The organism is Amycolatopsis sp. NPDC059027, from assembly GCF_042739735.1.
Lineage (GTDB): Bacteria > Actinomycetota > Actinomycetes > Mycobacteriales > Pseudonocardiaceae > Amycolatopsis.
Genome location: NZ_JBHYIK010000077.1, coordinates 1 through 44,760 on the forward strand (window position 1 = coordinate 1; position 44,760 = coordinate 44,760).

Sequence of the window (44,760 nt, forward strand, 5' to 3'; positions counted from 1 at the left end):
GGCGGGGCGCCTCGCGCGCGGGCGGCCGGGGGGGGTTTCTAGCTCTCGCGGGCGTCCCTCGGTGCGGTGAGCGCACCGAAGGCGTGCCTCGGTGGATCCGCGTCCACAAAGGACGACCTTCGGCTAGTCCTTGGCCAGGCTGAACTCGACCGCGGCGTTCACGTGGAGTTCGGTGGTGTCGTAGAGGGGGACGTCCGGGACGTCGGACTGGCGGATCAGCAGCCCGATTTCGGTGCAGCCCAGGATGATTCCTTCCGCGCCCTCGGCGACGAGGCCGCGGATGATCTCGACGTACCGGGCGCGGGCGGCGTCCGTGAAGATGCCCTTGGCGAACTCCTCGAAGATGGTCTCGTGCAGGTAGGCGCGGCCCGGTTCGTCGGGGAGGCGGACGTCGAGTCCGAAGCGGTCGCGCAGCCTGCCCGCGAAGAATTCCTTCTCCATGGTGAAGCGGGTGCCGAGCAGGCCGATCGTGCGGCGGCTGTCGGCGACTATCGCCTCGCCGGTGACGTCGGCGATGTGGATGAGCGGGATGCCGATCTCGGCCGCGGCCTCGTCGGCGACGTTGTGCTGGGTGACGCAGGCGATCAGCACGCAGCCCGCGCCGCCCTTTTCGAGCCCCTGCGCGAGTTCGGTGACCTTGCGGCCGACCGAGGCCCAGTCGTCCGCGCCGTGCCATTGGATGATCTCTTCGAAGTCGGTGCTGGAGAGCAGCAGCCGCGCGGAATGCCTGGCGCCCAGGCGTTCCGCGATCCGCTCGTTGATCATCCGGTAGTAGGTGGCCGAGCTTTCCCAAGCCATGCCGCCGATGACGCCGACGGTCCTGGTCTCCTGCATGCTGTCTCCTCGGAACGGTCAGGGGGTCACGAGTTTCCGGTCGGGATCGGGCATGCCCGCGATCAGGCCGACACTGAGTACCGCGAGGCCGCCGGTGACCACGATCTCCAGCAGGTACGAACCGGTCGAGTCGCGGGTGTACGCGCCGAACTGGCTGCTGAGCGCGGCGCCGATCTGGTGCGCGGTCCAGATGAAGCCCATCACCGTGCCCTTCACCTCGATCGGGAACGCCTTGAGCACCCAGAGGGACGTGGCCACGACCGTGACGAGGTAACTCAGGCCGAACACGCACCCGAACAGGATCACGGCGAACCCGGACGTGGACACCGAGATCAGGAACATCGAGGCCGCGCGCATCAGGTAGCCGCTGATCAGCACGCGCTTGACCAGGCCGCGGTCGCACAGCCTGCCCGCGACCAGCGAGCCGCCGATCTCGAACAGCCCGAGCAGGATGACGCTCGTCGCGCTGAGGTCGGTGTGGACGTGCATGTCGCCCATGAACGGCATCAGGTGCACGTCGATGAACGCCATCGTCGCGCCGCAGGCGAAGAACGCGCCCGCCAGCCGCGCGAAGGTGGACGTCTTGAGTGCCGAGGCGATGCTGGGACGTTCGCCGGCGGCCGAGCGCGAAGCGGCCGGCTTCGCCTCGCCGCGGAACCGCAGCGCGGTGAGTGGCGTGATGACGCACAACAGCAGCACGCCGAGCCCGATGAGCACGCTGTTCCAGCTGGTCTTGCCGTCGAGCCAGGTCCACAGGGGAACCAGCAGGATGAACCCGGCGGCGGTGCCGTTCGTCAGCAGTGCGTAGAAGAACCCCTTGCGTTTCTCCGAGAACAGCCGGTCGACCAGCACGCCGAGCGGCACGTACGAAAGCATCGTGTACGCGAAAGCGGCCAGAATCCCGTAAGCCGCCACGAAAACGGCGAACGAAGGGACCAGCGCGCACAGCAGGAACGCGAAACCGGCGCTCACCGTGCCGATCAGCAGCACCCGGCCGGGCCCGAGCCGGTCGGCCAGCGCACCGGTCAACGGCGCCGCGACGGCGTACGTGATCGCGAAAGCCGTTGTGGCCAGTGCGAACGTGCCGCGTTGCTGGCCGAACGACTCCGCCATCGGCAGGAAGTAGACCTGCACCGTGTTCTTGAGCGAGGAGCCGAGCAACGAGATGACGAACCCCAGTACGACGGAAGCGGCGAGGACACCCCCGCCGATCTTGGCCGCTTTGGTGGCCGTGGCGGCGCTCATCGCACACCGGTCAGATGGCGTTCGGCGACGCCGTCGTACACCCCCTGGAACAGCTTGCAGGTGTGCTCCACCACCTCGAGCGCGTCCTGCTGCATCTTCGCGTCGGTGCATAGGTCGTTCACCAGCGCGATACCCTCGCGGACGTGCCCGACGTCTTCCTTGGCGTGCACGGAAAAGAAGAGAGTGTCGTCGTCGGTGAGGCCATAGACCTTGCCCAGCAGCGAATGGCGGTGCTGGCCGGCGGTGTCCTCGAGGTTCTGGCCCTCACTGGCGATCGCGACGGCGGCCGCGCCCAGGTGGTAGGTCTCCGGATTCTTCACCAGGTCCATGCGGTAGTCGATGAGCTCCTGGGTCTGCGGATACGGCTTGGCCGCGTCCCTGGTGGCGTCGTCGATCCGGATGGCGCGCACGAAGTCCTGCATCAGGCGGACGTGGTTCTTCGTGCCGGAAAGCCTCCCGGTCTCCTCCTCGTACATGTTGACCATCAGTGCCTTCTTGTGCTTGGGCAACGGGCAGTGGAAGAAGAGGTGCTCGATGTAGGTCAGGAAGTGCTTGGTGAGCTGGTAGCCCTGCAGGGTCAGTGCCTGCAGCAGCTCCCAGTTCGCCTCCGGCTTGACCAGCTCGGCGACGAGCGGGTGCGCGACCGAGGTGTGTGCCTCGATCGTGGCGTAGCACCGCTTCTTGAATTCATCCTTGCTGAGCACGGGATACCTCCTTGTGGAAAAGCCTTGCCTCGAGCTGTTTCACCGGCTGCGCCAGGTAGACCCCGGAGTAGCTCTCCGCGCCGATCCGGCCGTAGTCGTCGAGCCTGCCGTACTCGCCGAATCCGTAGGAACGCCAGATTCCTTCCGCCCTGATACCGGCGCGGACGTCGAGCCGGAGCAGCTCGATCCCGATCTCCTCGCAGCGGCGGACCACCTCGCGGAAAGCCATGGTCACCACCTGGCCGCCCCGGTGCCCGGGATGCACGGCGCCGGTCGTCAGCTCGCCGATGTGCCGCTGGTTGGCCGTGGCGGGGCGGTTGATCGCCACACAGCCGACGACCTCACCGGACTCCGCGCGCACGGTCAGCAGCTGTGTCTGACCGGAGGTGATGCCCTCGGCCAGTTTCGCCCGCAGGGCCGCGGACGCCGCGGCCGTCGGGTCGGCGGGCAGGCCGACGAACGGCTCGTCGGCCGAAACGATTTCGATCAGCTGGACGACCTCGGCGACACCGGAGTCGGATCCGGCTTTCAGCCATACGCATTCATACACGGCGAAGCCCCCAGTTCGCTGCCCGAAAGGCCTGATCGAGGTGAGCGACAGGCGCGCTGGATCTTGTCCTGGGCAACGACGCTATCGGCGTTCCCCGCGCATCGACAACTTCGGTCGTGCGCACGTGGCCAGCCGGCGACGGCCGCGGTGTCGCGGTCTCCGGTTCAGCGGAGCAAGCGAGGAAAAGTCGTTCTGTGCGACCATGGTCGCGCGAGCCGCCGTCGTGGACGGAAGAGGTGGGGAGGAATGGCTGAATGGCGATCCACGATAACGTACTGGGGTTGATCGGCGGGACGCCGATAATCCGGTTGCGTAACTTCACCGTGCACAACGGCGGTCAGGTACTGGTCAAGATCGAGTCGGCCAATCCGGGCCGCAGTATCAAGGACAGGGCCGCGCATTTCATGATCGAGCAGGCCGAGTCGAGCGGCAGGCTGCGTCCCGGTGACACGATCGTCGAGTCCACTTCGGGCAATCTCGGCAAGTCGCTCGCCCTCATCGGTGCGGCGAAGGGATACCGCGTCATCCTGGTGGTCGACCCCAAGACGCCGGTGTCCGTCCTCCGCTACGCGAAAGCGCTCGGCGCCGAGATCGAGCTGGTGGACACTCCCGACGAAGGCGGCGGTTACCAGCGTGGCCGGCTGGAGCGCGTGCGGCAGTTGCGTGACGGTGATCCCCAGGTGTTCTGGCCGGATCAATATCGCAATCCGGACAACCCGCGTATTCACGCCGAGCACACCGCGGGCGAAGTGCTGAATGATCTGCCCGAATTCGACGTGCTGGTGGCGTCGGTCAGCACCGGCGGCCACATCAGCGGGCTTTCCCGCACGCTCAAAGGGAAACTGCCGGGCCTCACGACGATCGCGGTGGACGCCGCGGGCTCGGCGGCGTTCGGGTTCCCCTTCCGCGGCTACGCGATGCGGGGGCTCGGGCTGGCCTGGAAACCGGGCAACCTCGACCTTTCGGTGGTCGATCGGGTCCACCTGGTCGGTGACCACGAGGGCATCGCCACGAGCCGGGCACTCGCGCGTCGCGAAGGGGTGCTCGTCGGCGAGTCAGCCGGAGCGGCGGTGTTCGCCGCGCTGCACCACGCCCACCACAACCCGGGCAGCCGGATCCTCGCGGTCGCGGCCGACGACGGCGCCAACTATCTTGGCGAGTCCTTCGACGACGACTGGCTGCGCGAGCGCGGACTCGCCGCGGTGCTCGACGACGTCACACTGCGCGAACCCGACCGCCTCATCGAGCTCGCGCGGCGCCCGGCGCATCCGGCCGTCCCAGCGGCGTCGCTGCGTGGCCCGGACGGCCGCGACGAGCTGAAGCGTGCCGCATAGCGGGCGTGCCGAGCTACGGCTTTCCACCTCCGCGGGAAGCCGGGAGACCTGCCGGCGCTCTGATCGTCCACAGTGGCCAGTGCGGATGGGAACTGCGGATCCTTTCCACCGCGGCCTCGGCCGCGAGCGCGGGTCCTCCTGATGTGCCCTTGGTGCCGGGCGGGCAGGGACCAACGTCCCGCGATCCGGTGACCGGTGGCCGCATCGGACGGCGCGGTGGGAGGCGATGCTGAACGGGTGAGGGACGACGAGCCCGGGGAGCAGCGATGACACGCTCACTGTCCATTGTGGTCGATCAGGCGCTCGCGGCCGCGGTCCGGGCTCCCTCGCCGCACAACAGCCAGCCGTGGCGGTTCGCGGTCGATGGCGACCGGATCGAGATCTGGCTGGACCGTGACCGCGTGCTGACCGTGGCCGACCCGGAGGCGCACGAAGCCAGGATTTCCTGCGGTGCGGCGCTGCTGAACCTCGTTGTTTCCCTGCGGTGCCAGGGGGTCGAACCGCGGGTCGAGGTGCTGCCCGACGAGTCGGAACCGGATCTGCTCGCGTTGGTGACGCGCGACGGAAACCATCGCGTCGCCGTCGAGGACCAGACGCTCGCCGACGCGGTGTTCCGCAGGCATACCCATCGTCGGCCGTTCCTCGACCGGACGGTACCCGCAGGTGTACGGGCCACGTTCGCCCGCGCGGCGAGCCGTGAGGGCGCCGGCCTCCATTTCGTGGACACCGAGTACGCGCACCTCGCCGCGCTCGTGCGGCGCGCGGAGTTCCTGCAGGCGGGCGACGACGCGTTCCGGGCCGAAGCAGCCCGATGGACGCGTCGTCACGCCGCCAGCCCGGACGGGGTGCCGCTCTCGGCCGCGGGCCCGCCACCCGACCACGACGGCGTGGTCGCGTTGCGGGAATCCCACCTCGATCCGGATCTGCCGGTGCGCGCGTACGAGCAGCAGCCGTTGCTCGCGGTGGTGCTCACCCCGGACTCGGGCCCCGCGGCGGAGGTCCGTGCGGGCCTGGCGATGCAGCGGGTTCTGCTGACCGCGACCTCGGTGCGCGTGGCGACGTCGTTCCTGTCCCAGCCGTTCGAAGTGGCTTCGACACGAGACGGGATCACCGAGCTGTTCCGTCCGCTCGGCCGTCCGCACACCGTGCTGCGCCTGGGCTACGGCTACTCGGCCGCGTCGTGGACGGGCCGCCGTCCGGTCCACGACGTCGTGGTGCCCGCCGGAAGAAGAGGACGCGATGGAGGATGGCGATGACGAGGTCACCGCACGGAGAATGGACACTCGGGGACATCGAAGTGCTGGCGAGGGCGGTGGTGCGTGCTCCGTCGGTGCACAACATCCAGCCGTGGACGCTGGAGGTCGGTGACGACGAGCTGTTCCTGCGTGAACGCCGTGATCTCGCGTTGCCCGAGCATGATCCGCGGGGCCGTGATCGGCTCGTCTCGTGCGGGGCGGCGCTGGCGAACCTGGAGCTCGCGGTGCGGGTGCTGGGCCGCCGGCTGCGCACGGAGACGTTCCCGGATCCCCGGCAGCCGGAACTCGTGGCCGTCCTGCGCCCGGATGGTGCCCGGCCGCCGGACGCGGGGGAGTTGCACCGGTTTTCCGCGATCGCGCGGCGTCGTAGCCATCGACAGCGTTTCTCGGCTCATCCGGTGTCGGCATACGCGCTCGCGGAGATCGTGAACGCGGGGGAAGTGGGCCGGGTGCAGGCGCGGCCGGTGACCGGTGAGCGCGAGCTGTCGGAGCTGGCGGACTTGCTCGAGTTCGCCGCGGAGGCTTACCAGCACGATTACGGCTATCAGCGTGAGCTGGCATTGTGGACGATCCACGACGAATATTCCCACCGGCATGGTGTGGGTATCGCGGGTAGCTGCCTGCCGCCGTCGACGTTGCCGTGGGCGGGGCTGGTGCGGTCGGCGACCGCATTGCCGGACCGTGCGGTGCTGCGGCGGAGGCTGGCCGACGAGACGTTGCTGGTGTTCATGACCGTCGACGACGCGCCTGTCGATCATCTGCACGCCGGTGTCGCCCTGGAGAACTCCTGGCTCGCGGCTGTCGACGGCGGGCTCGTCGCGTCGGTCCTGACTCAGCCGTTGCATCTGCCCGAGGTGCGTTCGGCGCTGTGTGAAGACCTGGGACTCACCGGTTTCCCGCAGGCGCTGATGCGCGTAGGGCACCCGTTGGGCGACGTCGGCCAGAGCCCGCGCCGCGCCATCGACGAAGTCCTGCGGAAGGCCGCCGTTTCACCGGCTAGAACAGCCCCATCCCGAACGCGGTGACTGCCACGACGAACAAGGCGACCTGGTGGTACATCTCCGGCAGCCGGAGTTTCAGACAGGTGGTGACGAGGCCGTCCTCGCGGTCGTGCAGCGCGGTCTCGGCCCGCAGGGCGACCATGGCGATCGGGTAGACGTGCCCGATGATCAGCCGGCCCGCGAACATCATGGCCGCGGGCACGGTTGCCGCGATGAGGAGCATGATCGCTTTTCCCTGTGCGAAGCCATAGGCGACCAGGGCCGAGTCCAGCGCGATGAGAAAGCCGGTCAGCCGGACCAGCAGTGTGGTCTGATGGCGGACGGTCTCCAGGGCCTGTCGTAGTTCGAAGCGCAGGTAATCCTCGGATGTGCCGTGTTCTCCGGTGCCGGCCACGAGACTCCAACCCCCGCAAGGCACCCGCGATGACGCTGCCCGGCGAGATCTTCCACCAGCGCCACCCTTCCGCGCCCTATGCGACCTGGGACATGATCCGCCACCGAGTAGTACACAGTGGACACACGAAGGCGCGGGCAGGGGCGACGGCGGAGCACGCGCCGGGCCGAGTCCTCAGATCCGGTTGCGGGCGATGAGCTGGGCGGCGATGACGTTGCGCTGGATTTCGTTGGTGCCTTCACCGACGATCATCAGCGGGGCGTCGCGGAAGTAGCGTTCGACGTCGTATTCCTTGGAGTAGCCGTAGCCGCCGTGGACGCGGACGGCGTCGAGGGCGACCTGCATCGCCGACTCGGACGCGAACAGCTTGGCCATCCCGGCTTCCATGTCGGCGCGTTCGCCCGCGTCGAGGCGTTCGGCGGCGTCGAGCGTGAGCAGCCGTGCGGCGCGCATTTTCGTGGCCATGTCGGCCAGGAGATTGCCGACGGACTGGTGTTTCCAGATCGGCTTGCCGAAGGATTCCCGTTCCTGCGCGTACTTCACGGCGTCGTCCAGCGCGGCTTGCCCGACGCCCAGCGCGCGGGAGGCGACCTGGATACGGCCGACCTCCAGCCCTCGCATCATGTGTCCCCAGCCCTCGTTCGGGCTGCCGCCGAGCACGGCGTCACCGGGTACGAACACGCCGTCGAAGACCAGTTCGCACGCCTCGACCCCGCGATAGCCGAGCTTCGGGAGTTTTTTCGAGATGGTCAGGCCGTCACCGGGTTCGACGAGCAGGACGCTCATGCCGCGGTGGGCGGGTTTCACGTCGCGGTCGGTGAGGCACAGCAGGCCGATCAGCCCGGAGTGCGCGGCGTTGGAGATCCATGTCTTCGAGCCGGTGACGGACCAGCCTTCGCCGTCGGGGGTGGCGTGAGTGCGCATGGCCTGCAGGTCGCTGCCGCCGCCGGATTCGGTGAGGGCCATGGTCGCGCGGATGGCGCCTTCGGCCATCTTCGGCAGATACTTCGCGCGCTGCTCCGGCGTCCCGAAGGTCTTGATCAGGTAGGTGATCACGGAGTGGCCGCCGATCGCCCCGGCCAGGCTCATCCACCCGCGCGCAAGTTCCTCGGTGACCCGGGCGAAACACGCGGTGCTGACATCGGCACCGCCGTACTCGGCCGGTGCGAGGAGTCCGAAGAAGCCGAGTTTCTTCATCTCGTCGATGAATTCGGCGGGGTAGATGTCGTCGGCTTCGAATTCGCGGACACGCGGGCGAACCCGTTCGTCGACGAATTCGGCAACCAGGGCCACCATCTGCTTCTCGTCGTCGGTGAGCGTCATGCTCGCATCCCTTCTCGTTGCCGCGGGAGGCGAGCACCAGCGCACCTTGCACCGGGCGAGCGCGTCGACGTCGGCCGGGTCGTCATCGCCGGGCCCTGCGGATCAGGCCGCCGCCGATGATCAACCGCTGGATTTCGCTGGTGCCTTCGTAGAGCCGCAGCAGGCGCACGTCGCGGTAGATCCGCTCGACCGGGACCTCGCGCATGTAGCCGCTGCCGCCGTGGATCTGCACCGCGAGGTCGGCCACGTTCCCGGCCATTTCGGTGCAGAACAGTTTCGCCGCCGACGGCCCGAGCCGCCGGTCCTCTCCGGACACGTAGCGCGCCGCCGTCTCCCGCACCAGGGCGCGTCCCGCCAGCACGCCGGTCTGCTGGTCGGCCAGCATCGCCTGCACCAGCTGGAACTCGCCGATCGGCGTGCCGCCCTGGGTGGCTGTCGCGGCGTAGGCGACGGATTCGTCGAGCGCGCGTTGCGCGGTGCCGACCGCGAGGGCGGCGATGTGGACGCGGCCGCGGGCCAGCGACGTCATCGCGGCGCGGTATCCGGCGTCCTCGTCACCGCCGACCAGGCTCGACCCCGGCACCCGGACACCGGCGAACGAGACGGTGGCGGTCCAGGCACCTTCCTGGCCCATTTTCCTGTCCTTGACGCCGACTTCGAGGCCGGGCGCGTCCGCCGGGACCAGGAAGACCGCGATGCCGGTACCGGACTCGCCGGCGGGCCGGGTCCGGGCGAACACGACGAACAGACCCGCGATGGGAGCGTTGGTGATGAAGCACTTTTCGCCGTCGATCACCCAGTCGTCACCGTCCCGGACGGCCTTGGTGCGCAGTCCGGCCGGGTTCGATCCCGCTCCCGGCTCGGTGAGCGCGAAGGACGCCACCACCTCACCCGAGGCGATGCGCTCCAGCCACTGTGCCTTCTGCTCGGCGGTGCCGAAGTTCACCAGCACCTGACCGGCGATGCCGTTGTTGGTGCCGAACATCGAGCGCAGGGCGAGCGACGTGTAGCCGAGCTCCATCGCCAGTTCGACGTCCTGCGTCAAGTCGAGGCCGAGCCCGCCCCATTCCTGGGGGATGGCGTAGCCGAACAGGCCCATCTCCGCCACCTGCTCGCGCAGATCGCCGGGGATCGCGTCGCGGTCCATGATCTCCTGCTCGCGCGGGAGCACCTTCGCACGGACGAAGTCGCGCACCAGCTCCAGAATCGGCCGGAAGTCCTCGGGGGTCACCGCTGCTGCCATGTCCTTCACTATGGACCGCGCCGCCGATAGTGAAAATACTTGATCGGAAATCACGAACGTGGTCACACGATCCGGCCGGTCCGCCGGTAAGTCATGAGTAGCCGTCCGGCCTAGCCGGCCGCGCCGGAGGTGGTTGTCGCCGGACCCGAGCAGGTTTTCCGGAGCGCGACGGTCAATGCCTGCCGGTGGAGAGCGTCGAGGCGCTGCTGGATCTCGGCGGAGATCTTCGCGACCGAAGCGTCGATTTCGCAAGTGAGTGTGGGCTGCCGGACGGAAGCCGTCGCCGCCAGCTGCTCGATGATCCCCGTCGTGATCCGGTCCAGCTGGGGCCGGACCTCGGTGGCCAGATCCGGCCGGTGGGTGGGGCGAAGTTCCGGATGTGCGGTCCACAGCGCGTAGAGGCCGCGCTGCACGATCTTGTTCGCCTCGATCTGGTCCTGGAAGAACCGGACACTCGCCGCCGGATCGATCCCGGCGGCGAGCGACAACTGCCGGACCGAGTCGAGGACCTTTTGCTCCCGCACCGGGTCGTCGATCGGCTGATCCGTACCGAACTTCGCCGCCGCGACCTTGTCGCCGAGCAGGATTCGCCGCACCGCCAGATCCGTCAACGCACCCAGCGGCCCCCACGCCCGGAGCGTCGGAGCCGGCACGGGCGTGGGGACGGTGGCCGAGGCCGCCGAAACACCACCGAGCAGCAATGCGCCGATCATCGCGGACACCACCAGCGGACGGGTCAAACCTCGCACACCAGACATCGGGCCATCCTTCCGGAGTTGGACTACGTTCCCGCGTGCCAGTCAATCGCGAGAAACTGCCGCGAACCACCCCCGTCATCTTCGCCGAAGCCGGCAGGCGGCCGGGACCCGGCCGCCCGGGGCCGTCGCCCGGCCGAGTGCGGCCGGTGTCCGTTGTGGACGTTCGCCGTAGATGGTCTCGCAGACGTCCTGATCTCCGGTGGGCCTCGACGGAGTGCGCGGATCACGGCCGCTTTGCCGGCGACAGCGCGTCCGTGCCCGCCGCGGTGACGGTGATGCCGACGTCCAGGGCGCCGAGGCCGGGCTGGGTGGCGATCAGGCCGCGGCCCCTCAGCCCGTCGAGCACCTCGGCCGTCCACTGGGGCACCACGCCGGCTTCTGCCCCGTCCGGGCCGCGCCAGCGGTAGCCTGCCGGGCCGCCCCACGTGCCGCGGTGGAAGAGCACCTCGTCGGCCGCCACGTAGCGCAGCGCGTCGAGTTCCTGGTCGTTCATGTCGCACCTCGTTGTGCTCCATGGCGCGGCGGGGCCGCGCGTGGCGGTCGAGCGGGCGTCCCCGCGGTCGCCGGCAGGGACGCCGACAGGTTTCGGGACGCTGTCGGACACTATGATCACGTGTCCGAAGAGGACGGAGCATCCGGACAATTACGTAGATCGCTCCCCGAACCGGTGTTTACGTCGGATTCCGTACCTACGCACTTGCCGCGCCGCCACCCTCGCCGGGCTGGACCCGGCACGGCTCGGCGACGCCCGCACCATCGCCGCCGCACTCACCCTCCGCGAACTCGGCCACCAGTGACCATCCGTCCACAATGGAGCGCCGCGAGGAGCGCGCCGGGTGCTGGCCGGTGAAGAAGAACCGGAAACTCCCGATCGTCTGGGCCCGCCCCACGGCCAAGCGGTGGCGCGGCCGTTTTCGCCGGCGCCACCGCGTGGCTGCTTTCAGCAGGACAGGCCGCTCCCGGAGAGCGGGTCCCGCCCGCGGGTACGGGATAGGCTCAGACGAGCAGGACCCGGCGCCCCCGCGTGTGTCCCGCCTGGCTGTCCGCGTGCGCCGCCGCGGCCTCGGCGAGCGGGTACGACTGGCCGACCGGGATGTGGAGCTTCCCGCGTGAAATGAGGTCGACGGCTTCGGCGAGCGCTTCGGGCATGTTGCCGCCGACGCCGGCGAATCGGATACCCAGCATCGGCGCCTCGAGGTCGGCGATGGTGATCACCTTGTCCGGGTCCCCGGTCAGGTCGAGGAGCCCGCGGATGACGCCTTTGCCGTTGAGATCCAGAGCGGCGTCGACCTGGCCGAGCTGACGTACCCGCTCGACCCAGCCCGGGCCGTAGGTGGTGGCGAGGGCGCCGAGGCCGCGTACGTAGTCCTGGTTCGCGGCCCCGGCGGTGCCGATCACCGTGATTCCCCGGTCGCGGGCGATCTGCAGCACCGCCGACCCGACTCCGCCGGCCGCTCCGCTGACCAGCAGCGTCTGTCCGGGCTGGACGCCGACCATGCGGATGATCCGAAGCGCGGTCTCGACCACCGACGGGTATCCGGCCGCTTCGGCGAAGGTCAACCCGCCGGGTAGGCGTGCCCAGGAGGAGAGGACGGCGAACTCGGCGTAGGTGCTCGAGCCCCGGCCGAACACGGAGTCGCCGACCTCGATACCGGTGACGCCGTCGCCTACCTCGTCCACCACGCCCGAAGCGTCCTGGCCGACGCCGGCGGGCAGCGGGATCGGGCGGATCCGCTGGAACTGGCCCTCGCGAACCCGCCAATCGTGCGGGTTCACGCCGACCGCCCGCACGGCGACGCGTATCTGGCCAGGGCCGGCGTGGGGCTCGGCTACCTCTGTCAGTTCCAGGACGTCCGGACCGCCGTACTCGGCGAAGCGCATTGCTTTCATGGTTCTACCTTAAGACTAACGGTTAGTGTTTTGTAACTGCATCTATCATGGAACTGATAGCGCATGAGGGATCGGCTCAGACGCTGAGCCGGGCGGCGTCGGCCTCGGTGACGGAGACCTCCAGCGCGGCCGGATGCAGCTCGATCGTTTCGGGGGCACCGTCGACGAGGTCGAGCAGCCGGGGCAGGTATCGGGTCAGCACACCGGTGTTGTGGGCGTCGAGGGCGGCACGCGAGGGGTACTTTTCGACCACGGTCACCCGCAGCGGGTCGGAGTCCGGCTCGACGTAGAAGGCGTAGCGCAGCGTGTCGGGTTCGCCGCGCAGTACTTCGGGGACCAGTTCGGAGAACAGCGCGAGCATCTCGGGGCCGCGCCCCGGCTTGGCCTGGAGACGGGCGATGACGACGATCTCGGGCAACGGGGGCTCCTCGCGGTAGTGGTGGTGGGTGCTCATGCGCCGAGTACCGGCAGGTGCAGCGAAGAGGGCGCCGGTCCGCCGTGGTGCACGGTGTGCTGTGCGGTGACCGCCTCGTCGAGGGTGCCGAACTCCGGAACGGCGCGGGTGTGCAGATTGCGGCTGTAGCGGGGGAAGCTGAACCCGGCGATCTGCACCCGGATGCGGTGGCCGCGGCGGAACCGGTGCGCGACGTCGTGCAGGGTGACCGTGACGCGGCTGGGCTCTTCGGGGTCGAGCCAGTCGGTGTCGCCGCCGTTGCGGTAGCGGGCGCGCTGCGCGCCTTCGGCGACGTTGAGGGCGAAGCCGCCGGGTTCGACGTCCACGAGGGTGACGCACAGGTCCGCGTCCGGCGCGGTGCTGGTGACGAACGCGACCAGCTCGGGCTGTCCGGCGATCGTCACGTCCTCGGCCAGTGGAGCGCTCGTGTAGACGAGCAGGTCGCTGCGCCCGTCGACCGCGCGCTGATCCTGGATGCCTCCTGGCGCCGCGGCGGGTTCACCCTCGAACATGATCACGCCGCCGTGGGTGGGGAAGGGGTCGTGCGGGTCGGCGGTGAACGTGTCGGAGCCCGCGGTCGTGATGTGTTCTTCCGTGTGCGTCAGCAAGCCGTCGCCGTCCGCCGTCCGCGCGTCGCCGCCGGAGGAGAGTGCCCACTGCTCGACGGTCGCCGCGGGTGGCCACGCGGGGGCGTGAGCCCAGGTGTCCGACCCGCCGACGAAGTAGGCGACCGGTCCGGGGCCGGACAGGTACGGCGCGGCCGCGGGGTAGGCCGAGCCGTCTCCGCCGCGCAGGTGGCGGTCGAAGAACGCGGCGAGCACCGGGCTCCAGGTCGGCACGCCGGCCGCGGCGTTGGGCAGTACCCGCGCACCGACGTCGCCGAACGCGCTGTAGGTGCTCATGTGGGTCCACGGCCCGGCGATCATGCTCGCCCGCTCGTTGCCCGCCAGCCGGGTGGCCAGCCGGAACTGGGTGGGGCTGGTGAAGTCCCGGTATCCGGTGACCTGCAGGAACGGGATGGTGATCCGCTCGGGCTCGGTGAGCAGGGTGGGCCGGTCCCAGAACGGGTCGTGCGGTGACCGCAGCCAGTCCGTCCAAAAGGGAGCGACCCGGGGATCGTCGAGCGGGGCGATGCCGGTCAGGGGCAGCTGGCCCACGGTGGCGCGGCGGTCGGCGAAGGCCTCGCTCAACTGCTTGAGCGCGCGCTCCTGTTCGGCCGTGCTCAGCGAGGTGTGGTCGAGGCCCTCCAGGGCCATGCCGAGTCCGTACAGGGTCAGGAAGCCCAGTTCGAACGGCCCGCCAGGGCGGGCGGTGTGGGCCATGTCGGCGGTGCCGATCAGCGCGACCGCCGCCTTGAGGCGTGGATTGCGGGCGGCGACGGCCTGCAGCACGGTCATGCCGAGGTAGGACGAGCCGTAGATCCCGACGTTGCCGTCGCTCCAGGGCTGTGCCGCGGCCCAGTCGACCGCGTCGGAGGAGTCGTTGTACTCCTGGGTGATGAAGCCGAACTCGCCGCCGGACCCGAACCGGCCGCGGGTGTCCTGCACGAGCACCGCGAAGCCCTGCCGGGCCAGCCACACCGGGTCGGCCACCAGCGACGAGACCCGGAAGACACCCGCGCGGTCGTAGGGGGTTCGGTGCAGCAGCACCGGCCAGCGGCCGTCCTCGTCCGGGCGGTACAGGTCGCCGGTGAGCGTGACGCCGTCCCGGGTCGTCATCTCGATGCCGGCGTCGATGCGGGGTTGGTACATGTTCGCTCCTCCAAGGGAAACAAGGGAAACTCTGCCGTCGAGCCGTGCCGGCCGGGTGGGAGCGCGTCGGCCGTCGTCACGGGCCGGGTCCGGGGGGCCTGACGGGACCGAACGTAGCACTAACGGTTAGCTCATAGCAACGGTTAGGGTTTTGTGTCTGATAGCATCAGCGGGTGACCGCACCGACCGGACGCCGCGAGCGCAAGAAGGCCGCGACTCGTCAGAAGATCGCCGAGACCGCCCTCCGGCTGTTTCTGGAACGCGGATACGACGCGGTGGGTATCCGCGACGTGGCCGCCGAGGCCGACGTGGCCGTCACCACCGTCTTCTCCCACTTCGCCTCGAAGGAGGCTCTGGTTTTCGAGCAGGACCAGGACTTCGAGCACCGCCTCACCCAGGCGGTCTCCGACCGGGCGCCGGACGAGCCGCTCATTCCCGTGCTGCGCCAGGAGATCCTGGCGATGGTGCGGCATTGCACGGGCGACGGCGCGGCGCCGCTCTGGCGCATGATCGAGGGCTCGCCTGCCTTGCGGCAGTACGAGGAGTCGATGCGGTTGCGTCATGCGGAGTCACTGGCCGCGGCCATCGCCGCCGATCCCGGTCTGCCCCAGAGCACCACCGCCTGCCGCACGATCGCGAGGTTCGTGATCGACGCCTACTCGGTAGCTCGCGAGGCGGCCGACCCGGATGCCACGGTCGACGAGATCTTCCCGATGATCGAGGCGGCCTGGGCCGTCACTCGCCGTTCGTGACCTTGGCGGGAAACGGTTCCTCCAGGTGCTGTCACGGCGGCGCGGCCGGGCCGCCACCACGGCGTGAGCACGACGGTGCGTGGTTCAGCCGAACCGGTTCGGGTCGGTGAACCCCAGCGCGCACACCGGATCCCGGCCGAGCACCAGATCGGCGAGCACGTCACCGATGCCCGTGGCGTGCTTCGCCCCGTGCGCGTTGCAACCGCCCGCGATCACCAGGCGAGGGTCGCGGCGTGGCCGTCCGAGCACGAACTGCCCGTCCGGCGTCCGGCTGAACATGCACACCGCGACCTTCGCCGGTACGGGGTCCAGCCCTGGCAGCACTTCGGGCAGCAGGGGAGTGAGCGCCTGCCAGTCCGAGGCGGACACCGAGCGATCCTCGCCGTCCAGGTCGAAGGGGCGCGGATCGTCCCCGCCGTCCTCCAGCCCGAGCTTGACCTCGTGTTCGCCTTCCCTGCCGTTGCCCCAGAGGACGCGGCCGTCGTCGAGCTGCCGCATGAACACCGGGAACCGGTGCAGCGCGAACGGCTCCCGGTCGCCGTCCGGGGCGAACCAGTTGATCGGCATCCGGATGGCGTCCAGTGGCAGACCGGGAACCAGGGTGGGCAGCCACGCGCCTGCCGTGACCACCACCTGACCGGTCCGGAACGTCCTGGCCGGTGTGTGCACCAGGACGCCACCGGGGATCAGCTCGATGCCGGTGACCGTGGTGTGCGGATGGATGCGCGCGCCACCGGCCTCGGCCAGCCGGACGGCGGCGCGGACCGCGGCCTCCGGGCGGAGGATGCCTGCCGAGGGTTCCCACACTCCGATGTGGTCCGGGTGCAGGCCGGTGTGCTGCGGGTACCGTGCCCGCAGGTCGGCGGCGGCGAGCCGTTCGACGTCGACACCGTGCTCGGCCGCGGCGCGCAGGGTCCCACCGACCGTCTTCCCGTCCTCCGGGCCGATCAGCAGGCCGCCGACCGGATGGAAAAGATGGCTGCCCGCAGTGGTTTCCAGTTCCCGCCACAACGCGAGCGAGCGTCTGGCCAGCGGCACCAGGCCGGGGTGTTCCAGGCAGGTGATGCGAAACATCCGGCTGCCGCCGTGGGACGAGCCGAACGCGTGGCCGATCCCGTGCCGTTCGACGCCGATCACGTCGACGCCACGCTGACGCAGCCGCCACAGCGCGGCCGAACCCCATGCGCCGAGCCCGATCACCAGCACGTCGGCATCCTGCCGGGTCATCCGCGCCGTCCTTCCGTTGCCGGCTCAGGGCACTACCCGGCCTGCCTGCCGGCGATTCCCCAGTGCGACGCCGGGATTCCTTCCAGTACCACCCAGGTCTGCTCACGGGCGTCCGGGCCGAGCGCGGCGCCCACCGCTTCGGTGAGCCGCTCGATCAGTGTCCGCTCGGTGTCCTCGGTCAGCCTGCCTTCCAGCAGCTTGACGGTGATCAGCGGCATGGGATCCTCCTTGGCCGGCGGGACGGACGTGGCACGGAACCGGCGAGCTCCCGCAGGCTGTCGTCCAGCACGTCCAGCAGGTAGCGCACCTGGTCGTCGGTGAGCTCCGGGTGGCACGGCAGGTTCACGTGCTGCTCGAACCAGAGACGCTCGGCGACCGGGCACTCGCCGTCGCCGTGCCCTCGGTGCCGCCACTCCGGAGTGAGGTGCAGCGGGAAGTACCGGAGCTGGATCTCCACTCCGCGCCGGTCGAGTACCCGGATCAGTTCGTCCCGGATCTCCCTCTCCGCGACGAAGAACGTGTAGAGGTGACAGGCGTGCCGGACACCACCGGGGGTGGTGGGCACCCGGACGAACGGGTACCCGCCGAGCACGTCGTCGATCCGGGCCGCGATGGCCCGGCGCCGCTCGACCAGCGCGTCGAGCTTGTCCAGCTGGGCGAGGCCCACCGCGGCCGCCGCCTCGGACAGGGTCGCGTTGGTGCCCGCCCGGCGGATACCGGTGCAGGAATGCCGGTAGACGTCGGCGGAGTACTTCATCCACGGCAACGCGACCGGGGGGTCGGCAGGCCAGGGGGCGGAGCTGAACGTGCCGTCGATCTCGTTGGAGCGTAGCCGTTCGAGCCGTTCCGCCCAGTCCTCCCGGTGACAGGTGATCATGCCGCCTTCGCCGAGAGTGGTGATGTTCTTGGAGCTGTGGAAGCTGAAACAGCCGAGGTCGCCGAGTGCGCCCGGACGCCGGGCGTGGTAGGCGGCGCCGAGCGCGTGCGCGCAGTCCTCGACCACGGTGATGCCCCGCGGCCGCGCCAGCGCCATGATCTCGTCCATCCGCGCCGGGTACCCGCCGAAATGCACCAGCAGGATTGCCTTGGTGCGGCGGGAAAGGAGCGGACGCAGCGCGTCCGGGTCGAGGTTCAGCGAAACCGGGTCGATATCGCAGAACCGGACGTCGACGTCGTAGTCCAGCAGCGGCTGAATGGTGCCCTGGTAGGTCTGCGGGGTCACCACGACCTCGTCGCCCGGTTCCAGGTCGAGCAGGTGGATGGCGAGCTCCAGCGCGACGGTACCGCTGGTCACCGACACCGCGTGCCTGCTTCCGATGTGCGCGCGGAACCGCTCCTCGAACCGGGTCCGCCAGCCGCCCTGCGACAGCGGATCACCGGACTGGACGACCTCGGTGAGCGCGGCCAGGTCGGTGTGGTCGAGCACGCTGCCCCGGCGAGCCCAGGGTACCCGGTACCGGGAGTCCACTGTGGACTGTGGCGTCACCACGGGAAACGCCAGGCGGCACAGCGGGACTTCCTGGTGCGGTTCGGCTTCGCGCGTCTCGCCGTGGACGCTCGAGCCGGTCCGGACCCCGCTCGGGGCCGGCTGGGTGACCGTTGCCGCACAACGAACTCCTCGGGACGGGGCCGGAAGGTGCCGGCCGGACGAAACTCCTGCGGAAACCGGGCTCAGTGGCTACCGGCCTTGGCGGTCAGCCTGGCCGCCAGCGCCTTCTTGTCGATCTTGCCGAGACCGGTGAGCGGGAACGAGTCCACGACCTCGATCCGGTCCGGCAGCTTGAACTCCGCGAGCCCCCTGGCGAGCAGGAACCTGGTGATCTCGGCCAGGGTCGGTGCGGTGTTCGCCGCGATCAGGTAGGCATGGGTTCGCTCGCCGAGCACCTCGTCGGGGGTGGCGACCACCGAGGCCTGGCGGATGCCGGGGTGCGCCATCAGGTGGGCCTCGACCTCCGGCGCGGACACCTTGTCGCCGCCCCGGATGATGACGTCCTTGCTCCGGCCCTCGACCACGATGTTGCCGTCCTCGGTGCGGCGAACCAGGTCGCCGGTGCGGTAGAAGCCGTCTTCGGTGAACGCGATGGCGTTGTGTTCCGGCGCGCGGTAGTACCCGCGCAGGGTGTACGGCCCCTTGGTCAGCAGCTCGCCGACCTCGCCGGTCGGCACCTCCCGGTCCGCGGAGTCGACCACGCGCAGTTCGTCGGCGGGGGAAAGGGGGCTGCCCTGCACGGTGAGCACCGTCTCGGGGGAGTCGTCCCGGCGCGTCATGCACAGCAGTCCCTCGGCCATGCCGAACACCTGCTGCAGCCGGCAGCCGAAGGCGGGTTCGATCCGGGCCGCGACCGAGGTGTGCAGTTTGGCACTGCCGATCTGCAGCAACTCCAGGCTGGACAGGTCATGTGCGGTCCACTCCACGGCTTCCAGCCACAGGTGCGCGATGGACGGCACGATCGAGGTGAACGTCGGCCGTTCGCGCTCCAGCAGGGCGAAGCACTCGTCCGGGCTCGGGCTGCTCGCCATGATCACGGTGCCACCGGCGACGAAGGTGCCGATGATGCCGGGGCAGCCCCAGGGGAAGTTGAACTCCACCGGGAGCACCGTCAGGTAGCGGGAGCCGGTGTCCAGCTCACAGGCCTGTGCCGAAACCCTTGCCTGGTACAGATAGTCGTCGTGGGTGCGGGGGATCAGCTTGGGCAGCGCCGTGGTTCCGCCCGACAGCAGGAAGAACGCCACGTCCGCCGGGTCGGGGCCGGGGAGGGTGACCGGGTCGGCGTCGAGCCCGGAAAGCGCGGTGAACTCCTCGGCGGCACCGGCAACGATGACGTGCCGGAGCGAGTGCACCGACGCGCGTACGTCCCTGGCCAGGGCACGGTAGTCGAAGCCGTTGTGGGTGTCCGCGATGAAGTAGGCGACCGCGTCGGAGTGCGAGCACAGATGCTTGATCTCGTTGCCGCGGTGTGCGGGCAGGGCGAAGACGGGCAGCGCGCCGAGGCGGAACAGGGCGAAGCAGACGACCACGAACTCCGGGATGTTCGGGAGCTGGACGACGACCCGGTCGCGCGGGGCGATACCGAGCCCGCGGAGACCGGCGGCCAGCCGGTCCGCCCGCCGGTCGAGTTCGGCGTAGGTCAGCCGGGTGGTCTCGCCGATCAGCGCCTCCTTGCCGCCGAGGGTGGCCGCGCGCCGGCGCAGCAGATCGCCGAGCAGTTCCCCGCGCCAGTAACCGGCCGCGCGATAGCGTGCGGCGTCCTCGGCGGGGCATGGAACACATCCGTCAAGCATGGTGTGCTTTCCCTACTTTCTGCATCGCGGTGGCGCGGCGTCGCAAAATCGCCCGGCCGGCGTTCACAGTTGCTCGGAGGTGACCGGGAATCGGTAAGACATTGCCTTCGTGCACGGTTTCGGTGAGTGGCATTCGCCCGGAGTCGGCAAGGTATTTCAGATAATGGAATGCCGCTCGGCTGTTCCGGTACCACCGTTTGCGCGCGCGGGTTGCTCCGCTCGGGGCAAGGTTTTGCCTGTGGGCTGGCATTTTTGCAGGTGGTTGCCGGTGGTCGAGTATCGGATCGGCTCTTGTTCGCACACGAAGTCGTGGTTGGCAAAACTGTTGTGCTAACTGGTTGCGAACTGGTTGCGAACTTTTCGACAGGGTCGAACTTGCGGTGCGTGAATCAATTGTGTTAGGCAGGAACGGTAACGGCACCACGACCGATCGTGACTGTTTTCGTGTTCCAGGCCGCGTGCTGCCGCCCGTGTAGTGGGAGACCGAATATGGGGTGTTGTCGTGGATTTCGGTGTCAACCTGTTTCCCGTGCTCAGTCCCGCGGAGAAGAGTGCGAGTGACTACTTCGACGAAAGCCTCGGCATGGTCGGGCTCGCCGAACGGCTCGGCTTCGAACACGTGCAGATCGTCGAACACCATGGTTCGCCCTACGGTGGGTACAGCCCGGACCCGGTGACCTTCCTCGCCGCGGCGGCGCGGAGCACCAGCCGGATCAGGCTGGCCACCGGTGCGGTGATCCCGGCGTTCATCCACCCGGTGAAGCTCGCCGGCAAGCTGGCCATGCTGGACAACCTCTGTCACGGCAGGCTGGACGTCGGGTTCGGCCGGGCCTTCCTGCCCGACGAGTTCGAGCTCTTCGGGGTGCCGATGGCGGAAAGCCACGCGCGGTTCACCGAGGGCATCGAGGCGTGCCGGCGGCTGTGGTCCGAGCAGGACGTGGTCTGGGACGGCCCGTTCCACCGGTTCGGGCCGGTGACCCTGTTGCCGCGTCCGGTGCAGCGGCCGCACCCGCCGATCTTCGTCGCTTCCGCGACCAGCCCGGACACCTGCGCCGCGGCGGGGAAGGCGGGTCACTTCCTGCAGGCCGTCCCTTCGGTGACCACCACCGGGCGATTGCAGGAAATGCTCACCGCCTACCGCGAAGCCCGTGCCGCGGCCGGGCACGACCCGGCCGCCACGCGCATACAGATCAAGTACACCTGCTATCTGTCGGCCGACCGCGCCGAGGCACTGCGCACAGGCGAGACCTACGAACGCAACTACGTCGCCAAGATGGGGGAGGCGATCCGGTCCTGGGCCACCACCCGCAGCGCGCAGTACCCCGGCTACGAGAAGTTCGTGGACAAGGTCGCCGGCTACGACTTCGGCCGCTCCCTGGCCGACGACAAGGTGCTCGCCGGCACCCCGGACGACGTGCGCGGGCAGCTCGACCGCATCGCCGAACGGTTCGGTGACGACGTCACGGTGAGTCTCCAGTTCAACCCCGGATACCTGCCGGTCGGCCAGGCGCGGGCCGCGATGGAGATGTTCGCCCGGCACTTCATGCCGGTCTCGGCGGCCGTGCCGGTGCCGTGATCGCCGTCCGCTCCATCTCCGACCTACGCGAGGGGAACACGTGTCCGCCGGAAACCTTGATCTGGACCTGATCCGCCGGACGGTTGCGGAACTGCTGAACGTCGAGCCGGAAGTGGTCGGCGACGACGACCCGCTCATCGAACTGGGTATGGACTCCGTCAAGCTGATGCGCCTGGTCGGGCGCTGGCAGCGCGGCGGTGTGCCGGTCACCTTCAGAGAGCTGATCGAGCGGCGCACCATCGGCGGGTGGTGGGAGCTGCTCGCCGGGCGCCGGCCCGAGGAGGTCGCCCCACCGGCCACGGAACCGGTCGTCGAGCCGGGCGCACCGTTCTCGCTGACCGGGGTGCAACAGGCGTACTGGATCGGCCGTGGCGACGAGCAGCCGCTGGGCGGCGTCGGCTGTCACGCCTACATGGAGTTCGACACGTCTGCGATCGACCCCGTCCGGTTGGAAACGGCGGTACGCCGGTTGACCGAGCGGCACGGGATGCTGCGCGCGGTGTTTCTCCCGGGTGGCTACCAGCAGATCCTGCCGGAGAGCCGGTGGCAGGGACTGACCGTGCACGACCTGCGTGAGCTCGGTCCGCAGCGGACGGCGGCGCGACTGGAGCAGGTTCGTGACCGGTTGTCCCACCGGCGGCTGGCGGTGGAGTCCGGCCAGGTCTTCGACGTCCAGCTGGCGTTGCTGCCGGGCGCGGCCTGCCGGCTGTACGTCAGCATCGATCTGCTCGTCGCCGACGTGCTCAGCCTCCAGGTGTTCCTGCGGGACCTGGCGCGCTACCACGCCGATCCGGGCGCCACGCCGGCGCCCATCGACTACAGCCTGCCGCGGTATCTCGCCGAGCAGCAGGCGCTTCCGGCGGCGACCAGGGAACAGGCCGAGGAGTACTGGCGGCGGCGCGTCGCCGGGCTGCCGTCCGGGCCGCGGCTGCCACTGGCCGTCGACCCGGACACCGTGCGGCGGCCCCGGTTCACCCGCCGGGAGTTCCGGTTGTCCCCGGCGGATCTGGATCGCCTGCGCCGGCACGCGATCCGGCATGACGTGACGCTGGCTTCGGTGCTCGCCACCGCCTACGCCGAGGTGCTCGGCGCGTGGAGCGAGCAACCGCGGTTCCTGCTCAACGTCCCGCTGTTCGACCGCCAGGACACCCATCCGTCCATTCCGGACATGATCGCCGACTTCACCAGCCTGGTGCTGCTGGAGATCGATACCGGATCCGAGGAGTCCTTCAGCGAGCGGGTGCGTGGCGTGCAGTCCCAGCTGCACCAGGATCTGGCTCACGCGGGCTATTCCGGTGTCGAGGTGCTGCGTGAGATGGCCAGAGTGGACAGTGGGCAGGCGAGAACCGCACCGGTCGTTTTCGCCAGCAACCTCGGCGACGACTTCCTCGGACCCGAGTTCCGCGCCGAGTTCGGCGACCTGAGCTGGATGATCTCGCAGACGCCCCAGGTCTGGCTCGACCACCAGATCTATCCGATGGCGGGCGGGCTGCTGCTGAACTGGGACGCGGTGGAGCAGTTGTTCCCGCCCGGTGTGCTGGACGCGATGTTCGACGTCTACCGCCGGGTGATCCACTGGCTCTGCGACGGAGACTGGTCGGCACCGGCGCCGGTCGCCTTGCCGGAGGCGCAACGGACGGTGCGGGCCACGGTGAACACCACCGCCGCGCCGGAGAGCGAAGCCTTGCTGCACGAGGGTTTTTTCGCCATGGCGAAGTCCGATCCCGGTCGCACCGCGCTGCTGTTCGGCGATACCGGGCGGATGAGCTACGGCGAGCTGGCCCGGCGCGCGCTGAGTGTCGCCGGACGGTTGCGCCGGCACGGTCTCACCGGCCGCGACCCGGTCGTGGTCACGCTGCCGAAGGGACCCGACCAGATCACCGCCGTACTCGGGGTGCTCGCCGCCGGTGGGCACTACGTGCCGATCGGGGTGGACCAGCCACCGGCGCGGCGGGACCGGATTCGCGGCCGCGCCGGAGCCAGGCTGGTACTGACGAGCGAGGCCGGGCGGGCGGGCACGACATGGCCAGCCGGAGTCGAGGTGCTGACCGTTGACCAGGCGATGACCGAGGAACCCCTTGCCGGGCCGGTTTCCGTACCACGGACCGATCCGGCGTACGTGATCTTCACTTCCGGCTCGACCGGCGAGCCCAAAGGCGTGCAGATCAGCCACCGGGCCGCGGTCAACACGGTGACCGACATCAACGAGCGGAACCAGGTCGGCCCGGCGGACCGGGTGCTCGCGGTGTCCGCATTGGACTTCGACCTGTCCGTGTACGACATCTTCGGTCTGCTCACCGCCGGCGGGGCACTGGTGCTGGTCGAAGAGGAGAACCGGCGGGAGGCGCGACGCTGGCACGAACTGGTCGAGCGGCACGGGGTGAGTGTGTGGAACTCGGTTCCCGCGTTGCTGGACATGCTGCTGGTGGCCGCGACCGGCCGGGAGCTGCCGGGTCTCCGGCTGGTGCTGCTGTCCGGGGACTGGATCGGGCTGGACCTGCCCGGCAGGCTGGCTGCCCAGACCGGCGGCCGCGGCAGGCTGATCGCGATGGGTGGCGCGACCGAGGCCGCGATCTGGTCCAACGCCTACGAGGTGGGCGAGGTTCCGTCGCGGTGGCGATCCATCCCGTATGGATTTCCGTTGCGCAACCAGCGATATCGGGTGGTGGACACCCAGGGCAGGGATCGGCCGGACTGGGTGGCGGGCGAGTTGTGGATCGGCGGCACCGGGGTGGCCGACGGCTACCGGGGTGACCCCGGGCTGACCGCCGCCCGATTCGTCGAGTACCAGGGGGATCGCTGGTACCGCACCGGCGATCTCGGCCGGTACTGGCCGGACGGCACCCTGGAGTTCCTCGGCCGGGCCGACCACCAGGTCAAGATCGGCGGGCACCGGATCGAGCTCGGGGAGGTCGAAACCGCGCTGGCCGCGCATCCCGAGGTACGGCACGCGGTGGTGGTCGTGGTGGGGCAGCGGGCGAAGCGGCTCGCGGCGGCGGTGGTGCCGCGTGGCGGCGCCGCCGGTGGTCCGGCCGGTCTCGTGGACTGGCTCGCCGACCGGCTTCCGGGCTACATGATCCCGGACACCGTGCTCACGCTGGACGAGCTTCCGTTGAGTGGCAACGGAAAGGTGGACCGGTCCGCGGTGGGGCAGCTGCTCGCCGGTGTGGGAGAACAGCGGCCGGACGCCAGCGGGCCACTGGACGGCCCGGTGGAGAAGGAGCTGGCCGGGCTGTGGGCGGAGCTACTCGGCGTACCGGGTGTCGGGCGGGACGAAGACTTCTTCCGGCTCGGCGGGAACAGCCTGCTCGCCACCAGGCTGGTGGACGGGATCGGCCGCCGGTTCGGCATCCGGGTCTCGCTGCGCGAACTGTTCGGGAGCCCCACTGTCGGCCTGCTCGCCACCCTGCTCGAGCGGCAGCTCGCCGAACTCGAAACCCAGGGACTTGAGGACGGAGAACTGTAGATGATCGGCGACCTGATCGCGGAGCTGACCGCCGCCGGGGTCACCCTGTGGACCGAGGACGGACGGCTTCGTTTCCGCGCGCCACGCGGATATCTGACGGCACAACGGCTGGACCGGTTGCGGGAGCACAAACAAGCCATTCTCGAGCACCTGCGCCAAACCGAGGCGAGTTCCTCGATCACGCCCGACCCCGGTGCGCGGCACGAGCCCTTCCCACTGACCGACGTGCAGTCGGCCTACCTGCTCGGCCGCAGTGACGCCTTCGACTACGGAGCCGTTGCCTGCCACGGCTATCTGGAATTCGCCTTCGCCGAGCTGGATCCGGTCCGGCTGGAGCCGGTGTGGCGGGACATGATCGCCCGGCACGACATGCTCCGCGCGGTGGTCTCCCCGGAGGGCTACCAGCGAGTGCTGGCCGAGGTCCCGGCCTACCGGATCGAGGTCGAGGATCAGCGTGGCGAGCCGCCTGCCGGGGTCCAGCGGGCGATCGAGGCGACCAGGCAGCGGTGGTCGCACCGGGTCCGCCGCACCGACGAGTGGCCGCTGATCGACCTGCTGGTGACCAGGACCGACCGGCAGGACATCCTGCATGTCTCGGTGGATCTGCTGGTCTGCGACTACTTCAGCGTCCAGTTGCTGTTCGCCGAGCTGGCCAGGCGGTACGCCGGTGAGGACGTGGGCCAGGATCCGGAACCGACCTTCCGGGACTACGTGCTCGCCGAGCGCGGGCTGCGGGACAGCGCCGGTTACCGGGCGGACCGGGACTACTGGTGGCAGCGGATCGACCGGCTGCCGCCCGGGCCCGAGCTGCCCGTGCTGGAGCGCTCGGCGACCGACTCGCCACCGAGGTTCGCCCGCTGGGAGACCCGGTTGTCGAAGGCGGAGTGGGGCGAGCTCGGCCGGCAGGCCGCGGCACACGGGATCACCGTGTCCACCGCGGTGCTGGCCGCCTACGCCGAGGTGATCGGCCGCTGGAGCAGGCGATCGGCGTACACCCTCAATCTCACCCTGCTCAACCGGCTCCCGCTGCACCCGGACGTCGACCGGTTGATCGGGGACTTCAGCTCGGTGACCCTGCTGCCGGTGGACACCGCCGGCGGCGCACCGCTCGGCGAGCGGGCGCGGGCCATGCAGGCACAGCTCTGGTCCGATATGGACCATCGGTCGTGTTCCGGGGTGGAGGTGCTGCGGGAGCTCGGCAGGCGGCGTGGCCGGGACGCCGCGCTGCTGCCGGTCGCCTTCACCAGCACCCTCGGCGTCGGAGCCGAAAGCGGGGACGGCACCGGGCCGGCCGGCTTGATGCCCGGCGCGGAGCTGGTCTACGGCATCAGCCAGACACCGCAGGTGTGGATCGACTGCCAGGTGATGGAGGGCAAGGAAGAGCTGCTGGTCAACTGGGACGTGCGGGAAGGGGTGTTCCCGGACGGGCTGGTCGAGCCCGCGTTCGCCGCGTTCACCACGCTGCTGCACGAACTCGCCGCCGGGGACGACGCGTGGACGAGCAACGATCCGGTCCGGCTCCCCGCCGCACAGCTGGCCGTCCGCCAGGCGGTCAACGGGACCGCCGGGCCGTTGCCGGACGGGCTGCTCCACCACGAGGTCGTCGCCACGGCCCTGCGTACCCCTGATCGGACGGCGGTGCGCAGCACGCGGCGTGCCCTGACCTACCGGGAGCTGCTGGACCGTGCCGGCGCGGTCGCCGACGAGCTGTCCTCGGCGGGCTGCGAGCGGGGCGAGCTGGTGGCCGTGGTGATGGACAAGGGCTGGGAACAGGTGGTCGGCGTGTTCGGCGTGCTGCTCGCCGGAGCGGCCTATCTGCCGATCGACACCAACCAGCCGCCGGCCCGCCGCGACGCCATTCTGCTCGACGCCGGGGTTCGCCGGGTGCTCACCCAGCCGTGGCTGGCCGGCTCGCTCGGGTTGCCGGACGGTGTCCGGCATCTGACCGTCGAGGCGGAAGATCCGCCGGAACACCGGGTGCGCGCGGTTCCGGAACAGGCGGGGCCGGACGACCTCGCCTACGTGATCTACACGTCGGGTTCGACCGGACGGCCCAAGGGCGTCATGATCACGCATCGGGCCGCGCGCAACACCATCGACGACATCAACCGCCGGTTCGGCGTCGGCGACGGCGACCGGGTACTCGGTCTCGCCAACCTCGGTTTCGACCTGTCCGTCTACGACCTGTTCGGCCCGCTCGCCGTGGGCGGCTCCCTGGTCCTGCCGTCGGCCGGCCGCCGGGGCGACCCGTCGCACTGGGCGGAGACGATCGACGAGCACGGCGTCACGCTGTGGAATTCGGTGCCCGCTCAGCTGCACATGCTCGGCCAGTACCTGGATTCCGGCCACCCGGCCGAAGGCGGTGGTGGTGTCCTGCCCACCCTGCGGCTGGCGTTGCTGTCCGGGGACTGGATCCCGGTCGGCCTGCCGGATGCGATGCGCCGCCGGCTGCCGGGGCTGAGCCTGGTCAGCCTCGGTGGCGCGACCGAGGCGTCGATCTGGTCGATCCACTACCCGATCGGCCAGGTCGACCCGGCATGGCGCAGCATCCCCTACGGCACTCCGCTGACCAACCAGAGCTTCCACGTACTGGACGAGGCCATGCGGCCGTGCCCGGATCTGGTGCCCGGCAACCTCTACATCGGCGGAGCCGGTGTCGCGTCGGGCTACCTGGGTGACGAGGAGAAGACCGGGGAACGGTTCGTGACCCATCCGGTCACCGGGGAGCGGCTGTACTCGACCGGCGACGTCGGCCGCTACCTGCCCGACGGTGTCATCGAATTCCTTGGCAGGGAAGACTTCCAGGTCAAGGTGCGCGGCCACCGGATCGAGCTGGCCGAGATCTCCTCGGTGCTGGCCGAGCATCCCGCCATCGCCTCGGCCGAGGTGCTGGTGGACGGGAGCGACGCGCTGGATCGTCAGTTGGTCGCCTTTGCCGAGACCGCGCGGAACCCGGAGACCACGCACGCCGTTCCGGATCTGAGGGCGGTGGCGGAGGCGGCAGGCGCGGAGCTGAGCACCCGCGTCGACGGCGAGGCGCTCACCGAAATCTCCGGGCTGGTGGAGCGGGTCGCGCTGGCTTCGATGGCCGACGCGCTGTGGCAGGCCGGGCTGTTCAGCGACCCCGGCGTGGTACACGGGCTACCGGAGATCCTGACCGCGACCGGAGCGGCCGAGCGTAACCACCGGCTGATCCGGCGCTGGCTGAAGGCGTTGTCGAAGGAGGGCATGCTCGAGCGGGTCCCGGCGGGCTACCGCGATCTGCGGGCGCCCTCCCGTGCCGCCATCGAGGCGATGTGGCGGCGGATCGACGAACTGGAGCCGGTGGTCGACTGGGGCGTCGAGCTGTTGCGGTATCTGCGGGTCGCCGAGCAGAACCTGCCGGAGCTGATTCGCGACGAACTCGACCCGTTGAGCCTGCTGTTCCCCGAGGGCAGGCTGGAGGTCGCCGAAGCGGCGTACCGGGAAAACCTGATCAGCGGCTACCTGAACCGGGTCGTGGTGCACACCGTCCGCCGGATCGCCGAGGGACGGAGAGGTGGCGCTCCGCTGCGGGTGCTGGAGATCGGCGCCGGCGTCGGCGGCACCAGCAACGACCTGATCCCCGCGCTCACCGAGTTCGACGCCGACTACCTGTTCACCGACCTGTCCCAGTTCTTCCTGAACGAGGCAAGGCAACGGTTCGCCGAACAGCCGTGGGTGCGCTACGGGTTGTTCGACCTCAACGAGCCGTATCGGAATCAAGGGGTCGCGCCCAACTCGGTGGACGTCGTCCTGTGTGCCAACGTGCTGCACAACTCCAAGCATGCCGGGAAGGTACTGGCCCGGTTCCACGAACTGCTCGCGCCGGGTGGCTGGCTGGTGTTCATCGAGGCGACCAGGGACACCTACCACGCGATGGCCTCGATGGAATTCAAGGAGGGCCTGACCGACTTCGTGGATTTCCGGGCGGAGCAGGACACCACCTTCATCGGCCGCGAGCAGTGGCTGGAACTGCTGACCGAGGCCGGCGCGGAACCCGCCTTCTGCCTGCCGGCGCCGGACGACCCGTTGTCCCGGATCGGCCAGCACGTCTTTGCCGCACAGGTGAAAACCGGACGGATGCCGGTGACCGCGGCCGAGCTGACCGGACATCTCGACGAGCGGCTTCCCGACTACATGGTGCCAGCCGAGATCCAGGTGGTCGACTCGATTCCGTTGAGCGACAACGGAAAGGTCGATCGCCGGGCCCTCGCGGACTGGCTGCCGAAACACGTGGCGCGACAGCGGCCGGCCGGTGGCACCGCCCCGGTGGGCGCCAGGGAACGCGCGCTGGCCGAGGTGTGGTCGGAGGTGCTCCAGGTCCCCCAGGTGGGCCGGGACGAGAACTTCTTCGCACTGGGCGGCGACTCGCTCCTGGTCGCGCAGCTGATCGGGCGGGTTCGGGAGCGGTTGCCGGAAGCGGCCGGGCGCAAGTGGGACAACCTGCTGCGGCAGATGCTCAACCAGCCGACCATCGCCGCCACCGCGGCGTACCTGAGCCGTGGTTCCGGCCAGGACGCGACCACGACGGGCTCGCTGATCCGGATCAACGACGTCGCCGGCGGCACGGCGATGGTGTTCGTGCACGACGGTGCCGGCACCATCGCGCCGTACCGGGCGCTGCTCGACGCGCTCGGCGACCACGGCCCGAGCCTGGGGCTGGCCCTGGCCGACATAGAGCCGTTCCTCGCCGCCGACCCCGGCGATCTGATCAAGCGACTGGCCGGCGATTACGCCACCGAGTTGCTGGCAGCGGGACACGACAAGGTGCGCGTCGTCGGCTACTGCATGGGCGGGCTGCTGGCGACCGAGCTGGCGAGCGAGCTGACCGAACAGGGTGCCACCGTCGAGAATCTCACGGTGATCAGCAGCTACCGGGTGCCGTTCCTGGTGGAAGACGATCTGCTCGCCGAGTACATCTTCGCCAGGGTGATGCGGGCCGACCCGGTCGCACTCGGTTATCCGGCCGACGAGGTCGCCATGCGGCAGACCATCGCGGCGGTGCTGGCGAAGACCCCCGGCAGGGTACCGGCCGGGTCACTGGCCGAAGTACCGGAAACCGGCGAAGTGGCCGAAGCGGTCCGTGCCTTCCGCCGGCTCGCCGGGCGGGAGCAGTCCGAACGGCTGGCCGCGATCGGCGCCACGATGCGTTACGCGGGCTCGGAACTCGGCTCGGCGGAACGCGTCCGCGATCAGTACCGGGTGCTCAAGCACAGCCTGACCGCGGTCGCCCGGCACGACGCCACTCCCTACCGGGGACCGGTGACCTTCATCCGGCAGCTGGGCGAAACCCAGGTCCTGCCGGGCATGCGCAAGGACATGAGCACCTACTGGGAGCAGCTCTGCCTCGGCGAACTCCGCGTCGTCGATGTGCCCGGTGACCACTTCAGCTGCCTGCACCCGCCGAACGTCAGCTCGGTGTTCACCGCGTTGACCACCGACCGGGGGACCGGGCGGACGGTCGGGGCGCCATGACCCCGGGCCCGCTGGTCGGCCTGGTCGGCGGTTATGGCGCGGTGGGGCGAGCGGCGGCCGAAGCGCTCGCAGGGGGAGGACCGGGCCGGTCCGGCCCCATCCGGCTCCGGGTGGGCGGGCGCAGAGCCGACGTGGCACGGCGATTCGTGGACACCGTGCTGGCAGGCGAAGGAGAGGCTGTCCCGGTCGACGTGTTCGACCAGGACAGCGTGGCCCGGTTCTGCGCCGGCTGCGCGGTCGTGCTGAACTGCGCCGGCCCGTCCTACCGGGTGCTCGACCGGGTGGCGGGCCCGGCATTGACGGCAGGCGCGGACTACGTCGACGTCGGTGGCGACGATCCGCTGCACGAAAAACTCACCGGCCGGGTGCCGGGCGGGCGGCGCGCGCTGCTGTCCGCCGGGATGCTGCCCGGCCTGTCCGCTCTGCTGCCCAAGGTCCTGGCCACCCGGTTCGAAGAAGCCACCGGGCTGACCGGCTACTTCGGCGGAATCGGGCGGTTCACGCGCAGCGCGGCGGAGGACTTCCTGCTCAGCCTCGGCAACGGGTACGGGACGGGGTTCGCCGAGTGGCGGGACGGGGCGGTGCGGCAGGGTTCGCTGACCGTGCTGGAGGACGTCGAGCTCCCGCTTTTTCCCCGCCGCGTCACCGCATACCCGTTTCTCAGCACCGAGCTACGGCGGCTGGCCGAACACCTCGGGCTGCGCGAGGCCCGCTGGTACAACGTCTTCGACGGTTCCGCCGCGCTGTCGATGCTCACCGGCTGGCAGGGCAGGGCGGCTACCGGGTCCGCGGACGACCATGCCGCTGCCGTTTCGCGGCTGGTCCGGGCCAGCGAAGTGGACGCCGCCGGCCGCGCCCCGTACCAGGCCATGTCGCTCCGGATGACGGGCTCGCGCGACGGCGTGGAACACACCGCCGACGCGGTTCTGCGAGCGGCCGACGGCTCCCGGCTGACCGGCACGGTCGGCGCGATCACCACGGCCGCGGCGCTGGCCGGCCGGGTGCCGTCCGGCCTGCACTACGCGGCCGACGTCCTCGATCCGGGCGCGGTGCTCGGCGAGCTGACCGAGGTGCTGCCCGAGGTGACACTGCGCGAGTTCCACGGCACACCGGCGTCCGGCGCGGTGTTCGACGAAGGACTGTTGTGACCGGAGGATCAAGGCACCACGAGAAGTCAGGAGAATGATGAGCAAGGACACGGCGCTCCGATTCGGCGCTTTCGCGGTGACGAACCGGTATCCCGGCCAGTCCGACGCCCAGGTGCTGAACCGGGCACTGGCCGCGGTGGACGCGGCCGAGCAGGCCGGCTTCGACGACATCTGGATAACCGAGCATCACTTCAACGACTACGGGGTGAACCCGTCGGGGCTGACCTTCGCCGCGAACATCCTGGGACGTACCAAGAGGATGCGGGTCGGTACCGCGGTGACGATCCTGCCGCTGCACTCTCCGGTCCACACGGCGGAACAGGTGGCGTTGCTCGACCATGTCTCCGGCGGGCGGTTCGACCTCGGGGTCGGCAGGGCGGAGCCGGTGCTGGACTACGAGGCGATCGGCCACGGTGTGGAGTACTGGCAGCGTGGTCTGGCCGAATCGCTCGATCTGCTGCTGCAGTCCTTCGGCGGCAAGGTGTCCTCGGACACCGACCTGTACCGGTTCCGCGAGGTCCGGCCGCAGCCGCGGCCGCTGACCACTCCGCACCCGCCGGTCTACGTGGCTTCGAACTCACAGTCCTCATTGGAGCTCGCGGCCAGGCAGGGCCTGCCGATGCTGTTGTTCTACGACAAGAACGACGTCACCAAGGCGGAGATGGTCGCCAGGCACAGTGAGCTGGCGGCCGCGGCCGGGCATCCGCGGGACGGTTACGACCATGCCTTCGCGGTGTTCACTCAGGTCAACGACACCGTGGCGGAGGCGCAGCACCTGGTGCGGGACGTGACGATGCCGGCACTCGCCGCGGCGCAGGCCGACTACCACCATCTGATCGAGACGAAAACCCATTTCGAACCGGAGGCGTTCATCGGCCGGTTCGGGTCCTATGTGCTCGGCAACCATCCTGTCGGCACACCGGACATGTGCATCGAACGTCTGGTGCGGAGCATCCGGGTGTCGGGCTGCCGCCGGGTGCTGTGCGAGGTGCTGGCCAGCGGCGACGACGAGGGAACCCTCACCAACATCCGGCGGCTGGGCGCCGAGGTGCTCCCCGAGGTGCGTGCCCGGCTGGCCGGGGACTGACGCCCGCCGGGCAGGAGTGCCCGCATGGCGTGGGCGGGTGGCGGTGGCCGGCCGGCACCCGCCCACGCCCCGGCCACCGCGGGCCTGGGGGGAGAGCACCGCGGTGGGGGGAGCGGCGGTCAGCCGCCGGTCATCGCCCGCAACCGGGGAATTCCCCTGGTACCGAACAGTTCCACCGACCTGCGGATCAGTGCGGGGTCCAAAGTGGAGAAATGCGCGTGCAGGCTCGCGATCTCGAACCCGCCGCACTCCTCGTGATAGCGCAGCATCGACTCGACGACCTCCTCCGGGGTGCCGGCCAGCATCGACCCGTTCTTCACCGAGCTGTCGAAGTCCTCTTCGGCCATCTTGGCCAGCATCTCGGGATAGCCGGGGTAGTCGGCGCTGGTCGTGCCCGCCCAGTCCGATGCCGCGTCGATCAGGCTGTGCAGGTAGTGGTTGACGGCGTCCCTCGGTGCCTCCAGCGCCTCGGCCGAGGTTTCCGCGCAGTAGGTCTGGAAAGCGATCATGACCCGTCCGTCGCCGGGGTGTCCCGCCTCCCGCCACGCCTTCCGGTACGCCGCGATCAGCGAGCTCATCGCGGAGGTCTGCAGCGCGGTCGTCATCACGCCGTAGCCGAGTTCGCCGGCTCGCTGGAAGCTCTTCGCGCTGGAGATCGCGGCGATCCAGAACGGCGGGCGCGGGCGTTGCAGCGGCCGGGGCAGTGAGGTGGTCTCCTCGAACGAGTGGAACTGCCCGGAGAATGCCGAGTTCTCGTGCTCGAGGAGTCCCTCGACGGCGGCGATGCCCTCGTCGAACCGAGACCGGCTTTCGTTGATGTCCACGCCGAACCGGCGGAATTCGTGCGGCAGGAAGGCGCGGGCGAACCCGACCTCCAGCCGCCCGTCGGAGATCGTGTCCACCATGCCGATCTCGCCGGCGAGCTTGAGCGGGTTGGTGAAGATCGGCAGCACCGCTCCGGTGATCAGCCTGAGGTTCTTGCTGCGCTGGGCCGCGGCCGCGAGGAACAGCAGCGGGTTCGGCGAATACCCACCATAGGCGTGGAAGTAGTGCTCCACGGTGCGGACGTGGTGGTAGCCCAGTTCGTCCGCCAGCTCCACCAGGTCGAGGCATTCGGCGAAGTAGTCCCTGGCGGGTTTGCTTCGGTGGTCGCAGTCCGGGAAGAAATGCAGTCCGACGTCAATCATCGGCAACTCCAATCAGCGGGAACGTCCTGGTATCGCGCCGCGGCGGGCGCTCGTGGTCAACGCGTGTTCGGGTGCGCGGCGGTCGGCCGGATGGCAGGCGCCAGCCACACGAACAGCAGCAGCGCCGCGAGCAGGAGGGTGGTGGTGATGAAGGGCGCCAGTGGCGCGAGCTGGTAGAGCCCGGTCCCGATCAGCGGGCCGAACACGAACGTCAGCGCGTTGTTCGCGCCGACGATCCCGGCCACACCGCCCTGTTCGTCCGGACCGACCAGCAGCGTCGGCCCGGACATGTAGCCGGGCAGGCCCATGCCGAGGCCGAGGCCGAGCACGGCGAGGCTGACCATGGTGCTGATCAGTTCCGCGCCGAGTGAGACGCCGAGGAAACCCAGGCCCGCCAAGGTGATCCCGATCCGGAGCAGCCGCAGTGGTGGCCAGCCCAGCTTGGGCACCAGCGCCGCCTGCGCGAGCAGGTAGGGCACTCCGAGCGCCAGCAGCGCCCACGAGGTGTACTGGGCGGCGTCCCCCGGGGCCAGGTCGAGCCGGTCCTGGAGGAGGAACCCGACGGTGATCTGCATGATGCCGAGCGCGAGGAACAGACCGAAACCGGGGACCAGGAACGGCCACAGCCGTCGGTCGAACGGGCTGAGCTTGGCCGCCTTCGGCTTGTCCACGTGCCTCGACTCCGTCGGCAGCCGCAGCCACACGATCGCCGCGACGAACGCCAGCACCGCGGGCGCCACGTACATCGAAAGCAGCAGGCTCGCCTTGCCGAGCAGCCCGCCGAGCAGCGGGCCGACGACGATCGCCAGCCCGCTCGCCGCGCCGACCCAGGACAGCCCGCGCACCCGGGACCGTTCGTCCGGCGTCACGTCCGCCACGTATGCCTGCGCGGTCACCGGAATGGCGGCGAGCAACGCACCGTAGACCAGGCCCCTTGTGCACAGCATCATGACGAACGCGACCGCTCCGCCGACGGTGTGGTTCAAGCCCAGGTGCGCCACCACGGCGAACAGCAGCAGCGCCGCCGCCCCGCCGAGCAGGGTGAGCACCAGTACTCGTTTGCGGCCGATCGTCTGGCTGCGGCGTCCCCAGAACGTGCTTCCCAGCACCACCATGATGGCCGAGGTGGTGATCACCATGCCGAGCTGGAACTCGCTGATGTCCAGTTCACGGGCCAGCGGCGGCAGGATCGGCGCGATGATGTACTGACCGCAGAAACCGCCGAAAACGGCCAGGTAGACCAGGAACAGTGCGCCAGGCGCGGCGGCCGGACTGCCGTCGGCGGGGTGGCGGGTGTGCTCTGGTGCGGTTCTTTCTTCCATGGTCCTGCGCTGCCCTCCCGGAGTCGCGGCTGACGACCTGCGCGGGTACTCGCCGACCTGGTTCGGCACCCCCTGCGCACCGAGTATTGCACACCATTCAACAAGTAAGTGTACCCTTATTTTCTGGTGGGGTGCCGATCGTGCAAGCAGGAGAGATAGGGTTTCGTCATGGTGGAGTCTGGGCCAGGAGGGCGGTCGCGCTGGGCGGCAGGGCTGCCGCCGATCACCCGGAGCGGTGTCATCGATGCTGCGTCGCAGCTCACCAGGGAACACGGACTCGAGGGCTGGACGGTACGCCTGCTCGCGTCGCGGCTCGAAGTCTGGCCTGCGGTGATCTATCACCATGTCGGCGACCGGGAGGCGGTGATCCAGGCGGTCACCGACCATGTGGTCGCGCAGATGCCGTTGCCGGACGCGGACCTGCCCTGGCGGGAATGGTTCTACACGCTGCTCGTGGACGGGCGTGACGTGCTCCGCCGGCATCGCGGGGTCGCCCGCCGGATGCTGGTCCAGCAGGGGCCGCTCGTGCCCTCCGCGCTGCGCCTGATCGACACCGGGGTGCAGGTGCTGCAGCGGGCCGGGCTTGGTGACGAGGAAGCGCCGAGTGTGTACAGCTACCTGCTCAACAGCGGTGTCACGCTGATCGCGGTCGAGGACGACCGGGAGACCAACGCCAAGGCCAGGGCGACGGCGGTGGAGGCGCTCGGCTTGTTCCGCGACGACACCGAGCAGCCCGGTCTTGCCGCGCTGGGACGGTTGCTGCATCGGGAATACGCCGACGCGGAGTCGGCGCGTACCTACCAGCGCGAATTTTTCGCCTACTCCGTCCAGCGTTCCCTTGATGGTGTGCAGGTCCGGCTGGACGAGCTGAAGGCTGAAGAGGGAATCGGCTGAACCGGTCATCCGGCTCACCGGACCGTGCTTCGTTCGGGGTGGCCGGGGAGCGGGCCGACCCGATCCGGCGACCAGTTCCGGTACTTCCGCCGGAAGTAGACGATCGGGTAGGAGTCCTCGCGCGGCGGCTGGCCGATTTCGGCGCGGCCGATGAGGACGACATGGTCGCCGACCACGGATTCCTGCGCGACCGAGCATTCCAGCCACGCGATGACGCCTTCGCACAGCAGGGGCAGGCCGCTTTCCGTCCAGCGCCACGGCACCTCGGCGAACTTGTCGTCCCCTTTGCCGGCGAACGCGTGGCAGATCGCATCGTGCCGGTCGGCCATGAAATGGACGATGAAGCGCTTCCTGGCGCGTAGCGCGGGTAATGTCCTGCTGCTGAGCCCGATGCAGAGCGACAACAGCGGGGGATCGGCGGAAATACTGCACAACGCGTTGGTTGTCAGGCCGGCCGGGACCCGGGCCGTTGTGGAGGTCGTCACGATCGCCACTCCCGTCGGAAAAGCGCTCATGACCGCGAAAAACGTCTGCTGGTCCATGTTCGGATATTAGCGCGCGATCACCGGGGGTACGGCGTGTGAAACATTTATGACGGACTCCTGCAAACTCCTTGCGACTTGCCTGCGACAGGCTCACGCTAAATTAACCGGTAGTCAACGACTGCGATTTCGGCTGCCTCGAAGAATGGGGTTGGTGGTGCATGGTGCTGATTGGCCAGGACGACCCGTGGCTGCGGTGTTTCACTTCCGGGCAGCGGGCAGCTGTGCGTCTGGTGTGTTTCCCGCATGCGGGAGGCACCGCCGGCTTCTATCGCGACTGGCAAACGGCGCTGCCGCCGGACGTGGAACTCCGCGTGGTGCAGTATCCGGGACGCGAAGAGCGCATCAACGACCCGTGCGTCGACGACATGGCGGAACTGGCCGACCGGATCACCGCTGCCGTGCTGCCGCTGGCGACCCGGCCGCTGGTGTTGTTCGGGCACAGCATGGGTGCCGCGGTCGCCTACGAGGTGGCTCTCCGCCTCGAGGAGCGGCGCCGCCCTCCGGAGCGGTTGCTCGTTTCCGCGCATCCCGCACCGCACCGGCAGCGCGGCGGCTCGGTGCACCTGCTCGACGACGACGGACTGGTCGCCGAACTCCGTGGCCTCGGTGGTACCGGGACCGGCGTGCTGGACAATGCGGCACTGCGCGAGGTCGTGTTGCCGGCGGTGCGCGGCGACTACCGCCTGATCGAGAACTACCGGCCGCGCGCGGTGCGGCCGCTGGCCACGCCGGTCGTCGGGCTGCTCGCCGACCGCGATGGTGAGGCCACCCATGACGAGATGAGCGACTGGGCACTGGCCACGACCGGCCGATTCGAGCTGCGGGTGTTCCCCGGCGAGCATTTCTATCTCGTCGGCCACCGCCATGCCGTGATCGAGGAGATACTGCGCGGTCTGCGCCTGCCACACGCCGGCCGGGTCAGCTGGCCGTCCACGCCCTGACCGTGGCCGAGCCGGTGAGCCGCCACTGGGCCGCCCTGCTGCGCTCGGTCCAGAACGCGGCGTAGCGGCCGCCCGCGGCCAGCAGTTCGTCGTGGGTGCCGCACTCCGCGATCCGGCCCTCGTCCAGCACCGCGATCTGGTCGGCGGCCTTGACCGTGCTCAACCGATGCGCGATGACCAGCAGGGTCCGGTCGGTGCTCAACGCGTCCTGCACGGCGGCTTCGGTTTCCCAGTCCAGTGCGGCGGTCGCCTCGTCCAGGACCAGAATCGGCGCGTCCTTCAGCAACGCCCTGGCGATGGAGACCCGTTGCCGCTCGCCGCCCGAGAGCAGGGCACCGCCCTCGCCGACCATCGTGTGCCAGCCGCCGGCGAGCCGTGCGACGATCTCGTCCACCCGCGCCCTCCTGGCCGCCTCGGCCACGTCCGCGTCGGGCGCGTCCGGTCTGCCGACCCTGATGTTCTCCATGATCGTGTCGTTGAACAGGTAGACGTCCTGGAACACCAGGGACATCCGCGCCATAAGCTCGTCCTGGTCCAGCTCGCGGACGTCGACCCCGCCGATCCGCACCGCGCCGGCGTCCACGTCGTGGAATCGCGCGATCAGTTTGGTGACCGTGGTCTTGCCTGACCCGGACGCACCGACCAGCGCGGTCATGCTGCCCGGCGGGATTCGCAGGCTGACCCCGTCGAGCACCGGGCGGTCACGGTAGGCGAAGCGCACCGAGTCCAGCTCGATTCCGTTGTCCGACGGCGTTTTCGGGTCATCCGGTGTCGGCAGGGGCTCGGCGGCGAGCACCTCGTTGATCCGGATGAGCGCGTTGCGCGCGACCCTGGCGGCGCCACCGATGTCCGAGGCCGCCATGATCGGCTCGACGAACCTGGTCGCCAGTACGAGCAGTGCCAGCAGTTCCGCCGCGCCAAGGGAACCGCCGAGCGCCAGGTAGACGCCGAGGATCAGGATCGCGGTGTAGGCGGCCTGGATCACGAGCGCGAAACCGATCGTGCCGGGCAGCCCGAGCAGGATCATCCGGCGGCTCGCCGCGTGCTGCGCGGCCAGCGATCCGGCGAGCGGCTCGTGGCCGCCGGTCGTCCGGCCGAACGCACGCAACACCTGCTGGGCCCGTGCGAACTCGATCACCCGGTCGGCCGCTTCGGTAGTGGCCTCGTCCCGGACCAGGTCGGCCCGTTGCACCAGGGAACCGCTCCACCGGTAGGCCCCCACCAGCACCGGCGCCGCGATCAGCGCGGCCAGCGCCAGCCGCCAGTCGAAGCTGAACATGAGCACCACCACGGTGGCCGGGGTGACCAGTGCGGTGACCAGTGGCTGCAGCAAATGCGCCGGGACACCGATGATCTCCAGGACGTTCTGGCCCGCCAACCGGCTCACCTGGCCGACACGGGCGCCGGTGAACCAGCCGAGCGGTAGCCGCACGAGGTGGTCACCCAGTCGCTCGTGCAGCTGGCGGGACAGCGCCGCGCCGCTGGCGTAGCCTGCCAGCTGCGCGCGGTACTGCGCCACCGCGTAGGCGATCGTCACGACGGCGAGTACGCCGAACCATCGCCACGCCGCGGGATAGTCGGCGGCGAACAAGGCGCGGAGCACCGGAACGAGCAGGACGAAGGCGACGCCCTGGAGTACCGCGGTCAGCCCGAGGCCGAACAGCAGAAGCCGCAACGGCCTGGTGTTGCCGGCACCGAGCGCCGCGATGAGCTGGCGGATCACGGCCGTTCCTCCTTGACGTCCACTGTGGATTGATCGGATCGGTCGTGCGAGTGCCACATCCTGGCGTAGGTACCGTGCAGCCCGAGCAGTTCCTCGTGGGTGCCCCGTTCGACGACCCTGCCGTTGCCGAGCACCACGATCTGGTCGGCCCGCACGATGGTGGACAACCGGTGCGCGATCACCAGCAGGGTCCGCCCGGCCACCAGCGTGGACACCGCGTCCTGGATCGCCGACTCGGACTCGGAGTCCGCCGACGCGGTCGCCTCGTCCAGCACCAGGATCGGTGCGTCCGCCAGCAACGCCCGGGCTATCGACATTCGCTGGGCCTCACCACGGGAAAGCTCGATGTCCTCGCCGATCACCGAGTCGTATCCGTGCGGGGCGGCCAGCAGGCGCTCGTGCAACCGCACGGCGCGTGCCGCGGACCGAACCTCGTCGACCGTGGCGTCCGGGCGGGCCAGCCGGAGGTTGTCGATGGCCGGGGCCCGCAGCAACTGCACGTCCTGGAAGACGAAGGCGACCAATCGGTACAGCTCGGCGGGGGGAATCCGCCGGATGTCCACCCCGCCGATGCTGATCGAGCCGGCGGTGGTGTCGAAGAACCGGGGCAGCAGCGCCGCGACCGTGGACTTGCCCGATCCGGACGGCCCGACCAGCGCGGTGACCGTTCCGGGCGAGAGGGTCAGGTCCACCCCGCGAAGGACGTCGACCTGGTCGTCGTAGGAGAAACGGACATCCCGGAACTCCACCGTCCGCTCCTTCGGTGCCGTTCCGCCGGCGGGGGTAGCCAGTTCGGGGGTGGCCAGCAGGGTGGTGATCCTGGCCGCGGCCAGCCGTCCGGCCCGCAGGCTGTCCCCGCCGTGACCGAGTGCGGCCACCGGCGCGGTCAGTGCGAGGCCGAGCAACGCGAACGGCAGTACGTCGACCGGGGCGAGCGCGCCGCCCGCGGCGAGCCCGATGCCGCCCGCCAGCAGCACCAGCAGCGAGAAAACGGGGGAGAGCAGGAAGTTCCGGCTCGCGGCGAGATGGACCACGGTACGTACCCAGCCGAGGAAGAAGTCGGAGAAGTCATGGGCGGCCGCGCGGAACCGCTCATGGGCCCGGCCGGACTGGCCGAACGTCTTCACCACGGCGATGCCCTGTACGTACTCCACCGCGCTACCGGCGATCCGCGCCATGGCACGGTCCACAGTGTCCTGTTCGCGTTTCCGGTCGCCCGCACCGAGCCGGAAGTGCACCAGCAGCCCGAGCGAGGGCGGCACCAGCGCGACCAGGGTCATCCGCCAGTCGACGGTGACCAGATATCCCAGCGACACCAGCGGAACGACGATCGCCGACGCGAGCTCGGCAGGGGAATGCGCGACGAGATGGTGCAGCGCGGTGACATCGCTCTGCAGTGCCTGGTTGACCGACCCCGAGCTGTGCCGGCCGAACCAGCCGAGCGGCACCCTGGCGAGCCGGTCGGCGAGACGCCGCCTGATGCGCAGCTGGAGATCGTTGTCGGCGAGGTGGGTCACCAGGCCGGCGAGCGCCAGCAGGATCAACCGGAGCAGCAGCGCGGTGGCGCCGACCAGGGTGATCGTCCACGCGCGGCCGGCGTCGGCGGGGCCGTCGGCGAGCAGCACCCGGCCGAGCTCGGCCACCGCGATGAACGGGACCACTCCGGCGGTGGCGGAGAGAATCTGCAGCCCGACGGCGAACGCGAGCCGGCCGCGGACCGGGCGCACCAACGCCCGCAGCGCGGACCTTTCGGTGCCGCCGCCGGGTGCCGCGGGGGAGGTGTCCGTGGGCTCGGTGTCGGTTGCCACCATGGTCATGGCCCGAGTATTGCACAGTGTCTAAGAAATAAGCACACCCTTACCAGTTGGCCGGTCAGGACAGTGTGTAGCCACCGTCGATCACGATCTCGCTGCCGGTGTGGAACAACGGCTCCGGCGCCGCCAGGTAGACCGCCAGCCTGCCGAGATCGGACGGCTCGCCCCAGCGGCGTACCGGGGTCCGGCCGGTCATCCGCTCGGTGAATCGCTCGGACCGGCGGAACCGGCTGGTCATCGGCGTGTCGATCCAGCCGGGCACCATGGCGTTCACCCGGATCCGATGCCGGGCCAGCTCCACCGCCACCGACTTCGCCAGCGCCAGCACACCGGCTTTGCTTGCCGCGTACTGGGAACCGAGTGCCTGGCCGCGGAGCCCGGAGATGGACGAGATCGCGACCAGCGACCCGCCGCCGTTGTCGATCATGTGCCGCGCGGCGGTCTGGAAGGTGAGGAACGTTCCCTCCAGGTTGACCTGGACGACTCGGTGGAATTCCGCGGGCGAGGTGCCGGCGAACGTGGACTGTCCTGCCGTGCCGGCGGCGGCGAAACACGAGTCGAGCCGCCCGAACCGCTCGACAGTGCCCGCCAGGCTCCACGCCAGCTGTTCCGGGTCGGTCACGTCGCATTCGGCGGTGTGTACCTCGGCGCCGGCGGCCATCAGCTCCTTGGCCGCGCCGGCGTTCTTCTCCGTGTCCCGGGCCCAGATCGCGATCCGGGCACCCGCCTGTGCCATCGCCTGTGCGATGCCGAAGCCGATTCCGCTGTTGCCACCGGTGATCACCGTGACATGACCGGTGAGATCGCCGAGCGTGCTGTCCGTGTCCACCATGCACCTTCTCCCGAAAGGAATTCCGTTCCTCGCCGACCCGATGAACGCCGGGCGCGCCTACAACGCGCCTTCCTCGACGACGTCGGCGGTACCGAGCGGTGTGTCCAGCACGGTCAGCACGTCCACCACGCCGGAAGCGCGCAGTTCGTCGTAGGCGGCCTGCGGTGCCAGCGCCTCGTCGGCGTGGTGCACACCGGCGCCGATCTCCCCGCCCAGCACGGCCAGCGCGGTGCGGGCCGCGATCGTGCCGTTCAACCGGTAGGGCTCACGCACCCGGAGCAGCAGGGAGCGGGTGGCGGGCCGGCCGTCCAGCTCGCCGTCCAGTTGCGCCAGCAGCACCAGATACGGCTCGGAGCCGACCAGGTCGACCTCCGCCGAGCGGCTGAGGTCGAGCACCATCGCGGCGGATTCCCCGGCGCCCTGCCAGTGCGCGCGGTTCAGGGTCGCCAATGTCTGCCTGCCGGGGTAGACGTTGTACCAGCTGAGCTCGGCGAGGCCGAGGGCGGCACCGAGCCGTTCGGCTTCGGTGCTCAGATACGGCAGGGCGGTCACCGGCTCGGGGAACAGCGGCAGTTCGGCATCGGGCAGCGGGCTCAGCGCACGGGAGGCGCGGGCGCCGCCCCGCCACATCGCCAGCGACTCGCCGAACCCGTTGTGCAGGCTGGCCAGGAAGTCGGCCGCGCCCGCGGGCGGGAAGTGGTCGAGGCCGCCCATGTAACACAGCAGGCGGCGTGGCCGGCCCGGGTACTGCCCGGCAAGCCAGCGCGGCAACAGTCCGGAGAGACCGGGCAGGACACCGGCGGAAAGCACGGCGGTCCGTCCCGGTGCGGTGCCTGCCAGCAGCTTATGGGTGGCGTCGTAGCCGCCGACGTCCACGTAGTCCGCACCGGCGGCGAACGCGGCCCGCGCGACCCGGTCGGCGATCCGGTAGGACGGCCCGGCGCAGTTCAGCACGACCCGGCAACCGGCGCAGAACCGCGCCAGGCTGTCGCCGTCGGTGAAGTCCACCGCCATCGCCTCGGCAGGCGGGCCGGACGTGGCCGGCTCGGTGGTGACCAGTTCGCGCGCGGCGGTGAGGTTCCGGCCGCCGATCCGGACCCGCGCCGCCGCGGAGCGCAGTATCCGCCTGCTGGCCGTGGCGCCGACCGCCCCGTAGCCACCGACGACGCCGATCAGCGGCGGTCCGGTCATCGGGTCCACACCTCCCTGGCGAGCAGTTCCGCCGAGCGGCGCGCGTTGCCGGCGTCGAGGCAGTGGAAATGGTCGCCGGGGATCTCGCGCACCCGCAGCGTGCCGTGGCACAGCTCGCCCCAGAACTCCTCCAGGTTCGCCGGCTGGCCAGGCAGGAACTGGCCGGCACCACTGTGCCGGAGCAGGGTGAGGTCGCCGGTCCACGGTTCGGCCCGGTGCTCGATCACCGCGCGCAGGCTGTGCTCGAAAACGTCGTACATCGGGCCGAGCCGTTCCGGCTTCCGCACGTCGCCCGCCGGTGTGGATCCGTTCTTCACCGGCGACATTTCGGTCAGCGCCGATCCGGTCGCGACCAGCTCCCGCGCGATCTCGCCGAGCCGGTCCTCCCGGCTGCGGGTGGCCAGGTCCCGCATGGTCGCGGCGATCGCGTCCAGCTCGGGGTCGCCACCGATCCTGCCGAACGCGCCGGGCACCAGGTGGCCGGGGTTGTCCGCGAGGGCGGATCGCAGCGCACGGCCGAACAGCTCGTCGTCACCGGGGAACCCGGCCCGCCCCGCTTCGATCCCCATCACCCTGCTGAACAGGTACTCCATCAGCAGGGGGTCGTCCACCCGATAGGGCGGGCGGTAGCTGCTGATCACCGCCAGGGTGGTCACCTCGGCGCCCCGGCCCGCGAGCCGGCGGGCGAGCTCGGTGGCCAGCAGCCCGCCCATGCAGTACCCGACCACATGGAACCGCCCGCCGACCTCGGTGACGAGCCGGTCGGCGTAGTCCTCGGCGAGCCGTTCGAGCAGCGTGGCCGAGTCCATCGCCAGGTACGGCCCGACGTCGTTCACCGCGAACCCGACCATCGGCATCGTGCTCCGGTACCTTCCGGTCAGCTCGCCGACCAGCGCCCGGTACGGCGCAAGGGTTCCGCTGCCGTCGTGCACGAACACGCCGACCGGCTGATCGCTGTCGAGCCGTCGTGGCAGCCGATCGCCGACGACCGGCATCAGCGGGCTCACCGGGTGACCGTGCCCGGATCCGTGGTGCTGCCGGAAGTGCGTGGCCAGCGCGGCGACGGTCGGGCGGAGCAGCATTCTGCGCAGCAGGCCGTCCCATTCCATGCCTCCCGCCTCGGCCACCTGTTCCCGTAGCCTGCTGACCAACTGGGCCACCAGCAGTGAGTCACCGCCGAGTTCGAAGAAGCTCCGGTCACGGGAGACGGCGGGCAGGCAGAGTACTTCGGCCCAGACCGCGGCGATCCGCCGTTCCAGGTCGCCGACCGGTTCCGCGCCTGCCGAGGTGACCTTTTCCGCGGTGCCCGGCAGCCAGGACTCCAGGGCCCTGCGGTCCAGTTTCCCGTTCGCGGACAGCGGGATCGCGTCGACCACCTGAATTTCCGACGGGATCATGTACTCCGGCAGCGGCGGGGGGGGGGGTGGGCCGCGGCGGGGGGGTCGGGCACAGTGGGGTGGGGGGGGGGCGTGGGGGGCGCGCGCGCGTGGTGACGCGCGGCGGCGCGCTCCGGGGGGGGCCGGGGGGGGGACCGCCCGCG

The 44,760-nt window shown here is 69.9% G+C and carries 36 protein-coding genes; 11 read left to right on the forward strand and 25 right to left on the reverse strand.

All coding sequences use genetic code 11. The features are described from left to right. Positions 1-123 precede the first annotated feature (123 nt). From ACFWY9_RS37205 to ACFWY9_RS37220, 4 genes are read right to left on the reverse strand one after another with little or no spacing between them, the layout of a single operon-like run. On the reverse strand, positions 124-834 hold the full coding sequence (locus ACFWY9_RS37205) for an aspartate/glutamate racemase family protein (protein WP_378329149.1): 711 nt from the start codon (positions 832-834) through the stop codon (positions 124-126). An 18-nt stretch (positions 835-852) separates the two neighbouring features. After that, positions 853-2,079 carry an MFS transporter gene (locus ACFWY9_RS37210; RefSeq protein WP_378329148.1) on the reverse strand — a complete coding sequence of 409 codons (1,227 nt, stop codon included), beginning with the start codon at positions 2,077-2,079 and terminating at the stop codon, positions 853-855. Further along, on the reverse strand, positions 2,076-2,783 hold the full coding sequence (locus ACFWY9_RS37215) for a TenA family transcriptional regulator (protein WP_378329147.1): 708 nt from the start codon (positions 2,781-2,783) through the stop codon (positions 2,076-2,078). Before ACFWY9_RS37215 ends, ACFWY9_RS37210 begins: the two co-directional genes overlap by 4 nt. Continuing rightward, positions 2,767-3,333 (reverse strand): GNAT family N-acetyltransferase, encoded by a 567-nt coding sequence (locus tag ACFWY9_RS37220; RefSeq protein ID WP_378341097.1) that lies wholly within the window; start codon positions 3,331-3,333, stop codon positions 2,767-2,769. The genes ACFWY9_RS37215 and ACFWY9_RS37220 overlap by 17 nt, the downstream gene beginning before the upstream one ends. Positions 3,334-3,587: 254 nt before the next feature. On the opposite strand from ACFWY9_RS37220, the gene ACFWY9_RS37225 reads away from it, so the two are divergent. The 3 genes from ACFWY9_RS37225 (at position 3,588) to ACFWY9_RS37235 (ending at position 6,948) form a co-directional block, all read left to right on the forward strand. Next, positions 3,588-4,667, forward strand: coding sequence for a PLP-dependent cysteine synthase family protein (locus ACFWY9_RS37225; RefSeq protein ID WP_378341098.1), 1,080 nt, complete (start codon positions 3,588-3,590; stop codon positions 4,665-4,667). 266 nt (positions 4,668-4,933) lie between these two features. Then, complete coding sequence (locus tag ACFWY9_RS37230; RefSeq protein WP_378341100.1) at positions 4,934-5,923, forward strand: Acg family FMN-binding oxidoreductase; 990 nt, start codon at positions 4,934-4,936, stop codon at positions 5,921-5,923. Beyond that, on the forward strand, positions 5,920-6,948 hold the full coding sequence (locus tag ACFWY9_RS37235) for an Acg family FMN-binding oxidoreductase (protein ID WP_378324749.1): 1,029 nt from the start codon (positions 5,920-5,922) through the stop codon (positions 6,946-6,948). Before ACFWY9_RS37230 ends, ACFWY9_RS37235 begins: the two co-directional genes overlap by 4 nt. Here ACFWY9_RS37235 and ACFWY9_RS37240 read toward each other — a convergent pair. The 9 genes from ACFWY9_RS37240 to ACFWY9_RS37280 all read right to left on the reverse strand — a co-directional run bounded on the left by ACFWY9_RS37240 (position 6,920) and on the right by ACFWY9_RS37280 (position 14,737). After that, the gene (locus tag ACFWY9_RS37240; protein ID WP_378324748.1) at positions 6,920-7,318 is read right to left on the reverse strand and encodes a hypothetical protein; all 399 of its coding nucleotides are present in this window, start codon (positions 7,316-7,318) and stop codon (positions 6,920-6,922) included. The genes ACFWY9_RS37235 and ACFWY9_RS37240 overlap by 29 nt on opposite strands. A 174-nt stretch (positions 7,319-7,492) precedes the next feature. After that, positions 7,493-8,641, reverse strand: a complete 1,149-nt coding sequence (locus ACFWY9_RS37245) for an acyl-CoA dehydrogenase family protein (protein WP_378341101.1) — start codon at positions 8,639-8,641, stop codon at positions 7,493-7,495. An 82-nt stretch (positions 8,642-8,723) separates the two neighbouring features. Beyond that, positions 8,724-9,884 (reverse strand): acyl-CoA dehydrogenase family protein, encoded by a 1,161-nt coding sequence (locus ACFWY9_RS37250; protein WP_378324745.1) that lies wholly within the window; start codon positions 9,882-9,884, stop codon positions 8,724-8,726. A gap of 110 nt (positions 9,885-9,994) precedes the next feature. After that, on the reverse strand, positions 9,995-10,642 hold the full coding sequence (gene aroQ, locus ACFWY9_RS37255; RefSeq protein ID WP_378341102.1) for a gamma subclass chorismate mutase AroQ: 648 nt from the start codon (positions 10,640-10,642) through the stop codon (positions 9,995-9,997). A 223-nt stretch (positions 10,643-10,865) separates the two neighbouring features. After that, positions 10,866-11,135 (reverse strand): hypothetical protein, encoded by a 270-nt coding sequence (locus tag ACFWY9_RS37260; protein WP_378324743.1) that lies wholly within the window; start codon positions 11,133-11,135, stop codon positions 10,866-10,868. A gap of 196 nt (positions 11,136-11,331) precedes the next feature. Continuing rightward, on the reverse strand, positions 11,332-11,532 hold the full coding sequence (locus ACFWY9_RS37265) for a hypothetical protein (RefSeq protein WP_378341103.1): 201 nt from the start codon (positions 11,530-11,532) through the stop codon (positions 11,332-11,334). Between the two features lie 106 nt (positions 11,533-11,638). Beyond that, entirely contained in the window at positions 11,639-12,532 is an 894-nt protein-coding gene (locus ACFWY9_RS37270) for an NADP-dependent oxidoreductase (RefSeq protein ID WP_378341105.1), read from the reverse strand. 76 nt (positions 12,533-12,608) lie between these two features. Then, positions 12,609-12,986, reverse strand: coding sequence for a putative quinol monooxygenase (locus tag ACFWY9_RS37275; RefSeq protein ID WP_378341107.1), 378 nt, complete (start codon positions 12,984-12,986; stop codon positions 12,609-12,611). After that, positions 12,983-14,737 (reverse strand): CocE/NonD family hydrolase, encoded by a 1,755-nt coding sequence (locus ACFWY9_RS37280; protein ID WP_378341109.1) that lies wholly within the window; start codon positions 14,735-14,737, stop codon positions 12,983-12,985. Before ACFWY9_RS37280 ends, ACFWY9_RS37275 begins: the two co-directional genes overlap by 4 nt. 173 nt (positions 14,738-14,910) lie before the next feature. On the opposite strand from ACFWY9_RS37280, the gene ACFWY9_RS37285 reads away from it, so the two are divergent. Further along, on the forward strand, positions 14,911-15,489 hold the full coding sequence (locus ACFWY9_RS37285; RefSeq protein WP_378324738.1) for a TetR/AcrR family transcriptional regulator: 579 nt from the start codon (positions 14,911-14,913) through the stop codon (positions 15,487-15,489). 84 nt (positions 15,490-15,573) lie between these two features. Here ACFWY9_RS37285 and solA read toward each other — a convergent pair whose 3' ends face one another. The 4 genes from solA to ACFWY9_RS37305 form a co-directional block, all read right to left on the reverse strand. Next, positions 15,574-16,716 (reverse strand): N-methyl-L-tryptophan oxidase, encoded by a 1,143-nt coding sequence (gene solA / locus ACFWY9_RS37290; RefSeq protein WP_378341111.1) that lies wholly within the window; start codon positions 16,714-16,716, stop codon positions 15,574-15,576. A gap of 32 nt (positions 16,717-16,748) precedes the next feature. Then, entirely contained in the window at positions 16,749-16,934 is a 186-nt protein-coding gene (locus ACFWY9_RS37295) for a 4-oxalocrotonate tautomerase family protein (RefSeq protein WP_378324736.1), read from the reverse strand. After that, positions 16,925-18,205, reverse strand: a complete 1,281-nt coding sequence (locus tag ACFWY9_RS37300) for a DegT/DnrJ/EryC1/StrS family aminotransferase (RefSeq protein ID WP_378324734.1) — start codon at positions 18,203-18,205, stop codon at positions 16,925-16,927. Before ACFWY9_RS37300 ends, ACFWY9_RS37295 begins: the two co-directional genes overlap by 10 nt. A gap of 182 nt (positions 18,206-18,387) precedes the next feature. After that, complete coding sequence (locus ACFWY9_RS37305) at positions 18,388-19,998, reverse strand: (2,3-dihydroxybenzoyl)adenylate synthase (RefSeq protein WP_378341112.1); 1,611 nt, start codon at positions 19,996-19,998, stop codon at positions 18,388-18,390. Positions 19,999-20,500: 502 nt separating this feature from the next. Here ACFWY9_RS37305 and ACFWY9_RS37310 point away from each other — a divergent pair. From ACFWY9_RS37310 to ACFWY9_RS37330, 5 genes are read left to right on the forward strand one after another with little or no spacing between them, the layout of a single operon-like run. Further along, entirely contained in the window at positions 20,501-21,574 is a 1,074-nt protein-coding gene (locus ACFWY9_RS37310; RefSeq protein ID WP_378324731.1) for an LLM class flavin-dependent oxidoreductase, read from the forward strand. A 40-nt stretch (positions 21,575-21,614) separates the two neighbouring features. After that, positions 21,615-25,040: an amino acid adenylation domain-containing protein gene (locus ACFWY9_RS37315; RefSeq protein WP_378341113.1), complete on the forward strand. Its 3,426-nt coding sequence runs from the start codon at positions 21,615-21,617 to the stop codon at positions 25,038-25,040. Then, positions 25,041-30,536, forward strand: a complete 5,496-nt coding sequence (locus tag ACFWY9_RS37320; protein ID WP_378341114.1) for an amino acid adenylation domain-containing protein — start codon at positions 25,041-25,043, stop codon at positions 30,534-30,536. Then, positions 30,533-31,684: a saccharopine dehydrogenase NADP-binding domain-containing protein gene (locus ACFWY9_RS37325; protein ID WP_378341115.1), complete on the forward strand. Its 1,152-nt coding sequence runs from the start codon at positions 30,533-30,535 to the stop codon at positions 31,682-31,684. Before ACFWY9_RS37320 ends, ACFWY9_RS37325 begins: the two co-directional genes overlap by 4 nt. 37 nt (positions 31,685-31,721) lie before the next feature. Continuing rightward, the gene (locus ACFWY9_RS37330; RefSeq protein ID WP_378324726.1) at positions 31,722-32,771 is read left to right on the forward strand and encodes an LLM class flavin-dependent oxidoreductase; all 1,050 of its coding nucleotides are present in this window, start codon (positions 31,722-31,724) and stop codon (positions 32,769-32,771) included. 119 nt (positions 32,772-32,890) lie between these two features. Here the strand turns inward: ACFWY9_RS37330 and ACFWY9_RS37335 are convergent, their stop codons facing one another. Continuing rightward, a complete protein-coding gene (locus ACFWY9_RS37335) occupies positions 32,891-33,958 on the reverse strand; it encodes an LLM class flavin-dependent oxidoreductase (protein WP_378341116.1) in 1,068 nt (355 codons plus the stop codon). Between the two features lie 56 nt (positions 33,959-34,014). Then, complete coding sequence (locus tag ACFWY9_RS37340; protein WP_378341117.1) at positions 34,015-35,280, reverse strand: MFS transporter; 1,266 nt, start codon at positions 35,278-35,280, stop codon at positions 34,015-34,017. A 168-nt stretch (positions 35,281-35,448) separates the two neighbouring features. Here ACFWY9_RS37340 and ACFWY9_RS37345 point away from each other — a divergent pair, with 168 nt between their 5' ends. Further along, complete coding sequence (locus tag ACFWY9_RS37345) at positions 35,449-36,174, forward strand: TetR/AcrR family transcriptional regulator (RefSeq protein WP_378324723.1); 726 nt, start codon at positions 35,449-35,451, stop codon at positions 36,172-36,174. Between the two features lie 14 nt (positions 36,175-36,188). On the opposite strand, the gene ACFWY9_RS37350 is transcribed toward ACFWY9_RS37345, so the two are convergent. Further along, positions 36,189-36,716: a flavin reductase family protein gene (locus ACFWY9_RS37350; protein WP_378324722.1), complete on the reverse strand. Its 528-nt coding sequence runs from the start codon at positions 36,714-36,716 to the stop codon at positions 36,189-36,191. A 161-nt stretch (positions 36,717-36,877) separates the two neighbouring features. Between ACFWY9_RS37350 and ACFWY9_RS37355 the strand changes: the two genes are divergently transcribed. Beyond that, positions 36,878-37,660 (forward strand): thioesterase II family protein, encoded by a 783-nt coding sequence (locus tag ACFWY9_RS37355; RefSeq protein WP_378324721.1) that lies wholly within the window; start codon positions 36,878-36,880, stop codon positions 37,658-37,660. On the opposite strand, the gene ACFWY9_RS37360 is transcribed toward ACFWY9_RS37355, so the two are convergent. Genes ACFWY9_RS37360 through ACFWY9_RS37380 form a run of 5 tightly spaced genes read right to left on the reverse strand, consistent with a single transcriptional unit; the run spans position 37,638 to position 44,617 of the window. Continuing rightward, on the reverse strand, positions 37,638-39,383 hold the full coding sequence (locus ACFWY9_RS37360) for an ABC transporter ATP-binding protein (RefSeq protein ID WP_378341118.1): 1,746 nt from the start codon (positions 39,381-39,383) through the stop codon (positions 37,638-37,640). The two genes, ACFWY9_RS37355 and ACFWY9_RS37360, sit on opposite strands and share 23 nt — an antisense overlap. After that, positions 39,380-41,200 (reverse strand): ABC transporter ATP-binding protein, encoded by a 1,821-nt coding sequence (locus tag ACFWY9_RS37365; RefSeq protein WP_378341119.1) that lies wholly within the window; start codon positions 41,198-41,200, stop codon positions 39,380-39,382. Before ACFWY9_RS37365 ends, ACFWY9_RS37360 begins: the two co-directional genes overlap by 4 nt. A 55-nt stretch (positions 41,201-41,255) precedes the next feature. Next, positions 41,256-42,029, reverse strand: a complete 774-nt coding sequence (locus ACFWY9_RS37370; protein WP_378324717.1) for an SDR family NAD(P)-dependent oxidoreductase — start codon at positions 42,027-42,029, stop codon at positions 41,256-41,258. 57 nt (positions 42,030-42,086) lie between these two features. Continuing rightward, positions 42,087-43,220 (reverse strand): saccharopine dehydrogenase NADP-binding domain-containing protein, encoded by a 1,134-nt coding sequence (locus ACFWY9_RS37375; protein WP_378324716.1) that lies wholly within the window; start codon positions 43,218-43,220, stop codon positions 42,087-42,089. Continuing rightward, a complete protein-coding gene (locus ACFWY9_RS37380) occupies positions 43,217-44,617 on the reverse strand; it encodes a thioesterase domain-containing protein (protein ID WP_378341120.1) in 1,401 nt (466 codons plus the stop codon). The genes ACFWY9_RS37375 and ACFWY9_RS37380 overlap by 4 nt, the downstream gene beginning before the upstream one ends. Positions 44,618-44,760 lie beyond the last annotated feature (143 nt).

Coding starts and splice junctions, on each gene's coding strand:
- ACFWY9_RS37205 (WP_378329149.1), bottom strand. CDS start 834: ATGCAGGAGACCAGGACCGTCGGCGTCATCGGCGGCATGGCTTGGGAA.
- ACFWY9_RS37210 (WP_378329148.1), bottom strand. CDS start 2,079: ATGAGCGCCGCCACGGCCACCAAAGCGGCCAAGATCGGCGGGGGTGTC.
- ACFWY9_RS37225 (WP_378341098.1), top strand. CDS start 3,588: ATGGCGATCCACGATAACGTACTGGGGTTGATCGGCGGGACGCCGATA.
- ACFWY9_RS37230 (WP_378341100.1), top strand. CDS start 4,934: ATGACACGCTCACTGTCCATTGTGGTCGATCAGGCGCTCGCGGCCGCG.
- ACFWY9_RS37235 (WP_378324749.1), top strand. CDS start 5,920: ATGACGAGGTCACCGCACGGAGAATGGACACTCGGGGACATCGAAGTG.
- ACFWY9_RS37245 (WP_378341101.1), bottom strand. CDS start 8,641: ATGACGCTCACCGACGACGAGAAGCAGATGGTGGCCCTGGTTGCCGAA.
- ACFWY9_RS37250 (WP_378324745.1), bottom strand. CDS start 9,884: ATGGCAGCAGCGGTGACCCCCGAGGACTTCCGGCCGATTCTGGAGCTG.
- aroQ (WP_378341102.1), bottom strand. CDS start 10,642: ATGTCTGGTGTGCGAGGTTTGACCCGTCCGCTGGTGGTGTCCGCGATG.
- ACFWY9_RS37260 (WP_378324743.1), bottom strand. CDS start 11,135: ATGAACGACCAGGAACTCGACGCGCTGCGCTACGTGGCGGCCGACGAG.
- ACFWY9_RS37270 (WP_378341105.1), bottom strand. CDS start 12,532: ATGAAAGCAATGCGCTTCGCCGAGTACGGCGGTCCGGACGTCCTGGAA.
- ACFWY9_RS37275 (WP_378341107.1), bottom strand. CDS start 12,986: ATGAGCACCCACCACCACTACCGCGAGGAGCCCCCGTTGCCCGAGATC.
- ACFWY9_RS37280 (WP_378341109.1), bottom strand. CDS start 14,737: ATGTACCAACCCCGCATCGACGCCGGCATCGAGATGACGACCCGGGAC.
- solA (WP_378341111.1), bottom strand. CDS start 16,716: ATGACCCGGCAGGATGCCGACGTGCTGGTGATCGGGCTCGGCGCATGG.
- ACFWY9_RS37295 (WP_378324736.1), bottom strand. CDS start 16,934: ATGCCGCTGATCACCGTCAAGCTGCTGGAAGGCAGGCTGACCGAGGAC.
- ACFWY9_RS37305 (WP_378341112.1), bottom strand. CDS start 19,998: ATGCTTGACGGATGTGTTCCATGCCCCGCCGAGGACGCCGCACGCTAT.
- ACFWY9_RS37320 (WP_378341114.1), top strand. CDS start 25,041: ATGATCGGCGACCTGATCGCGGAGCTGACCGCCGCCGGGGTCACCCTG.
- ACFWY9_RS37325 (WP_378341115.1), top strand. CDS start 30,533: ATGACCCCGGGCCCGCTGGTCGGCCTGGTCGGCGGTTATGGCGCGGTG.
- ACFWY9_RS37330 (WP_378324726.1), top strand. CDS start 31,722: ATGAGCAAGGACACGGCGCTCCGATTCGGCGCTTTCGCGGTGACGAAC.
- ACFWY9_RS37335 (WP_378341116.1), bottom strand. CDS start 33,958: ATGATTGACGTCGGACTGCATTTCTTCCCGGACTGCGACCACCGAAGC.
- ACFWY9_RS37340 (WP_378341117.1), bottom strand. CDS start 35,280: ATGGAAGAAAGAACCGCACCAGAGCACACCCGCCACCCCGCCGACGGC.
- ACFWY9_RS37345 (WP_378324723.1), top strand. CDS start 35,449: ATGGTGGAGTCTGGGCCAGGAGGGCGGTCGCGCTGGGCGGCAGGGCTG.
- ACFWY9_RS37350 (WP_378324722.1), bottom strand. CDS start 36,716: ATGGACCAGCAGACGTTTTTCGCGGTCATGAGCGCTTTTCCGACGGGA.
- ACFWY9_RS37355 (WP_378324721.1), top strand. CDS start 36,878: ATGGTGCTGATTGGCCAGGACGACCCGTGGCTGCGGTGTTTCACTTCC.
- ACFWY9_RS37365 (WP_378341119.1), bottom strand. CDS start 41,200: ATGACCATGGTGGCAACCGACACCGAGCCCACGGACACCTCCCCCGCG.
- ACFWY9_RS37370 (WP_378324717.1), bottom strand. CDS start 42,029: ATGGTGGACACGGACAGCACGCTCGGCGATCTCACCGGTCATGTCACG.
- ACFWY9_RS37375 (WP_378324716.1), bottom strand. CDS start 43,220: ATGACCGGACCGCCGCTGATCGGCGTCGTCGGTGGCTACGGGGCGGTC.
- ACFWY9_RS37380 (WP_378341120.1), bottom strand. CDS start 44,617: ATGATCCCGTCGGAAATTCAGGTGGTCGACGCGATCCCGCTGTCCGCG.